This is a genomic window from Paraburkholderia sp. J63 (genome assembly GCF_905220245.1).
Taxonomy (GTDB): Bacteria; Pseudomonadota; Gammaproteobacteria; order Burkholderiales; family Burkholderiaceae; genus Paraburkholderia.
The window spans coordinates 1-56564 of record NZ_CAJMZF010000012.1 but is presented as its reverse complement, the minus strand read 5'-3'; the positions used below and the strand labels follow the sequence as shown (position 1 = coordinate 56564).

49 protein-coding genes, 1 tRNA gene and 1 pseudogene (1 of these 51 running past the window's edge) are annotated in these 56564 nt (G+C 65.5%); 23 read left to right on the top strand and 28 right to left on the bottom strand.

Going from position 1 to position 56564, the window contains the following annotated elements:
• From U5775_RS15220 to rpoH, 3 genes and pseudogenes are all read right to left on the bottom strand, one after another.
• A protein-coding gene (locus tag U5775_RS15220; RefSeq protein WP_322058947.1) for a cytochrome ubiquinol oxidase subunit I crosses the window boundary here: on the bottom strand, nt 1-1350 show its 5' portion. Its footprint begins 237 nt before the window's first position; 1350 of the gene's 1587 nt are visible here — the first part of the coding sequence; it begins with the start codon at nt 1348-1350; the stop codon falls past the left edge of the window.
• 106 nt (nt 1351-1456) lie between these two features.
• Nucleotides 1457-1663, bottom strand: a pseudogene (cydP, locus tag U5775_RS15215) (cytochrome oxidase putative small subunit CydP); the annotation flags it as partial.
• A 330-nt stretch (nt 1664-1993) separates the two neighbouring features.
• Nucleotides 1994-2935 carry an RNA polymerase sigma factor RpoH gene (rpoH, locus tag U5775_RS15210; RefSeq protein ID WP_322058946.1) on the bottom strand — a complete coding sequence of 314 codons (942 nt, stop codon included), beginning with the start codon at nt 2933-2935 and terminating at the stop codon, nt 1994-1996.
• A gap of 563 nt (nt 2936-3498) precedes the next feature.
• Between rpoH and U5775_RS15205 the strand changes: the two genes are divergently transcribed.
• Nucleotides 3499-3882, top strand: a complete 384-nt coding sequence (locus tag U5775_RS15205) for a nuclear transport factor 2 family protein (protein ID WP_322058945.1) — start codon at nt 3499-3501, stop codon at nt 3880-3882.
• Nucleotides 3883-4091: 209 nt separating this feature from the next.
• Here the strand turns inward: U5775_RS15205 and leuA are convergent, their stop codons facing one another.
• From leuA to ybiB, 3 genes are all read right to left on the bottom strand, one after another.
• Nucleotides 4092-5738 carry a 2-isopropylmalate synthase gene (gene leuA / locus U5775_RS15200; RefSeq protein WP_322058944.1) on the bottom strand — a complete coding sequence of 549 codons (1647 nt, stop codon included), beginning with the start codon at nt 5736-5738 and terminating at the stop codon, nt 4092-4094.
• Nucleotides 5728-5907 (bottom strand): hypothetical protein, encoded by a 180-nt coding sequence (locus U5775_RS15195; RefSeq protein ID WP_322058943.1) that lies wholly within the window; start codon nt 5905-5907, stop codon nt 5728-5730. Before U5775_RS15195 ends, leuA begins: the two co-directional genes overlap by 11 nt.
• A 492-nt stretch (nt 5908-6399) precedes the next feature.
• Entirely contained in the window at nt 6400-7365 is a 966-nt protein-coding gene (gene ybiB, locus U5775_RS15190; protein ID WP_322058942.1) for a DNA-binding protein YbiB, read from the bottom strand.
• Nucleotides 7366-7597: 232 nt separating this feature from the next.
• Between ybiB and U5775_RS15185 the strand changes: the two genes are divergently transcribed.
• A complete protein-coding gene (locus U5775_RS15185; protein ID WP_322058941.1) occupies nt 7598-8296 on the top strand; it encodes a fumarylacetoacetate hydrolase family protein in 699 nt (232 codons plus the stop codon).
• Nucleotides 8297-8382: 86 nt separating this feature from the next.
• Nucleotides 8383-9030 (top strand): maleylacetoacetate isomerase, encoded by a 648-nt coding sequence (gene maiA / locus U5775_RS15180; protein ID WP_322058940.1) that lies wholly within the window; start codon nt 8383-8385, stop codon nt 9028-9030.
• A 121-nt stretch (nt 9031-9151) separates the two neighbouring features.
• Here maiA and ftsY read toward each other — a convergent pair whose 3' ends face one another.
• Entirely contained in the window at nt 9152-10327 is a 1176-nt protein-coding gene (ftsY, locus tag U5775_RS15175) for a signal recognition particle-docking protein FtsY (protein ID WP_322058939.1), read from the bottom strand.
• 280 nt (nt 10328-10607) lie between these two features.
• On the opposite strand from ftsY, the gene rsmD reads away from it, so the two are divergent.
• The 3 genes from rsmD to U5775_RS15160 all read left to right on the top strand — a co-directional run bounded on the left by rsmD (nt 10608) and on the right by U5775_RS15160 (nt 12315).
• Entirely contained in the window at nt 10608-11282 is a 675-nt protein-coding gene (gene rsmD / locus U5775_RS15170; RefSeq protein WP_322058938.1) for a 16S rRNA (guanine(966)-N(2))-methyltransferase RsmD, read from the top strand.
• Nucleotides 11283-11393: 111 nt separating this feature from the next.
• Entirely contained in the window at nt 11394-11888 is a 495-nt protein-coding gene (gene coaD / locus U5775_RS15165; protein WP_133196127.1) for a pantetheine-phosphate adenylyltransferase, read from the top strand.
• Between the two features lie 169 nt (nt 11889-12057).
• Nucleotides 12058-12315: a YfhL family 4Fe-4S dicluster ferredoxin gene (locus U5775_RS15160; protein WP_322058937.1), complete on the top strand. Its 258-nt coding sequence runs from the start codon at nt 12058-12060 to the stop codon at nt 12313-12315.
• An 80-nt stretch (nt 12316-12395) separates the two neighbouring features.
• On the opposite strand, the gene hisC is transcribed toward U5775_RS15160, so the two are convergent.
• From hisC to U5775_RS15120, 8 genes are all read right to left on the bottom strand, one after another.
• Nucleotides 12396-13475 carry a histidinol-phosphate transaminase gene (gene hisC / locus U5775_RS15155; protein WP_322058936.1) on the bottom strand — a complete coding sequence of 360 codons (1080 nt, stop codon included), beginning with the start codon at nt 13473-13475 and terminating at the stop codon, nt 12396-12398.
• A gap of 79 nt (nt 13476-13554) precedes the next feature.
• On the bottom strand, nt 13555-14157 hold the full coding sequence (pth, locus tag U5775_RS15150; RefSeq protein WP_322058935.1) for an aminoacyl-tRNA hydrolase: 603 nt from the start codon (nt 14155-14157) through the stop codon (nt 13555-13557).
• Nucleotides 14158-14307: 150 nt separating this feature from the next.
• Nucleotides 14308-14916, bottom strand: a complete 609-nt coding sequence (locus tag U5775_RS15145; RefSeq protein WP_322058934.1) for a 50S ribosomal protein L25/general stress protein Ctc — start codon at nt 14914-14916, stop codon at nt 14308-14310.
• Nucleotides 14917-15085: 169 nt separating this feature from the next.
• A complete protein-coding gene (locus tag U5775_RS15140) occupies nt 15086-16042 on the bottom strand; it encodes a ribose-phosphate pyrophosphokinase (protein WP_322059073.1) in 957 nt (318 codons plus the stop codon).
• Nucleotides 16043-16105: 63 nt separating this feature from the next.
• Nucleotides 16106-16182, bottom strand: a tRNA-Gln gene (locus U5775_RS15135).
• A 50-nt stretch (nt 16183-16232) separates the two neighbouring features.
• Complete coding sequence (gene ispE / locus U5775_RS15130) at nt 16233-17126, bottom strand: 4-(cytidine 5'-diphospho)-2-C-methyl-D-erythritol kinase (protein ID WP_322058933.1); 894 nt, start codon at nt 17124-17126, stop codon at nt 16233-16235.
• Nucleotides 17127-17190: 64 nt separating this feature from the next.
• On the bottom strand, nt 17191-17775 hold the full coding sequence (gene lolB, locus U5775_RS15125) for a lipoprotein insertase outer membrane protein LolB (protein ID WP_322059072.1): 585 nt from the start codon (nt 17773-17775) through the stop codon (nt 17191-17193).
• 98 nt (nt 17776-17873) lie between these two features.
• On the bottom strand, nt 17874-19769 hold the full coding sequence (locus tag U5775_RS15120; protein WP_322058932.1) for a tetratricopeptide repeat protein: 1896 nt from the start codon (nt 19767-19769) through the stop codon (nt 17874-17876).
• A gap of 132 nt (nt 19770-19901) precedes the next feature.
• Between U5775_RS15120 and mutM the strand changes: the two genes are divergently transcribed.
• Together mutM and mutY are read left to right on the top strand one after the other, a co-directional pair.
• Nucleotides 19902-20732: a bifunctional DNA-formamidopyrimidine glycosylase/DNA-(apurinic or apyrimidinic site) lyase gene (mutM, locus tag U5775_RS15115; protein WP_322058931.1), complete on the top strand. Its 831-nt coding sequence runs from the start codon at nt 19902-19904 to the stop codon at nt 20730-20732.
• A gap of 39 nt (nt 20733-20771) precedes the next feature.
• On the top strand, nt 20772-21893 hold the full coding sequence (mutY, locus tag U5775_RS15110) for an A/G-specific adenine glycosylase (protein WP_322058930.1): 1122 nt from the start codon (nt 20772-20774) through the stop codon (nt 21891-21893).
• 62 nt (nt 21894-21955) lie between these two features.
• On the opposite strand, the gene U5775_RS15105 is transcribed toward mutY, so the two are convergent.
• From U5775_RS15105 to kdsD, 11 genes are all read right to left on the bottom strand, one after another.
• Nucleotides 21956-22594 (bottom strand): LON peptidase substrate-binding domain-containing protein, encoded by a 639-nt coding sequence (locus U5775_RS15105; protein ID WP_322058929.1) that lies wholly within the window; start codon nt 22592-22594, stop codon nt 21956-21958.
• Nucleotides 22595-22633: 39 nt separating this feature from the next.
• On the bottom strand, nt 22634-23527 hold the full coding sequence (gene rapZ / locus U5775_RS15100) for an RNase adapter RapZ (RefSeq protein WP_322058928.1): 894 nt from the start codon (nt 23525-23527) through the stop codon (nt 22634-22636).
• 99 nt (nt 23528-23626) lie between these two features.
• Nucleotides 23627-24595 carry an HPr(Ser) kinase/phosphatase gene (gene hprK / locus U5775_RS15095; RefSeq protein ID WP_322058927.1) on the bottom strand — a complete coding sequence of 323 codons (969 nt, stop codon included), beginning with the start codon at nt 24593-24595 and terminating at the stop codon, nt 23627-23629.
• A gap of 58 nt (nt 24596-24653) precedes the next feature.
• The gene (ptsN, locus tag U5775_RS15090) at nt 24654-25181 is read right to left on the bottom strand and encodes a PTS IIA-like nitrogen regulatory protein PtsN (RefSeq protein WP_322059071.1); all 528 of its coding nucleotides are present in this window, start codon (nt 25179-25181) and stop codon (nt 24654-24656) included.
• Nucleotides 25182-25499: 318 nt separating this feature from the next.
• Nucleotides 25500-25856 carry a ribosome hibernation-promoting factor, HPF/YfiA family gene (gene hpf / locus U5775_RS15085; RefSeq protein ID WP_028219970.1) on the bottom strand — a complete coding sequence of 119 codons (357 nt, stop codon included), beginning with the start codon at nt 25854-25856 and terminating at the stop codon, nt 25500-25502.
• A gap of 179 nt (nt 25857-26035) precedes the next feature.
• The gene (locus tag U5775_RS15080; protein WP_322058926.1) at nt 26036-27553 is read right to left on the bottom strand and encodes an RNA polymerase factor sigma-54; all 1518 of its coding nucleotides are present in this window, start codon (nt 27551-27553) and stop codon (nt 26036-26038) included.
• Between the two features lie 339 nt (nt 27554-27892).
• Entirely contained in the window at nt 27893-28660 is a 768-nt protein-coding gene (gene lptB, locus U5775_RS15075; protein ID WP_322059070.1) for an LPS export ABC transporter ATP-binding protein, read from the bottom strand.
• A 20-nt stretch (nt 28661-28680) separates the two neighbouring features.
• Complete coding sequence (gene lptA / locus U5775_RS15070; protein WP_322058925.1) at nt 28681-29373, bottom strand: lipopolysaccharide transport periplasmic protein LptA; 693 nt, start codon at nt 29371-29373, stop codon at nt 28681-28683.
• A 31-nt stretch (nt 29374-29404) separates the two neighbouring features.
• On the bottom strand, nt 29405-30007 hold the full coding sequence (gene lptC / locus U5775_RS15065) for an LPS export ABC transporter periplasmic protein LptC (protein ID WP_322058924.1): 603 nt from the start codon (nt 30005-30007) through the stop codon (nt 29405-29407).
• Nucleotides 30004-30588: an HAD family hydrolase gene (locus U5775_RS15060; RefSeq protein ID WP_322058923.1), complete on the bottom strand. Its 585-nt coding sequence runs from the start codon at nt 30586-30588 to the stop codon at nt 30004-30006. The genes lptC and U5775_RS15060 overlap by 4 nt, the downstream gene beginning before the upstream one ends.
• Entirely contained in the window at nt 30588-31574 is a 987-nt protein-coding gene (gene kdsD / locus U5775_RS15055; protein WP_322058922.1) for an arabinose 5-phosphate isomerase KdsD, read from the bottom strand. The genes U5775_RS15060 and kdsD overlap by 1 nt, the downstream gene beginning before the upstream one ends.
• Before the next feature lie 197 nt (nt 31575-31771).
• Here kdsD and U5775_RS15050 point away from each other — a divergent pair, with 197 nt between their 5' ends.
• The 13 genes from U5775_RS15050 to U5775_RS14990 all read left to right on the top strand — a co-directional run bounded on the left by U5775_RS15050 (nt 31772) and on the right by U5775_RS14990 (nt 50157).
• Nucleotides 31772-33784 carry a cation:proton antiporter gene (locus U5775_RS15050; protein ID WP_322058921.1) on the top strand — a complete coding sequence of 671 codons (2013 nt, stop codon included), beginning with the start codon at nt 31772-31774 and terminating at the stop codon, nt 33782-33784.
• Between the two features lie 105 nt (nt 33785-33889).
• Nucleotides 33890-34456 carry an adenine phosphoribosyltransferase gene (locus U5775_RS15045; protein ID WP_322058920.1) on the top strand — a complete coding sequence of 189 codons (567 nt, stop codon included), beginning with the start codon at nt 33890-33892 and terminating at the stop codon, nt 34454-34456.
• Between the two features lie 37 nt (nt 34457-34493).
• Nucleotides 34494-35108 carry a LysE family translocator gene (locus tag U5775_RS15040; RefSeq protein WP_322059069.1) on the top strand — a complete coding sequence of 205 codons (615 nt, stop codon included), beginning with the start codon at nt 34494-34496 and terminating at the stop codon, nt 35106-35108.
• Nucleotides 35109-35139: 31 nt separating this feature from the next.
• Nucleotides 35140-36018, top strand: coding sequence for an NUDIX hydrolase (locus U5775_RS15035; protein WP_322058919.1), 879 nt, complete (start codon nt 35140-35142; stop codon nt 36016-36018).
• Nucleotides 36019-36092: 74 nt separating this feature from the next.
• Complete coding sequence (gene purU / locus U5775_RS15030) at nt 36093-36962, top strand: formyltetrahydrofolate deformylase (RefSeq protein ID WP_322058918.1); 870 nt, start codon at nt 36093-36095, stop codon at nt 36960-36962.
• Between the two features lie 258 nt (nt 36963-37220).
• On the top strand, nt 37221-38546 hold the full coding sequence (locus tag U5775_RS15025) for a nitrate/nitrite transporter (RefSeq protein ID WP_322058917.1): 1326 nt from the start codon (nt 37221-37223) through the stop codon (nt 38544-38546).
• Between the two features lie 72 nt (nt 38547-38618).
• Nucleotides 38619-40013: a NarK family nitrate/nitrite MFS transporter gene (locus tag U5775_RS15020; RefSeq protein ID WP_322058916.1), complete on the top strand. Its 1395-nt coding sequence runs from the start codon at nt 38619-38621 to the stop codon at nt 40011-40013.
• 241 nt (nt 40014-40254) lie between these two features.
• Nucleotides 40255-43980, top strand: a complete 3726-nt coding sequence (locus U5775_RS15015; RefSeq protein ID WP_322058915.1) for a nitrate reductase subunit alpha — start codon at nt 40255-40257, stop codon at nt 43978-43980.
• On the top strand, nt 43977-45530 hold the full coding sequence (gene narH / locus U5775_RS15010) for a nitrate reductase subunit beta (RefSeq protein WP_322058914.1): 1554 nt from the start codon (nt 43977-43979) through the stop codon (nt 45528-45530). Before U5775_RS15015 ends, narH begins: the two co-directional genes overlap by 4 nt.
• Nucleotides 45531-45544: 14 nt before the next feature.
• On the top strand, nt 45545-46234 hold the full coding sequence (narJ, locus tag U5775_RS15005) for a nitrate reductase molybdenum cofactor assembly chaperone (RefSeq protein WP_322058913.1): 690 nt from the start codon (nt 45545-45547) through the stop codon (nt 46232-46234).
• Complete coding sequence (narI, locus tag U5775_RS15000; RefSeq protein WP_322058912.1) at nt 46231-46914, top strand: respiratory nitrate reductase subunit gamma; 684 nt, start codon at nt 46231-46233, stop codon at nt 46912-46914. The genes narJ and narI overlap by 4 nt, the downstream gene beginning before the upstream one ends.
• 389 nt (nt 46915-47303) lie before the next feature.
• Nucleotides 47304-49394: a type IV pili methyl-accepting chemotaxis transducer N-terminal domain-containing protein gene (locus tag U5775_RS14995; protein WP_322058911.1), complete on the top strand. Its 2091-nt coding sequence runs from the start codon at nt 47304-47306 to the stop codon at nt 49392-49394.
• A gap of 76 nt (nt 49395-49470) precedes the next feature.
• Entirely contained in the window at nt 49471-50157 is a 687-nt protein-coding gene (locus U5775_RS14990; protein WP_322058910.1) for a response regulator transcription factor, read from the top strand.
• Between the two features lie 98 nt (nt 50158-50255).
• On the opposite strand, the gene U5775_RS14985 is transcribed toward U5775_RS14990, so the two are convergent.
• Nucleotides 50256-51341, bottom strand: a complete 1086-nt coding sequence (locus tag U5775_RS14985) for an AI-2E family transporter (RefSeq protein WP_322058909.1) — start codon at nt 51339-51341, stop codon at nt 50256-50258.
• Nucleotides 51342-51420: 79 nt separating this feature from the next.
• On the bottom strand, nt 51421-54312 hold the full coding sequence (gene uvrA, locus U5775_RS14980; RefSeq protein WP_322058908.1) for an excinuclease ABC subunit UvrA: 2892 nt from the start codon (nt 54310-54312) through the stop codon (nt 51421-51423).
• Between the two features lie 252 nt (nt 54313-54564).
• On the opposite strand from uvrA, the gene U5775_RS14975 reads away from it, so the two are divergent.
• Nucleotides 54565-55767, top strand: a complete 1203-nt coding sequence (locus U5775_RS14975) for an MFS transporter (protein WP_415913581.1) — start codon at nt 54565-54567, stop codon at nt 55765-55767.
• 198 nt (nt 55768-55965) lie between these two features.
• Entirely contained in the window at nt 55966-56505 is a 540-nt protein-coding gene (locus U5775_RS14970) for a single-stranded DNA-binding protein (RefSeq protein WP_322058907.1), read from the top strand.
• Nucleotides 56506-56564: the final 59 nt, after the last annotated feature.

The window sequence follows — 56564 nt, the reverse complement described above, 5'->3', positions numbered from 1 at the left end:
TAGCTCGGCGACGACCCAGCCGAATTCGGCGGCGAGCCACGGCAGCGGAATCGCCCAGACCACCCAGCGCAGGAACCAGCGGCGGTTCCCCTTGAGCAGCGTGCGCTGTGCGCAGAACCAGAATGCGAGCACGAAGGTCGCGAGGAACAGCATGCCGAGGCCCACCATCACGCGAAACGACCAGAACACCGGCGCGACGGGCGGAATCGAGTGCTTCGCGGCGGCCTTGATCTGCTCGGGCGTGGCGTCGGTCACGTTCGGCGCGTACTGCTTGAGCAGCAGGCCGTAGCCGAGGTCGGCCTTGTGTGCCTCGAACACGTCGCGCGTGGCGGTGTCGGCCGTGCCTTCCTTCATTTTCTGCAGCGCGGCGTAGGCGAGCATGCCGTTCTGGATGCGCACTTCGGCGCGGCCCATCAGGTCCTTCAGGCCGATCACCGGCTCGTCGATCGAGCGCGTGGCGATGATGCCCATCAGGTAGGGAATGCGGATGGCGTAGTCGGTGCGCTCTTCCTGCTGGTTAGGGATGCCGAACAGCGTGAACGGCGCGGGTGCGGGCGCCGTGTCCCATTCGGCTTCGATGGCGGCGAGCTTGATCTGCTGGACCTCGCCCGTGCGATAGCCCGATTCGTCGCCGAGCACGATCACGCAGAGCGTGGACGCAAGGCCGAAGCCCGCGGCGATGGCGAACGAGCGCAGCGCGAAGTCCACGTCGCGGCGGCGCAGCAGATACCACGACGAAATGCCGAGCACGAACATCGACGCCGTCACATAGCCGGCCGATACCGTGTGCACGAACTTCACCTGGGCGACCGGGTTGAAGATCACCTGGAACAGGCTCGTGAGCTCCATGCGCATGGTTTCGTAGTTGAACGCGGCGCCCACGGGGTTCTGCATCCAGCCGTTGGCGACGAGAATCCACAGCGCGGAGAGGTTCGAGCCGAGCGCGACGAAGAACGTCGTGAGCAGGTGTCCGCCCTTCGTCATGCGGTTCCAGCCGAAGAAGAACAGGCCCACGAAGGTCGATTCGAGGAAGAACGCGGCGAGCCCTTCCACGGCGAGCGGCACGCCGAAGATATCGCCCACGTAGTGCGAGTAGTACGACCAGTTCGTGCCGAACTGGAATTCCATCGTGAGGCCGGTGGTCACGCCCATCACGAAGTTGATCGCGAAGAGCTTGCCCCAGAACTGCGTCATGTCCTTGTAGATTGGCTTGCCGGTCATCACGTAGACGGATTCCATGATGACGAGCAACCAGGACAGGCCGAGCGTGAGCGGCACGAACAGGAAGTGATAGAGCGCCGTGACCGCGAACTGCAGACGCGAAAGATCGACGGTTTCGCTAATTGGCATGATGCTGGTCCCCTTGAGATGGGTTTGCGCGGGGCGGTCTAGCCACGGGCGGTCTAGCCTCGGGCGGTCTAGCCTCGGGCGATCTGGTCACGGGCGATCTGGCCTCGGCCGGCGCGGGCACGGAGAGCAGGGCCTGCGCGACCGCCGCCGGCGGCATGGTCATGTTCTCGGCCTGCGGATGATTGAAGAACGCGTATTTGAGCGTCATCAGCAACACGAGCTTGAAGGCGAGAACGAGAACGATGTCGCGGCCGAAGGTCGGCCCGCGGGCCCAGTGGAGCAAGCGCGCGCGTAGCGACGCTTGCTCGCGCAAGGGTGGCCCGGAAGTGGAGGTCGTGGCGATGGCAATAGCTCCTGAATTCTGGTTCCGCTGCGGCCGTGCGGCGTCGCGAGCGGTTGCATCTGTTCGGCATTGCGATCTTTATAGTTCAGCCCACGTCAGCAAATTTTGATTTAGATCTTCTGCTGTCAGATTGGGACTGCGTCAAACGCTGAACTATCTTATGAAGGAATAGGAAAAGTCGGCGCGAACGCGTACAAATTACGGCGCCCAGAAAAGAAAAAGCCCCACTCTTGGTAAGAGTGGGGCTGGCGGTGAAGCGCTTGCGTGCGGCGGGGCGGCCGCGCCGTGTGACCTGGTGTCTCAGGCGTAGTCGGCGAGCGCCGTGCGCATCTTTTTCATCGCGCTCGCTTCGATCTGGCGAATGCGCTCGGCCGAGACGCCGAACTCGTCCGCCAGCTCGTGCAGCGTCGAGCCTCCCGAGCCGTCGTCCTCGACGTTCAGCCAGCGCGCCTCGATGATGCGGCGGCTGCGCGCGTCGAGTGCCTCCAGCGCGCTCGCGATGCCGTCCGACTGCAGGCGGTCGTGCTGACGCGCGGCCATCACGGCGGTCGGCTCGCTGTGCGAGTCGGCGAGCCAGGCGATCGGGGCGAACGACTCTTCGCCGTCGTCGGTCTGACTTTCGAGCGCGATGTCAGAACCCGACAGACGCGTTTCCATCTCCACGACTTCTTCGCGCTTCACGTTCAGCTCTTGCGCGAGACCCTCGATTTCCTCGGGCGTGAACGACTGCAGGCCCTGCTTGTGGCTGCGCAGGTTGAAGAACAGCTTGCGCTGCGCCTTGGTCGTGGCGACCTTCACCATGCGCCAGTTGCGCAGGATGTACTCATGAATCTCGGCCTTGATCCAGTGCATGGCGTACGACACGAGCCGGACGTTCTGCTCGGGGTCGAAGCGCTTCACAGCCTTCATCAGCCCAATATTGCCTTCCTGGATCAGGTCGGCGTGCGGCAGGCCGTAGCCCAGGTAATTACGCGCGATCGAGACGACGAGGCGCAGGTGCGACAGCACGAGACGGCGCGCACCTTCGAGATTGTTTTGCTCGCGGAACTCGGTCGCGAACTGGCGCTCCTCTTGCGGCGTCAACATCGGGATCCGGTTCACGGCCTGAATGTAGGCGTCGATGTTGCCCAGTTGGCCAGGCAGCATGGAAGCGTTCGCGAGCGCCAGTACACCCGAACCCCCGGCCTTGGCCGACGACGGGCTAAGCGTATTCGGAAGGGTCATGGTCATTGCGTTGCTCACGTAGCGAACTCCTCAGGAATCTTGCAAAAGTCGGACATCGACTCCACGGTGGATGTTAGCACTCTCAAATATCGAGTGCTAATACTTCGAGTCTGTAGGGGCTTCATGGTTCCGCTGGTCCTATCGAAATATTTGTTTCGATAGATTTCAGCGAAATGCACAGAAGCAAGCTGGACGGGGCTTGCCGCCCGTCACGGTCCCGCGCACACCCGCGGGCCGAAGGAATACTCTAGAACAAGGCCGCTATCCGGCGCGGATGCGGTGAGGAAAACGGGGCTGAAGCAGGCCGATTCACGGCGGCTGGCGCCTTGGGCGATGCCTGGGTATCCGGCCTCGATGGTGTCTAAATCTGTCAGACGCCGGATTGAGACGAAAGTGCCTCCGATGCGACATTCGAGCGCGGCCGGCCAGGCACGGCCGCACGACACCTATATAAGGGCGATCCTTTTGATCGCAAGTATCCATGTGTCAAAACCTGGTATAAATTTCAGCGAGACGCGTGCGATAAATCTTCGGCGCGGGTCGGCGCGATGACGTGGACTCGTGCGCAAGGGGCTCGATCAATGGCTGCAAAAGTAATCGAAGCGATACGCGGGCTGGAGCGCGAGCGGTTTCGCGCCATGGTGGACGGCGACGGCTCGTCGCTGGATCAGCTCCTGTCCGACAATGCCACCTTCGTCCACACGAACGGCAAACGCGAGACCAAACAGCAGTTCATCGATGCGATCACCGCGGGGCGCCGCCGCTATCGCCAGATCGAGATCCAGTCGCAGGACGTGCTGCCGGTGGGCCGCGAGACCTGCCTGATCTCGGGCCGCGCGCTCATCGAAATGGAAGCGAACAACGGCGCGCTGCTCTATCCCATTGCCTACACGGCGATTCAGACCCAGGAGGATGGCCACTGGCGTCTGCTTGCGTGGCAGGCGACGCGTTGCGCTACCGAGTGAGAACCGGTAGGTCCACTCGCCGATATCGCTTGCTGAGCGTATCGGGCGCACGCCAACGGCCCGTTTTGCCGTCGGCGCTCAACGCAAAGCCCGGGTACTGCTTCCACTAAACCGGTTGCTTCGTTCACCGTGCTGCCGCGCCCACGCGCAGCGGCGTTACTTCATGCACATTCGCGTGCGTTTTTGCGAGTTCGTGCGCATTCGTACGATCAAGCCGCCGCGCGCCGGTCGATCTGCGGCCAGGCGGCGCGATTGACCGCGCTCACCACGGCGGCGACGGCCGCATGTGCGGCGTCGTCGGCGACTCCGACGCCATGGCGCAGCGCCTGCCCGCCCACGCGGCAGCCGACGAAGACCGCCGTGGCGCCCTGCGCCGTGCGCAGGGTTTCGAACGACGTGACTTCGATGCCCTCATCGGCGGCCGCCGCGATCGTCGCGGCCACGTCGCGCACGTGCGCCTCGTCGATCTGCGCTGCCGTGGGCATGGCGACGTCGCGGCCCTCCCAGCGCACGCGCCCCGCGCCCATGTGCGCGGCCGGTCCGCGCGTTTCGAGGTATTCGCGCGAGAAGAGCGCGCAGATTGCATCGCCGGAGATTTCTTCGCCCGAGCCATCGGTGACCGTCTGCACGGCGTGGCTGAATTCGATCTGCACGCGGCGCGGCGGCGTGAAGCCCATGCCGCGCTCGAGCAGCCAGGTGGCGCCGCCCTTGCCCGACTGGCTGTTCACGCGGATCACGGCGTCGTAGCTGCGGCCGAGATCGGCGGGATCGATCGGCAAATAGGGCACTTCCCAGACCGCATCGGGCTGCTGTTGCGCAAAGCCCTTGCGGATCGCGTCCTGATGCGAGCCCGAAAACGCCGTGAACACGAGGTCGCCCGCATACGGGTGACGCGGATGCACGGGCAACTGGTTGCAGCGCTCGACCACGCGGCGCACGGCGTCGATATCGGAGAAGTCGAGGCCCGGATCGATGCCCTGCGTGTAGAGATTCATCGCGAGCGTGACGAGGTCGACATTGCCGGTGCGCTCGCCGTTGCCGAACAGGCACCCTTCGATGCGGTCCGCGCCCGCGAGGAGTGCCATTTCGGCGGCGGCCACGGCCGTGCCGCGGTCGTTGTGCGGATGCACCGAGAGCACGATGCTGTCGCGGTACGCGAGGTTGCGGTCCATCCACTCGATCTGGTCGGCGTAGATGTTGGGCATCGCGGCTTCGACCGTCGCCGGCAGGTTCACGATCATCTTGTGATCGCGCGTCGGGCGCCAGGTCTGGGCGACGGCGTCGCAGACTTCGCGCGCGAACGTGAGCTCGGTCATGCTGAAGGTTTCCGGCGAGTACTGATAGATCCAGTGCGTGCCAGGGCGCGCGTCGGCGTACTGGCGGATCAGGCGCGTGCCTTCGACCGCGAGCGCCTTCACTTCGTCCTTGGACTGCCCGAACACGATCTTGCGGAACGACGGACAGATCGCGTTGTAGAGATGCACGATCGCGCGCGGCACGCCTTCGAGCGCCTCGAAGGTGCGGGCGATGAGCTCTTCGCGCGATTGCACGAGCACTTCGATCGTCACGTCGTCGGGAATGCGCTTTTCGTCGATCAGCTTGCGCACGAAATCGAAGTCGGTTTGCGACGCCGACGGAAAGCCGACTTCGATCTCCTTGAAGCCGATCGCGACCAGCATCTCGAAGAATTCGGTCTTCTGCTCGATGCTCATCGGCTCGATCAGCGACTGGTTGCCGTCACGCAGGTCGGTGCTCATCCAGACGGGCGCGCGCTCGACGGTGCGCGTGGGCCATCGGCGGCCGTTCAAACGGATGGCGGGGAAGGGACGGTATTTCTCGGCGGGATTACGCAACATGACATGCCTCGTTCTTCGTGGAGTCGTTTGCGATGGCGGTCGGCAGCGGGCGGCTGGCTTGCTGACGACGAGGCACGATGCGCACAACTTCGGGCGAACGGGCGGCAACCACGGACGCGAAGAAGAAGGCCACGGTGGCGGCGGTAACCGGCGCGGCGGAAGCGGACATGAACGAAGCCCATGCAACGTGCATTTTGACCCTCGCGACTCGTCCGAACGGTAAACGGACGAATGCAGACGACTGGTTGTAGAGAAACTGCGGTTTGGGGTACTGCGAGAACTGCTTGGGAGGACTGCCGACCGGGGGACCTCGAAAGAGGTGGTCGCGCAGCGCTACGCCTGGCTTACGCTAGACGTAGCGATAGGGCCGCCAGGCGGCCGGAGGTAATTCGGAGGGTGTTCGGGAAGGAACGCATTCGTCGAATGTAAGCGAGGACTGGCGAATGTGTCAACAGGGAATTCGCGCTTTTGCGCTGCAAAGATGCGTGCAGATGGGCGGCGATGCGTGCCGATGGCGGGTTGGGCTTTCTTTCGCGCGTCTCCTGGCTCGGCGCTGCGGGACTTCGCGCGACTTCATACGCGATGGCCGAAGTCCGCCGCGCACGGCATGCGCGAGATTTTGCGCGTTGCCGTGCGTGCTTCTGCGCGCGGACTACGCGCATTAAGTGCGTTTAGCGATGCGCTTGATCGTCTCGACCTGGCGTGCGATGGCGTCGGGCACCGGTGCGTCGCCGCGCAGCACCGCTTCGATCCAGGCCGCTGTCGTGGCGGCGTCGCGGCCCTCGGGCAAGTCGACATCGGGGCCGTCCGGCGACGAGCGCACCGGCTCGATCAGCGTCTCGCAGATGCCGTCGTGCAGCCAGTCCACCTGGACCTGGCGACGCGTGTCGGCGACGGCTTCGCCTTCGGTGCCGCGCGCGAGCAGCGCGCCGCCCACGGCCGCTTCCGGGTGCGCCGCAAAGAGCGCGCTCAGGCTCTCGCGGTAGGGCGGATGCGTGTAGTTCACGAGCCGCAGGCCAGGCTGCGCGAACGGCTGCAGCAGCTTGACGAGCGTGTGCGTGGAGTTGCGCACGCCCATGCGCCGGCGCAGCGACAACAGGCGCGCGAGCTGGGGCGCAAGCGTTTCGATCGACGCGAACGCCGCGCGGCGCCCGGCAAGCTGCGCCTCGATCGCCGCGTGATCGTGCGCGGCGGGCAGATTCAGCGCGGCGAAGATTTCGGCACTCGTCACGCGGCCTGGATCGTCGACGACGCCGTGCACGAGCGTCGGCACGCCTTCGCGCGCGAGCAGCAGCGCGAGCAGCGGCACGAGGTTCGGCTGCTTGCGCGCGCCGTTGTAGCTCGGAATCGACACCGGGCGATATGCGCCCCCGGCCACCGCGATGGGCGCGAACGACGCGTGCGCGGCCGCGAGCATCGCGGCGAGTTCATCGGCCGTTTCGCCTTTGAGCCGGTAGGCGAGCAGCACCGCGCCTAGTTCGAGCTCGGGCACGCGGCCGTCGAGCATCGCCGCATAGAGCGTATGCGTGTCTTCCGACGACAGCGAACGCGCGCCGTGCGGCCCGCGGCCGATCTCCTTGATGAAGCGGGCGCAAGAAAAGGTAGCGGTGGAATCGGGAGCGTTCATGGCGGCGTGGGTGTGGGGCAGATGGCGCGATGGCGGTTCGTCGGGCCGCGCTTTGGCTGCGAGCTTGCTGCAACGGAGCCGCTTTCGTCTGCGTTTTGATCTGCATCGGTCTGGATACGGGAAGTATCGCACGAGCGCCGCGGCGCACTGCGACCGCAGCGCGTTACACTCGCGTTCTAAGCCGCGCAGGCCTTGCCGCCGCGCGCGGCCCATCACGAGGACGGAGAATTCGATGACATACGTATTTGACCCGGCGCCGCAAGCCGCGGTGCCCGTGGCGGGCAGCGATGCGCGCTTCCCGGTGCGCCGCATCTATTGCGTCGGCCGCAATTACGAGGCGCACGCGCGCGAGATGGGTCACGATCCGAACCGCGAGCCGCCGTTCTTCTTCGCCAAGCCCGCCGACGCGCTGCTCTACGTCGCGCCCGGCACGACCGCCGAATTTCCGTATCCCGCGCAATCGCAGAACGTCCACTTCGAAATGGAGCTGGTCGCCGCGATCGGCAAGGGCGGCAGGAACATTTCCGTCGAGCGCGCGCTCGACCACGTGTTCGGCTACGCGCTCGGTCTGGACATGACGCGCCGCGACCTGCAGGCCGAAGCGAAGAAGCTCGGCCGCCCGTGGGACACCGCCAAGGGCTTCGACCACTCCGCGCCCATCGGCCCGATCCATCCCGTCGCGCAAGCCGGCCAGATGGCCAGCGGCGCGATCTGGCTTTCGGTGAACGGCGAGGAAAAGCAGCGCTCGGACATTTCGCAGATGATCTGGCCGGTCGCCGACACCATCGCGTTCCTCTCCACGCTCTTCGAGCTGAAGGCGGGCGACCTGATCTACACGGGCACGCCGGAAGGCGTCGGCGCGGTGAAGCCGGGCGACGTGATGAAGGGCGGCGTGGACGGCCTCGGCGAGTTCGCCGTGCGCGTGGTGTAAGGACCAGGGACGATCAACGGCTTTGCATGGGAGCGGAGCCAGCGCGAAAGCGCTCGTTCCGATCGACAGAGGAGTACGAGGAGAGCATGAAGCTTTACAGCTATTTCCGCAGTTCGGCGTCGTACCGCGTGCGCGTCGCGCTGAATCTGAAGAACCTGTCGTACGAGTACGTGCCGGTGCATCTGGTGCGCGAGGGCGGCGAGCAACTGAAGCCCGCGTATCGCAAGATCAATCCCGATGCGATCGTGCCGACGCTCATTGACGACGAAAATCACGCGATCCAGCAATCGCTCGCCATCATCGAGTATCTCGAGGAGACGCATCCCGAGCCGCCGCTGCTGCCGAAATCTCCCGCCGACCGCGCGCACGTGCGCTCGCTCGCGCTGCAGATCGCGTGCGAGATCCATCCGATCGACAACCTGCGCGTGCTGAGATACCTGAAGCACACGCTGGGCGTGGACGATGCGGCCAAGGACGCCTGGTATCGGCACTGGATCGAAGCGGGGTTCACCACGCTGGAGGAGCGCCTCGCGAACGATCCGCGCACGGGCAAGCTCTGCTACGGCGATACGCCGACGATCGCCGACCTGTGCCTCGTGCCGCAGATCTACAACGCGCACCGCTTCAAGATCGACACGACGCGCTATCCGACCATCCAGCGCATTCACGACCATGCCGTGCAGCTCGACGCGTTCGTGCGCGCGGCGCCGGGCGTGCAGCCGGACGCCGAGTGAGTTGAGCGTCGCTGTACGGATGACGCTCGCACGGAGACGCGCGAGCGCATGAAAAAAGGGCGCCGTTCCTGCGAACGGCGCCCTTTGTCCCTGGAAGGACGCGCACGGAAAGGATGCGGGATCAGTTCCCCAGCAGCGCGTCCGCGAATTCCTCGGCCACGAACGGCTGCAGGTCCTCGACCTTCTCGCCCACGCCGATGAAGTACACCGGAATCGGACGCTGACGCGCGATGGCGGCGAGGATGCCGCCCTTCGCGGTGCCGTCGAGCTTCGTGACGATGAGGCCGGTCAGGCCGAGCGCGTCGTCGAACACCTTCACCTGGGTGAGCGCGTTCTGGCCCGTGTTCGCGTCGATCACGAGCAGCACTTCGTGCGGCGCGCCGTCGAACGCCTTGCCGATCACGCGCTTGACCTTCTTGAGCTCGTCCATGAGGTGCAATTGCGTGGGCAGCCGGCCCGCCGTATCGGCCATCACCACGTTGATGCCGCGCGCGCGCGCCGCGCTCACCGCATCGAAAATCACGGCGGCCGGGTCGCCGCTTTCCTGCTGCACGACCGTCACGTTGTTGCGCTCGCCCCAGATCGAAAGCTGCTCGCGCGCGGCGGCGCGGAACGTGTCGCCGGCGGCGAGCAGCACGCTCTGGTCGAAGCGCTGCAGATGCTTCGCGAGCTTGCCGATGCTCGTGGTCTTGCCCGCGCCGTTCACGCCCGCGATCATCATCACGAGCGGCTGCGCGCGGCCCAGCATCAGCGACTTTTCGAGCGGCTTGAGCAGGTCGACGAGCAACTGGCGCAGCGCGTCCTTCACTTGCTGGGCGTCGGTCAGGCGCTCGGCGCGCACCTTCTGGCGCAGCGTCTCCAGCAGGTATTCGGTGGCGTCGACGCCGGCGTCGGACATCAGCAGCGCGGTCTCGAGCTCTTCGTAGAGGTCGTCGTCGATCTTCGCGTTGACGAAGATGCTCTGGATGTTCGAGCCCGTTTTCGAAAGCCCCGACTTCAGGCGCGAGAGCCACGACTTCTTCGCGTTGGCGTCGAGCGCGGGCGGCGGGACGATTTCGACGGCTTCGAACTCGTTCTCCAGCGCTTGCGGTGCGGCGGCCTGGGGCGCGGCAGCGCTCGCCGGAGCCTGAACGCGTGCGGACGGCGCGGACGGCTCGGCAGCGGGGGACGGCGCCTCTGCGCTTGCTTCGTCGGGCTCGGCTGCTGCGTCGAGCGAAGCGTCGGGCAAAGCGTCCGTTTCGGCCGCCTCATTCCCGGCGCCCTTCGAGCCCCGGAGTCGTTTAAAGAAACTGAACATGGTCTGGTGTGAGGAAAACGCGCTGCTGGTCTGACCGAGGGACGGTCATCGACGTAGCTCAAGCGGGCAACGCGTGGAAAACACGTCATTTTATCAGGCGCCTCCGGGTGCGTCGTGGCGGCCGGCGTGCGCTACCCATCCCAGCGCGCGCCCGGCCCTGTGGTAACGTTCGCGCATTGGCCGGCGCGGCGTTTGCCCGCATGGCGCACAGCGTCATGTGGGCTGCCCGACTGGCGCCCGCCGACGCACATCGGTACCGATACACTCAGCAAAAAAACGCATGCCCCGTTCATCCTCCCCGCGCCCGCAGGGCGCCCGCGCAGCGCATGGTGCACAAGCCGGCGCGAAATCCAGTGCACAAGCCGGCGCAAAACCCAACCGCGCCGGCGGCACGCACACGATCCGCATCATTGGCGGCGACTGGAAGCGCACGCCGCTGCCGGTGCTCGATCTCGAGGGCCTGCGGCCCACGCCCGACCGCGTGCGCGAAACGCTCTTCAACTGGCTCGGCCAGCGACTCGACGGCCTGCGCTGCCTCGACCTGTTCGCGGGCAGCGGCGCGCTCGGCTTCGAAGCGGCGTCGCGCGGCGCCGAGCGCGTCGTGATGGTCGAGCGCAATGCGCGCGCCGCCGCGCAACTGCGCGCGAACCAGACGCACCTTGCCGCCCGCACGATCGAGGTCGCCGAAGCCGATGCGCTGCGCCTCGCCGCCAATCTCGCGCCGGGCTCGTTCGACGTCGTGTTCATCGATCCGCCGTTCGGCGACGCCGCGTTGCTCGCGCGTTCGCTCGAACTGGCCGCGCCGCTCGTCGCGCCCGATGGCTGGCTCTACGTGGAGTCGGGCGAGAGCGTGGATCCCGCGACGCAGCCCGTGCTGGCGGGCTGGACCGTGGTGCGCGAAGGCAAGGCCGGGGCGGTCCGCTATCATTTGCTGCAGCGCGAAAATGAGGAATAATGCGCGTTCGATAAAGAGGCAGGCGGGCGGCTTTGGGCGCCACGCAGGCACTCGCGCAGGCGGCACATCGGCCGCACATTGCGCCCCATTTCTGTTGAGAGGAGAAGCCTCATGGTAGTCGCCGTGTACCCCGGTACGTTCGATCCGCTCACGCGCGGTCACGAAGATCTCGTGCGGCGCGCGTCGAGCATTTTCGACACGCTGGTGGTCGGTGTTGCCGACAGCCGCAACAAGAAGCCGTTCTTCTCGCTCGAAGAAAGGCTCGAGATTGCGCATGAGGTGCTCGGCCACTATCCGAACGTGCAGGTGATGAGCTTCAAGGGCCTGCTCAAGGATTTCGTGCGCAACAACAACGCGCGCGTGATCGTGCGCGGCCTGCGCGCCGTCTCGGACTTCGAATACGAGTTCCAGATGGCGGGCATGAACCGCTACCTGCTGCCCGACGTCGAAACGATGTTCATGACCCCGTCGGATCAATACCAGTTTATTTCGGGCACGATCGTGCGCGAAATCGCCCAATTGGGCGGCGATGTCAGCAAGTTCGTGTTTCCGTCGGTGGAAAAGCGGCTCCAGGACAAGGTGGCCTCGCTCGGCGGGCCGGCCTGACGCAAGCTTGAGCGGCGTGCGGCGTGCGGCGTGCGGCGTGTTGCGTGTTGCGCCGCGCTTTCCTTCGCTTCGTTTCGTTTGGTGAAGCGGCCGCGCGCCTCGAAGGCCCGGCAAGGCGCGGGCCGCGGCGCTATAATGTCTTGTTTTTGAAGGGAAACGCGAGAGTAGTATGGCCCTGATGATTACCGACGAGTGCATCAATTGCGACGTCTGCGAGCCCGAGTGCCCCAACGACGCAATCTCGATGGGCCCGGAAATCTACGTGATCGACCCGAAGAAGTGCACCGAGTGCGTCGGCCATTTCGACGAGCCGCAGTGCATCCAGGTCTGCCCGGTCGAGTGCATTCCGAAAAACCCGGAACACGTGGAGTCGCACGAGCAGCTGATGGAGAAGTATCAGGCGCTCACGGCGGAGAAGAACGCTTGAAGCGTCGGCTGCCGTAAAAGCCGTGCAGAAATAGAAAACGCGCCTCGCTGAGGCGCGTTTTTTCATTTCTTGCGGGTCTTTTAGCCGACGATCGCTTTCAAGGCCTCGACCAGCGTGTCGCATTCATCGTCGGTGCCGATCGAGATGCGCAGGTGCTGATTCACGCGCGGCGCATTGAAGTGGCGCACGAAGATCTCCTTCTCGCGCAGTTTCGCGGCGAGTTGCGCCGCATCGTGCGCGGGATGCTTCGCGAACACGAAATTGGCCGCCGAAGGCACGACCTCGAAGCCCAGCGCCGCGAGCGAGGCCGTCAGCCGCTCGCGGCTCGTCATGACGCGCTGGCGGGTACGCTCGAGCCATGCGGCGTCCTCGTAGGCAGCCGTCGCCGCCGCTTGCGCGAGGCGGTCGAGCGGATACGAGTTGAAGCTGTCCTTCACACGGTTGAGCGCGTCGATCAGATCGGCGTGGCCGAACGCGAAGCCCACGCGCATGCCCGCGAGCGAGCGCGATTTCGACGTCGTGTGCACGACGAGCAGATTCGGATAGCGGTCGATCAGCGCGATCGCCGACTCCGCGCCGAAATCCACATAGGCCTCATCGACGATCACGACCGAATCGGCATTCGCCGTCACGAGACGCTCGATCTCTGAGAGCGGCAGCGCGTGGCCGGTGGGCGCGTTGGGGTTCGGGAAGATCACGCCGCCGTTCGCGGCACCGTTGGCCGGCAGATAGTCGTCGACGCGGATCGCGAACTGCGCATCGAGCGGCATCGTGCGGTACTCGACGTCGTAAAGACGCGCGTAGGTCGGATAGAAGCTGTAGGTGATGTCGGGAAAGAGGATCGGCTGGTCGTGCTTGAGCAGCGCCTGGAAGGCGTGCGCGAGCACTTCGTCGGAGCCGTTGCCCACGAACACCTGATCGGCGCGGATGCCGTGGTGCCTCGCCACCGCGGCACGCAGCCCCTTCGCCACGGGATCGGGATAGCGCCGCAGCGACTCGGCGGTTTCGCCGAGCTCGGCGCGGATCGCTTCGAGCACGCGCGGGGAGGGCGGGTAGGGGTTCTCGTTGGTGTTGAGCTTCACCGGCTTCGCGAGCGCGGGCTGCTCGCCCGGCACATAGGGCACGAGGCGGTGGACGATGTCACTCCAGTAACGACTCAAAACGCTCTCCTTCCATGCTTCGAAATGTTTCGAGATGGCCTGCTGAAAATGCGCGCGCCACGCATCGCGCGCGCGAAGATCAGCCGTTGCGATGCAACTGCATGACCGCTCGCTCGGCCTCGCCCTTCACGAAGGTGGGCATGACGGCGAGCGCGCGCTCGATCGAGGCGTCGATCACGTCCTGCTCCTCGCGGCGCGGCGGCTTGAGCACGAAGTTCGCGACGTCGGGCTTGGCGCCGGCGCGCGCGCCTTCGGGAATCAGGTCGCGCGGATGGCCGATGCCGATGCGCAGACGCCAGTATTGCTGCGTCGACAGATGCGCCGAAATGTCCTTCAGGCCGTTGTGGCCGCCGCTGCCGCCGCCGAGCTTGAGCTTGACGGTGCCGGGCGCCAGATCGAGCTCGTCGTGCGCGACGAGGATCTCGTCGGGCAGGATCTTGAAGAAGTTCGCGAGCGCGACGACCGACTGCCCCGAGCGGTTCATATAGGTCTGCGGCTCGAGCAGATGCACTTCCTCGCCATAGAGGCGCGCCTTCGCATAGTGGCCGTGGAAACGCCGCTCGTCGCGCAGCGTCGTCCCCGCTTCGCGCGCGAGCTGGTCCACGAGCCAGAAGCCCGCGTTATGGCGCGTTGCCGTGTATTCGGCGCCCGGATTGCCGAGCCCGACGATCAACCTGATCATGTTGGGTGTTCCGCTTGCTGGATGAGTAGAGCAATCGCCAAGTGTACGAAAAAACTGCGAAAAAAAACCCGCCGGGGCGAACCGCGGCGGGTCACGTCGTCCGTTTCTTTGAAACGGATCGAGAGGATCAGCTTATTTGTTGCTCTGCGCTTACTCTGCAGCCGGGGCTTCTTCGCCTTCAGCAGCAGCTTGTGCGCCAGCCGGCACCGGTGCCGAAGCGACCACCGGGTTTTCGGCTTCGACGTGCGGGACCAGCGTCACGCCTGCGGGCAGCGTGATGTCCTTGGCGTGCAGCGATTGGCCGGCTTCGATCTTCGCGAGGTCGACTTCGAGGAATTCCGGCAGTTGGCCCGGCAGGCACTGAACTTCGACTTCAGCCAGAACGTGCGAGATGATCGCGCCACCCAGCTTGACGGCCGGGTTGGTTTCCTGGTTCAGGAAGTGCAGCGGCACCTTCGTGTGGATCTTCTTGTTCGGGTCAACGCGCTGGAAGTCCACGTGCAGCACGAGCTGACGGAACGGGTGGTATTGCACGTCGCGCAGCAGCACCTGCTGCGACTTGCCGGCCACTTCGAGGTCGAGAATCGACGAGTGGAAGGCTTCCTTCTTCAGGGCGTGCCACAGCGCGTTGTGGTCGAGCTCGACCAGTTGCGGCTCGGCGCCGACACCGTAAACGATGCCCGGCGTCTTGCCAGCATTGCGCAGGCGGCGGCTCGCACCCGTACCTTGCAGATTGCGTTCGAAAGCGATGACTTTCATGGATGTTCTCAGTTAATGCACTGCCCGCGACCAGGCAGTAAATAAAACGGGGCCATTTAGGCGATTTGCCGGAAGGCCCCCAACGATACGGCGCAAACCTTCGTCCGCTTGCGCCGATTACACCAAAGCGCGGCACCCTTGCGAATGCCGCGCTTTGGCGCGAATCTTTTTAGCTTTCCGCGAACAGCGACATCACCGAGTCGCCGCGACGGATACGCGAGAACGTCTCTGCCAGCAGACCCGCGCTCGTAAGCGAACGGATCTTTGCGCACGAGCGGGCTTCGGCGCCCAGCGGAATCGTGTCGGTCACGACCAGCTCGTCGAGTTCCGACGCCGCGATGCGCTCGCCCGCGCCGCCCGAGAGCACCGGGTGCGTGGCGTACGCGAACACCTTCTTCGCACCGCGTTGCTTGAGCACCTGCGCTGCCTTGCAGAGCGTGCCGGCGGTGTCGACCATGTCGTCCATGATCACGCAGGTGCGGCCTTCGACTTCACCGATGATGTTCATCACTTCGGCGACGTTCGCCTTCGGACGACGCTTGTCGATGATCGCGAGGTCGCAATTCAGTTGCTTGGCGAGCGCACGGGCGCGCACCACGCCGCCGACGTCCGGCGAAACGACCAGCAGGTTCTCGTAGTTCTGCTTGCGCAGATCGCCGAGCAGCACGGGCGTTGCGTAGATGTTGTCGACGGGAATATCGAAGAAACCCTGGATCTGGTCAGCGTGCAGATCCATCGTGATGATCCGCTCGACGCCCGCGATTTCCAGCATGTTCGCTACGACCTTCGCCGAGATGGCGACGCGCGCCGAACGGGGGCGGCGGTCTTGACGGGCATAGCCGAAGTAGGGGATGGCTGCGGTGATCCGGCCGGCGGATGCGCGCTTGAGCGCATCGACCATGATCATCAGTTCCATCAGGTTGTCGTTCGTCGGCGCGCAGGTCGACTGGAGGACGAAGACGTCCTTGCCGCGCACGTTTTCCTGGATTTCGACCTGGATCTCACCGTCGGAGAAGCGGCTAACCATAGCCTTACCGAGGGGAATACCGAGGATCTTGACGACTTCCTGTGCAAGCGCGGGATTGGCGTTGCCAGTAAAAACCATCAGGCCGTCATGGCTGCTCATCATGCACCTGCTGCGGACTTGGGGGGCGAGAGGAACTACTTGGGTGAACTGCTTTAGAATTTTTGGCAGGGGAGGAAGGACTCGAACCCTCGCATGCCGGAATCAAAATCCGGTGCCTTAACCAACTTGGCGACTCCCCTACACTCAACTTCGAGCCTGACTGACCGGTAGAGCGATCAGCCACGCAAAACTATGCCGCGAAAGCGAAGAGTGGATGCTTGTCCAGGCTCGAGGTCACTGCGCTTCTCCAGTCTGCCGGAAGCTGCGCTTGCGCCGCTTCTGCTTCAGCCCGACTGGCGAACGCTGCAAAAACACTGGCGCCCGACCCGGTCATCCGCGCTGGTGCGATGCTGTTCGAGACGTTCTCAAACCATCTGAGCACCTGCGCTACTTCCGCGTATTTTCCTGCGACAACCGCTTGCATATCGTTTTGGCCGAAGCTGTCTGGCCATCCGTTTTGCGTTGCATGCTGTGCAAGAAAGACTGCTATTGTGCAGGCCCTTGTGTCCCTTGTCAACGACTTTTCTGAAAAAATTTCAGCAGTAGGAACATGAACCCGCGGCGTCACGACCAAAAAATGACGCGTCGGCAATTGTACAGCCTCCAGCGCCTCCCCAACACCCTCGGCGAACGCATTTTTTCCGTACACGAAGAACGGCACATCGGCGCCCAGCTTGAGCGCGAGCGCCTGCAGTTCCTCGCGCGGCAGACTGAGTTTCCAGAGGCGATTGAGCGCGAGCAGCGTGGTGGCCGCATCCGAGCTGCCGCCGCCAAGACCCGCGCCCATCGGCAAACGCTTCTCGATATCGATCTCGACGCCTTCGCTCGTGCCCGTATGTTGCTTGAGCAACGTCGCGGCGCGCACGGTGAGGTCGTGCTCGGCCGGCACGCCTTCGACTTCCGTCGTGCGCGTGATGCGGCCGTTGGCGCGACGCGTGAAATGCAGCGTGTCGCCCCAGTCGAGCAACTGGAAGACGGTCTGCAGGTCGTGATAGCCGTTGGGCCGGCGGCCCGTGATGTGCAGGAAAAGATTGAGTTTCGCGGGCGCGAGGCAGTCGCGCAGCGAGTCCTGGGTTTCGGTCATGGTGCTGGGTGAGCGCCGAGCGGCGACACGCGCATCGCGCACGTCACCGCCGCGCGCGATTCCTTTATTGGTCGAGCACGAGCTTGATCTGAAGCGGCGGATCCTCGCGCGTGAGATTCACGCGCTTGACGCCAGTGGCGGGTGCGTCGGCGTAAGCGAGATAGTCGATGGTCCAGCCGTCCTGCTGGATCTGCGAGAGGCGCTGCGGATCTTGCGGGTCGGGCGTGGTGTGTGCGCGCGACGTGGGCGCGACCGACGGTTGCAGCCAGTAGCGCAAGCCTTCCACGGGCAGCGCGAACCCAAGCGCCTGCTGCATCAGCGTGCTGACGTTGTCGGCGGTGAGCGGCTGCTTGTTCGGCAGTTCGAGCGTGGCCTCGGCCGGCGACGACGTGACGACGGCAAGCGTCTGCCCAAGCGGATTGAGCAGTTGCAGCGTCACGGTCGAGTCGGTTTCGCGCCAGTCGAAATTGCCGTAAGCGTTGCGCTGCTGACCGTTCTGGTCGTTGTACTGAACGGCGAAGCGGCCGTGGTAGGCGCGATTCGTTTGCGTCGTGAGCGAAGTCGTGGCGCGCGCGGTGGACGGCTCGTGCGGCGGTTGCGTCGCGCAGCCCGCGAGCGTGAGCGACCCGGCGAGCAGCGCGACCGCCATCACGCCCAGCGCCGGCCGGCGGATCAGACGCGAGAAGGAGCTGGCAGATGCGCCGGCCGTGGCGGACGAAGGGCGGGAATGCAGAGGAGATTCAGCCATCAGAGATCGTTGACCTGGAAGCGCTTGAGCGTCTTCAGGAGTGTGTCGTTGTCGGGTTCGAGCTTGCGCGCCTCGCGCCAGGCTTCGCGTGCGCCGGCCTGGTCGCCGTTCTTCCACAGCACCTCGCCGAGGTGCGCGCCGATTTCGGCGTTCGGCTGCAGGCTGTAGGCCCGGCGCAATAGCTTGATGGCGTCGCTGTTGTCGCCCATGCGGTACTTCACCCAGCCCACGCTGTCCATGATGAACGCGTCGTCCGGGGCGAGCGCCGAGGCTTTTTCGACGAGCTTGTCCGCTTCCTGCAGGCGCAGATTGCGGTCCGCGAGCGAGTAGCCGAGCGCGTTGTAGGCCTGCGGGTTGTCGGGCTGCGTCTTGATCAGCTTGCGCAGCTGCGCTTCCATGATGTCGTAATGCCCCGTCTTTTCGGCGGCCATTGCGTAGTCATAGGTGAGATCGGGGTCGTCCGGGAAGTCGGCGGTGGCCTGGGCGAGGCGCGCCTCGGCCTCCGGATAGCGCTTCGCGTCGAACAGGATCGCGGCGTCCGTGCGCGCGATCAGCGCCTGGTCGCGCGGATCGTCGGCCTGGATGCTCGCGAGCTGACGGCGTGCGTCGTCGACCTTGCCCTGCTTGTCGAGCATCTGCGCGCGCGTGATCTGCGCGGGCACGTATTGCTGGCTGTTGGGCTGAATCTTGTCGAGCCACTGCTGCGCGCCCGCGTCGTCCTTCTGCTCGGCGGCAATCTGCGCGAGGTAGATATAGCCCTGGCCCGGATCCGCGCCCGGCGTTTTCTCCGCCGCCTGCGAGTACTGAATCAGATATTGCTTCGCTTCGTCGTACTTCTTCTGCTGCACGTCGATGAGCGAGAGCGCCATCAGCGGCATCAGGTCCGACGAGTTGGCCTTGTGCAGGATTTCGAACTGCTTCTTCGCGTCGTCGAGGCGGTCGGAGGCGAGGTAGGTTTGCGCGAGCGCCAGGCGCCCTTCGCGCGACTTGGGGTTCTGCTGAACGTACTTCTCGATCGACGCGGTCCCTTCCTGGCGCTCCTCCGGCCCCATCTGCGCGAGCATCAGCGCGGCGGGCAGATAGTCGGGCTTGATGGCGAGCGCCTGCTCGAACGACTTGCGCGCGGCGGGCACGTCGTCGGCGAGCAGCTCCTGGCGGCCGATGGCGAGCTGCGCCTCGGGGCGGTTCATGTCGTCCTTGAGCAGCGCCTTGAGCGTGTCGAGGCCGCCCGAGCGGTTCGGGCCGCGCGAGAGCAGCAATTGCAGCGAGAGCAGCGCCTGGCCGCGGCTGTCGGCCGGCACGCGCGCCAGCTCGCGCGCGAGCAGCGGCTGCGCGTCGGCGGGCTTGCCGGAGAGCACGAGCAGCGACGCGTCGAGCTGGGCCGCACGCTCCGAATCCGGCGCGTACTGCTGCCAGAGCTGCACGGCGGTGAGCGCGTCGGTCGGGCTTTGCGCGGCCAGCGCGATTTCCGTCGCACGCTGCGCCATGCGCGGGTCGTGCGTGTCGCGCGCGAGCGCGAGATAGGTCTGATAGGCCGGCGCCGGCTGATCGCGCTGCAGCGCGATTTCGGCGGCGAGCACCTGGAATACGATCTGGCTCGTGAGCGGGACGCTCGGCAGGTCCTTCATCTCGTCCGGCGAGGCGGGACCGAAGGCGTCCGGCATGGTGACGGAAGTGTCGTCCGTGTCAGGGGCCTGATCCTGTGCATAGGCGCTCGACGTGGTCAACGCCCAGGCCGCGAGCACCGCCGCGCCGAGCAGGCGCCGGGGCCCGAACGCACGCAGTTGGAGTGCATCGCGCAGACGCGGCGCCGCCGTTCTGGAGCCCGCTTGGGAGCCCGCCTTGGACCCTTGAGCCGAGCGCTTCGCAAACAGCTTTACGAAAGACAGTTCCATGGAATTCCGTCGAATGTTTCGGTCGATTGTAACGCGCTGGATACAATACGCGCACAACGATGACGCAAGTTGCAGACCAGCCCTGCTACGCTCGCCGGAATCGTTCCGGCACAACCTGATCCCCTCTTAGACATGCCAGAACTGCCAGAAGTTGAAGTGACCCGCAGGGGCATCGAGCCATGGGTCGCGGGCCGCCGCGTCGAGCGCGTCGACGTGCGCAATCCGGCCCTGCGCTGGCCCGTGCCGGCCACGCTCGCCCGCACGCTGCGTGGGCGCACGATCCGTTCCGTGGGCCGACGTGGCAAGTATCTGCTGTTCGAGATCGACGAGGGCTGGTTCATCGTGCATCTTGGCATGACCGGCACCCTGCGCGTGTTACGCAATCTTCCAAAGCCGCCGGCGGCCGAAAAGCACGATCACGTCGACTGGCTCTTCGACGACTTCACGCTGCGCTTTCGCGACCCGCGCCGCTTCGGCGCCGTGCTCTGGCATCCGCGCGAGGCGGGCGACGTGCTCGGCCATGCGCTCCTCGCGAATCTCGGCATCGAGCCGTTCGCGAGCGCATTCTCGGGCGCGCTGCTGTTTCGCGAGACGCGTGGCCGCAAGGTTTCTGTCAAGCAGGCGCTGCTCGCCGGCGACATCGTGGTGGGCGTCGGCAATATCTACGCATCGGAAAGCCTTTTTCGCGCGGGCATCCGGCCGACCACGCCCGCGGGCCGCGTCTCGCTCGCGCGCTACGAATTGCTCGCGGACGCCGTGCGCGCCGTGCTGGCCTCGGCGATCGAGAAGGGCGGCAGCACGCTGCGCGACTTCGTCGGCAGCAACGGCGAAAGCGGGTACTTTCAGCTCGAATATTTCGTCTACGACCGCGCGGGCCAGCCCTGCCGCGTATGCGGCACGCCGATCAAGCAGATCGTGCAGGGCCAGCGGTCCACCTATTTCTGTCCGCGCTGTCAGCGCTGATTTCAAGCTATTCTGCAAGCCTTTCCTGCAAGCTCTTTCATGTATCTTTCATCCGCTTCCACCGAAAAACTCGCTCCCGGCACCTATCCCGCCGCGCTGCTCGCGAGCTTCGCGCCGCGCCTGATCGCGTGGCAGCGCGAGCATGGCCGCCACGATCTGCCGTGGCAGAACACGCGCGATCCCTATCGCATCTGGCTCTCGGAAATCATGCTGCAGCAGACGCAGGTTTCCACGGTGATTCCGTACTACGCCCGATTTCTCGAGCGCTTTCCCACTGTCGAGGCGCTGGCCGCCGCGCCCATCGACGACGTGATGGCGCTCTGGGCCGGGCTCGGCTACTACTCGCGCGCGCGCAATCTGTATCGATGCGCGCAGGTGGTGACCGAGGAGCACGGCGGCCGGTTTCCGTCGACGGTCGAAGGGCTCGCCGAGCTGCCCGGCATCGGCCGCTCGACGGCGGCGGCGATCGCGTCGTTCGCGTTCGGTGCGCGCGCGACGATCCTCGACGGCAACGTGAAGCGCGTGCTGGCGCGCGTGTTCGGCGTGGAAGGTTTTCCTGGCGAGAAGCGCGTGGAGAACGCGATGTGGACGCTCGCCGAGTCGCTCGTGCCCGATGCCGATGCCAGCGACGCCGACGTGAGCGCCTATACGCAAGGCCTGATGGATCTCGGCGCGACGCTCTGCACGCGCGGCAAGCCCGATTGCGAGCGCTGCCCGTTCGCCGGCGATTGCGTGGCGAAGACGACGGGCCGTCAACGTCAGTTGCCCGCCTCGCGTCCGAAGAAGGCGGTGCCCACGCGGCGCACGTGGATGCTCGTGCTGCTCGACGGCGATGCGGTGATGCTGGAGAAGCGCCCGCCCACGGGCATCTGGGGCGGACTCTGGAGCCTGCCAGAAGCCGCCGGCGAAGCGGCGCTGGCCGATCGCGCGCTGACCTTCGGCGCAACCGCGAAGGCCTCGCCGCTCGCGCCGCTCACGCACACGTTCACGCACTTCAAGCTCGACATCGAGCCGCGCGTGGTCGAGCTCGAGCACAAGGGCGCGATGCTGGCGGCGAACGAGGGGGAAACGGTGTGGGTTGCGTTGCGCGAGATCGATGCTTACGGCGTGCCCGCGCCGGTGCGCAAGCTGCTCGATGGCTTGCGCGGCTCGTTGATCTGAAGCACGAACGCGGGCGCTAGCTTGGCCAAAAAGCCAGGCGATGAAGTCCGACGAAGTCCGCGTCAGAGCAGTTGATGCTGCTGCATGTAGTGATGGACGACGTCGATGCGCGCACCGGCGTCGTCAAGCTCCATCAGCTTCTGACGCGCGCGCAATGCGATCGGCAGCACTTCCGCGAGGCGGTTCGAAACCCACGAGGGGTCGTCGAAGCGGAATGGCTCCGCGAACGGCAGGCTCGCCGGGTCGCGCTCGCGTATCGTCGCGATGATGCGATCGAGCACCTCCGCACAGGCGCCGAAGCGCGCGAGACGATCGGAGCCTTCGAGTGGAATGTCGTCGGGTAGCGGCTCGGCCATGCCGACCAGCAGGCCGTCGGCTTGCGCGCGATGGGAGAGCAGGCGGAAGCGCCGCGTGCCGTGCGCGCGGATGTACAGCATGCCGAACGTCTCGACTTCGCATTGCTCGATTTCGGCGAGACAGCCCACGGTTTCAGGCACCGCCGCGGTTTCGTCGGGTTGCGCGACTTCGGCGCCGCTCTTGAGCAGACATACGCCGAACGGCGTTTTTTCGCGCAGGCATTCGCTCGCCATGTCCAGATAACGCGCTTCGAAGATCTTCAGCGGCAGCAGGCCGCCAGGGAAGAGCACCGTATGCAGCGGAAACAGCGGCAAATCGGCGAGCACGGCAGGAGAAGAGGACATGGCGCAACGCTTTCGGTTAAGGCCGCGCGATGCGGCCGGTTAGGCGATTAGCCGGGACGATTCTCCGACGTCGAGTGGCGCGTCGCGGTGACGCACGATGACGTTCGACTCGCCCGCGAAGCGCGTGGCGAGCGTCTGGGCAATGTAGACCGAGCGATGCTGGCCGCCGGTGCAGCCGATCGCCACGGTCAGATAGCTGCGGTTGTCGTCGCGAAAATGCGGCAGCCACTTCGCGACGAACCCGTAGATGTCGTCGATCATGGCGTGGACGGCCGGCTGTGCGTTCAGAAACTCGATCACGGGTTCATCGAGCCCGGTGAGCGGCCGCAGACGGGCGTCGTAATGCGGGTTCGGCAGCGTGCGCACGTCGAACACGAGGTCCGCGTCGAGCGGTACGCCGCGCTTGAAGCCGAACGATTCGAAGGTGAGCATGAGCGAGCCGCGGCCGCCTTCGACGAACACCTTGATCCACTGGCGCAGCGCGTTGGCGCTCAGGTTGCTCGTATCGACCTGATGGCCGAATTCGGCGAGATTCGCGACCAGTTCGCGCTCGTGCTCGATCGCTTCTTCCAGCGACTTGAGCATGCCGACGTTGGCGTCGTGCGTGACGGACCCGGAGAGCGGATGGCGGCGGCGCGTCTCGGAAAAGCGCTGGATCAGCGATTGCGTGCTCGCATTGAGGAACAGCACGCGCACGTCGTGCTCGCGCGCGAGGTCGCGGATCATCTCGGGCATGTCCTCGAACGAGGAACTCGAGCGCGCGTCGATCGCAACCGCGAGACGTTCGTAGCCGTCTTCGGAAAGATATTGGGCGAGCTGTGGCAAAAAGCGCGGTGGCAGATTGTCGACGCAAAAATAGCCGACGTCTTCGAGCGCATTGAGCGCCACTGACTTGCCGGAACCCGAGATGCCGGTGATCAGGATGATACGCATGGGAAAGTGGATGAACCCGATTGGGTCATCATAGCATCCGATCTGCGCAGCGGTGATGACGCTCCGGGGCCACGGGCGTGCGCCGTGGCCGGGCGGCGGTCAGATCAGCTTGCCGGGGAACTGGCTGTCGGGGTCCTGCATGGCGAGGCGCTGGCGGTCCATGAAGTCGCGCAGCGTGTCGATGCCGCGCAGTTGCAGGATCGTGTTGCGCACCGCGGCCTCGACGAGCACCGCCAGGTTGCGGCCCGCCGCCACCTGGATCGTGACCTTGCTGATGGGCAGGCCGAGCACGTCCACGGTCTGGCTTTCCAGCGGCAGGCGCTGGAATTCGCCGTCGGGGCGGCGCACCAGTTGCACGATGAGCTTGAGCTTCATCTTCCGGCGCACGGCTGTTTCACCGAAGATCGTCTTGATGTCGAGCAGACCCAGGCCGCGGACTTCGAGCAGGTTCTGCAGCAGCGGCGGACAGCGGCCTTCGACAAAATCGGGGCCGAGGCGCACGAAATCGACGGCGTCGTCGGCGACGAGACCATGGCCGCGGCTGATGAGTTCGAGCCCGAGCTCGCTCTTGCCGAGGCCCGAGTCGCCGGTGAGCAGCACGCCCATGCCGAGAATGTCGAGGAACACGCCATGCAGCGTCGCGCGCGGCGCGAGGATGCGCGACATGTAGAGGCGCAGGCTGTCGATGACCGTGGCCGCCGACATGGGCGTCGTGAACAGCGGCGTCGAGGAGCGCGTGCAGCGCAGCACCAGTTCGGGCGGCGCGCTCATGCCGTCGGCGACCACGAGGAACGGCGGCTCCAGTGCGATCAACTCGGCCATATGGCGCGAGCGGTCTTCGTCGGTTTGACGCTGGTAGTAGTGGACCTCGGCGTCGCCGAGCACCTGGATGCGGTTCGGGTGGATCAGGTTCAGGTGGCCGACGAGGTCGGCACTTGCCGTCGCCGTTGCCACCGTTTCGGCCGAAAAGCCGCGTTCCCAGCCTTCGTGCCCCGTCAGCCAGCTAAGCTTCAGCGTGGTGGCGTTGTCGTCGAAGATGCTTTGGGCGTTGATGCTGGAAGTGTCCATGAGTCCTGGCGCAAAGTGCGCGAAAAGCCACGAGTGACATCCTGGCCCGCGCGTTACATCAAGATTGCCACTGGGTGAGCAGACGATGCAACGTCTCGCGATCCTCCTCCGTGTGCAGCCGCTCGCGTGTTTCGCGATCCGACAGCAGTTGGGCGATCTCGGACAGAATTTCAAGGTGCTGCTGCGTGGCCTGTTCCGGCACGAGCAGGAAGATGAGGAGCGAGACGGGCTGGCCGTCCGGCGCTTCGAAGGGAATCGGCTCGGCAAGACGCACGAATGCGGCGAGCGGCTGCTTCAGGCCCTTGATGCGTCCGTGCGGAATGGCCACGCCTTCACCGAGGCCGGTGGAGCCAAGGCGCTCGCGCGCGAACAGATTGTCGGTAACCGTGCTGCGGGCAATGCCGTTCTGGTTTTCGAAGATCAGGCCCGCTTGCTCGAAGACGCGTTTCTTGCTGGTAACGGACAGGCCGACGACGACGTTCTCGATGGGAAGTATTTTGGCTAAACGATTCATGTTGGCAGGCGAAAACGTGGCCTGAATGCTCCTCACACCGACAACCGGCGCAGCTGATGCGCGAGGCGGCATGCCGTTGCGCGCAAGAGAAACCCTGCGCAGCCGGCGCCTCGCCTGGCTCAACCAGCGCGGTGCCGGGACCATGGGGACGTATTACCCCAAAAGCGACTGGACCATTATAGAACAAGCGTACTGGCCGATGGTGCGATGCGCCATGCATCGGCGCAACCATTGTTGCCTGGTTGCACCTGCGAGCACCGTTCGATGCCGCCCGTTCATGCTCACTTACGCCCATTTATGCCGGGCAACGATCAAAAAAGCCGCCCGGCAGGGGCGGCTTCGCTTGCGCCTTCAAGCGGGGCCGCATCGGCAGCCCCGGCATTCAGCGCATCACTGCGGCGGGACTTCGATCGGCGCGGCCGGCTGATACTTGAGCGACTCGTGCTGATGCCCCTGCAGGCGATCCTTGTGACGCACGACCTGGCGATCGAGCTTGTCGACCACGAGATCGATGGCGGCATACATGTCGCCGTTCGCGCTCTCCACAAAGATATCCTTGCCTTTCAGATGAAGGTTCACTTCAACCTTCTGTCTCTTGTCCTTTTCCTTATGGTTGTCGACCGAGAGGACCACATTGCCATCGATGACCTGATCGAAATGTCTTAGCACCCTATCTAGTTTGGTGATCACATATTCTCGCAACGCTGGCGTTACTTCGAGATGGTGTCCACTGATCTTCAGATTCATAGTGCTTCTCCAGGCTATTGGCCGCGTGACGCGTGAAGCGCGGCTGTGCCGGTCGACTGACTTGCCCCAGGTCGTATGGCTCCCCGAAAGGCCGTTACGAGGGGGCTAGCGCGGCCGGCCATCTCCGCCAACTGGCGCCGCGGCCGGAAAATGCCCATTCCGTAAAGACCGGAACAGGCCTAAAGAGACTTGCGCAGATTGACCGCCGGGATCTTCAGCGCTTCGCGGTATTTCGCGACGGTGCGTCGCGCAACCACGAAACCCTGTTCCGCCAGCAGTTCGGCTATGCGGCTGTCCGAAAGAGGGGATTTGGTGTTCTCGGCTCCTATGAGTTGCTTGATGAGGGCCCGGATGGCGGTGGACGATGCGGCGCCACCCGTGTCCGTTGAAACGTGAGATCCGAAGAAGTACTTAAATTCAAGTGTCCCGAATGGAGTCAGCATGTATTTACCGGTTGTCACACGCGAGACAGTAGATTCGTGTAGACCCAGCGTATCAGCAATCTCCCTCAAAACCAAGGGGCGCATGGCAATCTCGCCGTGCACGAAAAAGTTCTTTTGACGCTCGACGATGGCCTGCGCCACGCGCAGGATCGTTTCGAAGCGCTGCTGAATGTTCTTGATGAGCCAGCGCGCTTCCTGCAACTGCTGCCGCAGCGACCCGCTGCCCGGGTCGCCCCGGTTGTTGCGCAGGATGTTGGCGTACAGATGGTTGATGCGCAGCTTCGGCACCACCTCGGGATTGAGTTCGGCGTTCCAGTTCTGGCCCGTCTTCTTCACGATGATGTCCGGCACCACGTAGTCGGCTTCGGCCTTGCCGTAGGCCGCGCCCGGAAACGGCTCGAGCGAGCGGATCAGCGTATGCGCATCGCGTAATTCGTCGTCGCCGGTCTTCAGTTGCTTGCGCAAGCGCGTGAAATCGCGCGCGGCCAGCAGTTCCAGATGGTTCGACACGATCTCGAGCGCGAGCGTGCGCGTGGGCGACGAATTGACACGCAGCAATTGCAGCTTCAGGCATTCCGATGCCGAGCGCGCACCCACGCCCGCCGGGTCGAAGCTGTGCAGGAGCGCGAGCGCCGCGTTCAGTTCGTCGCCATCGACTTCGAGCTCTTCCGGGATATCGGCAAGAATTTCCTCGCAGGTCGCCGAGAGGTAGCCGTCTTCGTCGAGCGATTCGATCAGGAACGTAATGAGCGCGCGGTCGCGCGGGCTCGCATTGGTCTCGCGCAGCTGCGCCATCAGATGGTCGCGCAGCGTGGTGGTCGATTCGTGGATTTGCAGCGGCGGCAGGTCGTCGTCGTCGGAGGCGCTGCCGGAGCGGCCGTAGTCGTCGAGGTTCCATTGGCTGGCCTCGCCGTTCGCATCGCCGCCGAGGCCGTCGTATTCGTCCACGCCCCGCGGCTCGCCTTCGCCGCTTTCGTTGCCGCTGCCCGACGACGTCGTGCCGTTGCCCGCGCCCTGCATCGGCTCGGCGCCCGCGGAGGTGGGCGGCTGGGCGATGACCGAGCCGTCCGCCGCCACGCGCAGCGGGCTCGCGATCCAGTCGTCCTCGTTCTCGAGCAGCGGGTTCTGCGAGATGGCGGTGGCGACCTCCTGCTGCAGTTCGAGCGTCGACAGCTGCAGCAGCCGGATGGATTGCTGTAGCTGTGGAGTCAGCGCGAGGTGCTGCGAGAGGCGGAGTTGGAGGCTGGCTTTCATGGCAGTGTGCGATTCATTGTAAAGAGTTTGCCACGCCCGCGATACCAAGAAACATTCGCGAAAACGCGCGGGCTCCGCGGCAATGCGCGGCTGGCGCCGGGGCGAATTTGGTGCGCAAACAGGCGCGTTCGCGACGCTCGCGCGCGAGCCTGCGCCTTTCATGGCGCATGCGCTTCGCTGGCCGGCGCCAACGGGCAAACACAACGGAAAACTCAGGGGAATGGGGTACGCGGTAGCCGGCATGTCGCCGGCCATGTGTGGCCCGCCGCGCTCGCCCGGGTACGGCAAGCGCCGTTCCGGGCGCGGGCGGTGTAGCCGGCGCGCCCGGGGCGGGGCCTGTTACATGCGGAAGTGCTCGCCCAGATAGACGCGGCGAACGTTCTCGTTCTCGATGATCTCGCCGGGCGCGCCCGCGGCGAGCACGCTGCCGTCGCTGATGATGTACGCGTGGTCGCAGATGCCGAGCGTCTCGCGCACGTTGTGGTCCGTGATCAGCACGCCGATATTGCGCTGCTTGAGGAATTTCACGATCTTCTGGATTTCCAGCACGGCGATCGGATCGACGCCCGCAAACGGCTCGTCGAGCAGAATGAAGCTCGGATCGGTTGCCAGCGCGCGCGCGATTTCCACGCGGCGGCGCTCGCCGCCCGACAGCGAGAGCGCGGGATTGTCGCGCAGGTGCGCGATCTGGAGCTCGTCGAGAAGCGCGTCGGAGCGCGTGGCGATGGCGTCCTTCGAGAGGCGCTTGCCGTGCTCGTCGGTCTGCAGCTCGAGCACCGCGCGGATGTTCTCCTCCACCGTGAGCTTGCGGAACACGGACGCTTCCTGCGGCAGATACGACAGGCCGAGCGCCGCGCGCTTGTGGATCGGCAACAGGCTGATGGACTCGCCGTCGAGGTCGATCTCGCCCGCGTCGAGTGGCACGAGGCCCACGATCATGTAGAACGAGGTGGTCTTGCCCGCGCCGTTGGGGCCTAGCAGGCCGACCACTTCGCCGCTCTTCACGTCGAGCGAGACGTCCTTGACGACGGTGCGCGAGCCATAGCGCTTCTTGAGGTTGCGCACGACGAGCGAACTCGTCTTGCCCGTGGCCGTGCGCTGATGGATGGGGGAGGCGGTGGCGATGTTCACTGTTGCGGCGCTCCCTTCAGTGTCGTGGCGGGCGCGAGCGTGGCCGACGCGCCGGCGAGCGGCTGCGCGCCGCCGTTGCGCGGCGAGAGCATCGCGCGCACGCGGCCCTTCGGATTGCCGGGGCCGGCGACGTCCGAGCCCGACTTCGCGGTGTAGAAGTCGTTCTGGCCGTCATAGGTGATGACGCTGCCGTGGACCGTGTCCATGACCGTCGAGAGACCTTGCAGGCGGCGCACCGTCGCGCGCGTGGTGAGCGTGGTGAGATCCTGCTTGCCGTCGTAGTCGATGCGCTCGGCCGTGCCGTCGACGTATTCGTCGATGCCTTCGCGCTTCTGGCGGAAGTAGGCGAGATTGGCGTCCGGCGTGCCCGGCGCCACCGTGCCGGTGGCGTACTGGTAGCCCTGCGGGTCCTGCGTGACGACAAGCTTGTCGGCCTTGATCAGGATCGTGCCTTTCGTGGCGACCACGTGGCCGGTGAAAATGGTCTGCTGCTTCAGGTCGTCATACGTCATGTTGTCCGCTTCGATATTGAGCGGCTTGTCCTTGTCGGCGCGTTCGGCGTGCGCGGCCGGCGCGAAGCCCGCGAGCGGGAGCGCGGCGGCGAGTGCGGTCAGCGCCGCCAACGCAGCGCGGCGCCAGCCCTGCGCGAGCGGGCGGCCGGGCAAAGGTCGGGGAAGCGAATCGTTCATGCAGTCGTGCCTTGGTGGACGGCCCGGGGGATCAGGACGAGCCGCCGGAGTCAACCGGGGCGATCGCGCCGCGGACATTGCCGAACAGCTGGATGACCCGGGTGACGTTGTTGTAGTTCATGCCGCTGGTGGCCGTCATGACCGACTGGCCGCGACGAAGTTTAACCGGCTTTTCGGTCAGGATCACATCGTCGTTCACGAGCACGCGGAAATGCTTGGAATCAGCCTGCATATCGGGGTCGCCCGCGCCGGCGGCCCGCAGGATACGCGCGTTGTCGTAGAGATCGACGATCGAGGCGTCGCCGTTGACCGTGCCGCGCAGGCCCGTGGCCGTGACCACCGGCTTGCCCGGCTGGAACGCGCGCACCGCGGGCATCGTGAGGTCGCTGTTCGAGTCATCCTCGTAATGCACCATGTGCTGGGCGGTCAGACGGTATTGCGTGGAGCCCGACTGGTCGAGCTCGGAGACCGAGAAGTTATCGGCGAAATAATCGGGCGTGTGCGTGAGCGGGCGCGGCGGCGGTTCGCTCTCGCGCGGCTTGACGGCCTGCATCAGCCACCAGGTGAAGCCGGCCAGCACGGCCACGCAGACGACCGGCACGAGCGAGGTGAGGCTGAACTTCTGCGGTCTCATCGGGGCTCCGCGCCGCGCTGGGATTGCGGCGATTGCGGCGATTGCGGCGAGCAGGCGGCCGCGAGCATCGCGTCGTAATGGCCCTGGGCGCGCAGGATCAGGTCGGTGACTTCGCGCACGGCGCCGTGGCCGCCGGTTTTGTCGGTGACCCAGTGGGCGCGCGCGAGCACGTCCGGATGGGCGTTCGCGGGCGCCGCGCCGAAGCCGCACTGGAGCATCACGCCGAGGTCGGGCCAGTCGTCGCCCATGTAGCCGCATTGCTCGCGCGTGACGCCGGTCTCGGCGAGCAAGGCTTCGAACGCGACGCGCTTGTCCTCGACGCCCTGATAGAGATGCGTGATGCGCAGCTCTTTCGCGCGCACGGCGACGATGTCGGACTTGCGCCCGGTGATGATGGCCGTGTCGATGCCGGCTTCGCGCAGGAGCTTCGCGCCGTGGCCGTCGAGCGAGTTGAAGCCTTTCATGGTGTCGCCTGCGCCCGTGAACAGCAGGCCGCCGTCGGTGAGTACGCCGTCGACGTCGAAAATCATCAAGCGCACGCGCGCGGCGCGCGCGTTCGCATCAAGCTCCGGAACCGCCATCAGATCACCTTCTTGGAGAACAGGTCATGCATGTTGAGTGCGCCGATGAGCACGCCTTCGGCGTCGACCACCAGCATCTGATTGATGCGGTGGCGCTCCATCAGTTCCACGGCTTCGACAGCAAGTTGGTCGGGACCGATCGTGCGCGGGCCTTTCGTCATGACCTGAGCGATCGCGAGATCGCGGAAATCGCCCGCGCGCTCGAGCACGCGGCGCAGGTCGCCGTCGGTGAAGATGCCGGCCACGTGGCCGTTTTCGTCGACGATGGCCGTCATGCCCATGCGCTTCGCGGTGAGCTGGAATAGTGCGTCGCGCACGGTGGCGTCGCCGCGCACCTTCGGAACGGCGTCGCCCATGCGCATCACGTCGCGCACGTAAGTGAGCAGGCGCCGGCCGAGCGCGCCGCCCGGATGGGAGCGCGCGAAGTCGTCGGCGCCGAAGCCGCGCGCGTCGAGCACCGCGACCGCGAGCGCGTCGGAGAGCGCGAGCGCCGCCGTCGTGCTCGCCGTGGGCGCGAGATTGAGCGGACAGGCCTCTTTCTCGACGCCGGCATTCAGATGCACGTCGGAGAGCTTGCCGAGCGTGGACTGCGGGCGGTTGCCCGTCATGCCGATGAGCTTCGCGCCGATGCGCTTGACGAGCGGCAGGATCGCCACGAGCTCTTCCGATTCGCCCGAATTGGACAGGCCGATGAAGACGTCGTCGGCGGTCACCATGCCGAGGTCGCCGTGGCTCGCTTCGGCGGGGTGCACGAAGAACGCCGGCGTGCCCGTGGAGGCCAGTGTGGCCGCGAGCTTGCGCGCAATATGACCCGATTTGCCGATGCCGGAAACGACGACGCGTCCGCGGCAACTGAGGATGAGATCGACCGCGCCGACGAAGCTGTCGTCGAGCTGGTCGCGAAGCCCGCGCACGGCGTCGGCTTCGATGTCGAGCACGTCGCGAGCTAGCTTCAGCGCCCGGTCGCCATTGATTTTCGCTATCATTCGCGGAGTATAGCAAAGGCGTATGCGCGCCGCGCCGGCGCTCCCAGCGCGAAAGTCCCGGCTTTTGCCGCTTTTGCGCGTCTTCTTCCGCCGTATCGCAGTGCTTCCCTTAGATCCCGATTTGCGCCGATCATGGACCCGACCGGCGCGGGCACAATTTGCTTTGCCGGCAACGCCAACAGAGGACGCTTCACACGATGATCTCCCCGCTGGAAATGACGTTGTTTCTGCTGCTCGCCTCGGTGGTTGGCGTCGTGCTGTTCCGTTATCTGAACCTGCCGCCGATGCTCGGCTATCTCACGGTCGGCATTCTGGTCGGTCCGCGCGCGCTCGGCATCGTGCCGAATACGGCGGGTGCGCAGAATCTGGCCGAGTTCGGCGTCGTGTTCCTGATGTTCTCGATCGGCCTCGAGTTCTCGCTTTCCAAATTGCGTGCGATGCGGCGCGCCGTGTTCGGCCTCGGGCTTTCGCAGGTGATGGGGACCATCGTGGTCGCGCTCGCGGTCGGGCTCGTGCTCGGGCCGTGGGTGCACATCACCTGGCAGGCGTGCATCGCGCTCGGCGGCGCGCTCGCGATGTCGTCGACGGCCATCGTGAGCAAGATGCTGGCGGAGCGTCTGGAGATCGAGTCCGAGCATGGCCGCAATATTCTCGGCGTGCTGCTGTTCCAGGATCTGGCCGTGGTGCCCCTCCTCATCGTGATCGCGGCGTTCGGGGGCTCGTCGGCGTCGCTGTTCGAATCGCTCGGCATGGCCGCCATCAAGATCGTGCTCGCGCTCGGCATCCTGCTCATCGTCGGGCAGAAGTTCATGACGCGCTGGTTCAACGTGGTCGCGCGGCGGCGCTCGCAGGAGCTGTTCGTGCTGAACGTGCTGCTCGTCACGCTGGGCGCGGCCTTCATCACCGACAAATTCGGCCTCTCGCTCGCGCTCGGCGCGTTCATCGCGGGCATGCTGATCGCCGAGACGCCGTACAAGCATCAGGTGGAAGAGGACATCAAGCCGTTTCGCGACGTGCTGCTCGGCCTGTTCTTCGTGACCACGGGCATGCTGCTCAATCCGCACGTGATCTGGCAGCACCCGTTCATGGTGGCCGCGTTCGTGGTCGGGCCGGTCGTGCTCAAGGCCGTGCTCATCACGGCGCTCACGCGTCTCTTTGGCGCCTCGCCGGGCGTGGCGATGCGCACGGGCCTCGGTCTCGCGCAGGCCGGCGAATTCGGCTTCGTGCTGCTGAACCTCATTCTGGACAAGCATCTCGTCGATCCCACGCTGCTCCAGGCGATTCTCGCCGCGATGCTGCTCTCGATGCTCGCGGCGCCGTTCCTGATCCAGAACGCCGACCGCATCGTGCTGCGTCTGTCGTCGACGGAATGGATGCAGCAGTCGCTGATGATGACGCGCATCGCCACGCAGAGCATCAAGCAGAGCGGCCATGTGATCGTGTGCGGCTATGGCCGCGCGGGGCAGAACCTTGCGCGCATGCTCGAATATGAAGGGCTCTCGTACGTGGCGCTCGACCTCGACCCCGACCGCGTGGCTGCTGCTGCGGCGGCGGGCGAGTCGGTGGTGTTCGGCGACGCGGCGCGCCGCGAGTCGCTCGTGGCGGCGGGCATCCACCGTGCGGCGGCGGTGGCGATCACCTACGCGAACACGCAGTCCGCGCTGCGCGTGCTGCACCACGTTCACGAACTGGAGCCCACTTTGCCCGTGATCGTGCGCACCGTGGACGATGCCGATCTCGAGCGCCTGCTCGCGGCCGGCGCAACCGAGGTGATTCCCGAGATCGTCGAGGGCAGCCTGATGCTCGCCTCGCACATGCTCGTGCTGATGGGCGTGCCGATGCGCCGCGTGGTGCGGCGCGTGGAAGAAATGCGCGACGAGCGCTATAGCCTGTTGCGCGGCTACTTCCATGGCACCGACGATGTGGGCGAGGACGGTCACGAGCAGGTGCGGCTACAATCCGTACCGGTCGACGAGCGCGCCGACGCTGTGGGCCGCACGCTCGCCGATCTGGGCCTCTTCGACCTCGGCGTGGAGGTGACGGCGATCCGCCGGCACGGCATTCGCGGCGTGGAACCCGACCCGTCGACGAAGCTGCGCGCAGCGGACATCGTGGTGCTGCGCGGTTTGCCCGAGCAACTGGCGCAAGCCGAGGAGCGCCTCTCGCGTCCCCGCAAGGCGGGCGCCGCCGGCGCGGGCGCGACGGTCTGAGCGCGCGGCGCCCCTGGACTTCCCAGTACGCGACGTAACGCTTTCGGGGTCCTGCCCCGATTACTCGAACCCGGTTCCTTATTTTTGCCACTACCCGGAGCAATCATGTCCAACGCACCTGCGAACGCGAGCGCCAATGCCTCTGAGTTCGTCAACAGCCTGATCCGCACGGTGCCCGACTGGCCGCAGCCGGGAGTGCAATTCCGCGATATCACGCCGCTCATTGGCGACCCGAAGGGCCTGCGCGTGCTGATCGACCTGTTCGTCGAGCGCTATGTCGATGCGAAGCTCGATTACGTCGCGGGCCTCGACGCGCGCGGCTTCATCATCGGGCCGATCGTTGCGTACGAGCTGAACGTGGGCTTCATTCCGATCCGCAAGATCGGCAAGCTGCCGTACAAAACGGTTTCGGAGACCTACAAGCTCGAATATGGCGAATCCACGGTCGAGATTCACGAAGACGCTTGCGGCAAGGGCGATCGCGTCGTGATCGTCGACGACCTGATCGCCACGGGCGGCACTATGCTCGCGGGCAAGCTGCTACTCGAGCGCCTTGGCGCGAGCGTGGTGGAGGGCGCGGCGATCATCGACTTGCCGGAGCTGGGCGGCTCGAAGCTGCTTACCGAAGCGGGCCTGCCGCTCTTCACGGTGACCGCGTTTGGCGGTCATTGAAGCGGCCACCGATTTCACGAATACCCCACGTCACGCCATGCCCAATTTCGCGCTCTTTCTCGCCACCTCTTTGGCCATTACCTTCGCGCCCGGCCCCGACAACCTGCAAGTGCTCGCGCGCGGCATCTCGCAGGGCCGCGCCGCGGGCCTCGTGGCCGCGCTCGGCTTTGCCGCGGGCGTGACGTTCCACACCACGCTCGCCGCGCTCGGCATTGCCGCCGTGCTGCGCTCGTCGCCGGTCGCGTTCCAGATCCTGAAGCTCGCGGGCGCCGCGTACCTCGTCTGGATCGGCGTGAAGGCGCTGCGCAGCCAGGGCCTGGCCGCCGCCGGCGACCGGCCGCGCCAGCCGCTTGCCACGATCTTTCGCCAGAGCGTGCTCGGCAACGTGATGAACCCGAAGGTCACGCTGTTCTTCGTCGTGTTCCTGCCGCAGTTCGTCGATACCCACGGCGCGCAGAGCGTCACGCTGCAGATGCTCGAACTCGGTCTCGTGTTCATGGCGCAGACGGTCGTGGTGTTCTCGGTGTTCGGCCTGTGCGCGGGCACCATCGGCGGCTGGCTCAAGCGCCGGCCGCGCGCGGGCGTGTGGCTCGACCGGCTCGCCGGGCTCACCTTCATCGCCATCGGCATTCGCGTCGCGCTGCGCGACTGACGCATCCGCACGACGCCTGGAGCTTCACGAGATGACCTTGCCTTGCATCACCGACGCGCGCCGCTTCGACGCGAGCGCGCATCTGCCGTTTTTCTTCGGCGACGAGCGCGTGGGCTGGATCCGCCGCGCCGACGTCGCGCTGCTCGCGCGCTGGCCCGACGTCTTCGAGATCGTCGACGCGGGCCGACGTGGAGCCGGTGCGCGCGTCTCGCTCGCCGCCGAGTTCGACAACGTGACGGCGCGTAGCGCGGCGCTGGGCGCCGTGATCGGCGCGCTCGCGGCCGAGGGCCGCATTCCCGGCTGGCGCGACGAAACCTACGCGATCCGCAACGCGTTCGACGCGCCGCCGCTCGCGTTCATCGAGCGTGCGGCCTCGCGCTTCTTCGGCACGATGACGTATGCGGTGCATCTGAACGGCGTCGTAGAATACGCGGCTTCTGCGTCGCCGCGCGCGCCGCAGTTGTGGATCGCGCGCCGCAGCGACACCAAGGCCACCGACCCCGGCATGCTCGACAACGTCGTGGCGGGCGGCATCGGCTGGGGCTTCGGCGTCGAGGCCACGCTCGTGAAGGAATGCTGGGAAGAGGCGGGCATCGCCGCGGAGCTCGCTTCGCGGGCGTTGCCGGGCCGCACCGTGCACGTGCTGCAGTCGCTGCCCGAGGGCACCCAGGCCGAGCAGATCTTCGTCTACGACCTCGCGCTGCCCGAGGACTTCGTGCCGCACAACCAGGACGGCGAAGTCGGCGAGCACCGCCTCGCGCGCGTCGACGAAGCCGCGCGCTGGATCGAGGAGGGCAAGATGACGGTGGACGCGAGCCTCGCGACGCTCGATCTGCTCCTGCGCCGCCAATGGATCGACGAAGACGCGTGCGTGGGCATCGCCGCGATCTTCGAGCCGCCGACGCTGTGAAAGGGCGCCGGTTTTTTCGCCAGCACCGAAAGCCCTTCTGAATCACCAAAGAACTGACGGGAGTTACCAGGGTCATGTCGACCGATCACAGCTTCATTCTCAAACTGTCGTGCGCTGACCGGCCGGGCATCGTGCATGCCGTCTCGGGTTTCCTGTTCGAGCGCGGCAGCAATATTCTCGATTCGGCCCAGTTCGGCGACAGCCACACGGGCGAGTTCTTCATGCGCGTGCACTTCCAGCAAGTGGGCGGCGACCCTGGCCTCGAGGGCCTGCGTGCCGCGTTCGAGCCGCTCGCCGATGAGTTCGCCATGCGCTGGGAACTGCACGACGCGAACGTGAAGCCGCGCGTGGTCATCATGGTCTCGAAGATCGGCCACTGCCTGAACGATCTGCTTTTCCGCTACCGCACCGGGCAGCTCTCCATCGAGATTCCCGCGATCATCTCGAATCACAAGGAGTTCTATCAACTCGCGGCGAGCTACAACATTCCGTTCCATCACTTCCCGCTGCTCGGCGGCAGCGAGGCGGACAAGGCCGCGCAGGAAGCGCGCGTGCTCGACGTGGTGAACGGCGAGCGCGCCGATCTCGTGGTGCTCGCGCGCTACATGCAGATTCTCTCGCCGCAACTGTGCAATGCGCTCAAGGGCCGCGCGATCAACATTCACCATTCGTTCCTGCCGAGCTTCAAGGGCGCGAAGCCGTACTACCAGGCGTTCGACCGCGGCGTGAAGCTGATCGGCGCGACGGCGCATTATGTGACGTCCGATCTCGACGAAGGCCCGATCATCGAGCAGGAAGTCGAGCGCGTCGATCACAACATGACGCCGGACCAGCTCACGGCAATCGGCCGCGACGTGGAGTGCGTGACGCTCGCGCGCGCGGTGAAGTGGCACGTCGAGCATCGCATCGTGCTCAACGGGCACAAGACGGTGGTGTTCCGCTAATCCGCAGTCGTCCTGAGCATTCTTTGCTGCGACAACTTGCCGTAGCGCGCCACGCGGTGCGCTACGGATTTTCGAATTATTCTTATTGCCTGACGGTCTAGCCGCATCCGCGCGGCTTTCTTCTCAGTACCGTCCCAATCCCACGGACTACTCCTTAAGACTTAGCGGCGGATCGTCGCGTCCTACCTGCGGGTAATAGTCCGCACGCGCCGTGCTTCCTACTCTTGTTACGTTGATCCGACAAGAAGAGGAAACACCATGAAAGCCGCCCCATCCCCACAGGCGGACGCCGTACCGGACAGCCGCGCCTGGCGCGTGCTCGGCTCGAGCACATTCGCGTTCACGATCTGCTTTGCCGTCTGGATGATGTTCGCGATCCTCGGCATTCCGCTCAAGAAGCAGCTCCATCTCACCGATACGGAGTTCGGCCTCATCGCCGCGATGCCGGTGCTCACCGGATCGCTCGCCCGCGTGCCGCTCGGCATCTGGACGGACCGCTTCGGCGGCCGCATGGTGTTCTTCCTCACGATGATCGTGACGGTCATCCCGATCTGGCTCGTGTCCTACGCCACGCAACTGTGGCAATTCCTCGCGCTCGGCCTGCTGGTGGGGTTCGCGGGCGCTTCGTTCTCGGTCGGCACGCCCTATGTCGCGCGCTGGTTCCCGAAGTCGCGCCAGGGCCTTGCAATGGGCATCTTCGGCGCGGGCAACTCGGGCGCCGCGCTCAATAAATTCGTCGCGCCGGTGCTGATCGTCGCGGCCGGTTCGTGGACCATCGTCCCGAAGGTCTACTCGGTCGCGATGCTCGTCACCGCGCTGCTGTTCTGGGTGTTCTCGGCAAGCAATCCCGCGCATCTCGTGAAGAGCTCGACCAGCGTGGCGAGCCAGATGCGCGTGCTCGCCGACCCGCGCGTGCTGCGCTACTCGCAGTACTACTCGGTGGTGTTCGGCGGCTATGTGGGCCTTTCGCTGTGGATGCCGCAGTACTACGTGAACCAGTACGGCTTCGGCATCGAGCAGGCGGCCTTTCTCGCGGCGTGTTTCTCGCTGCCCGGCGGCGTGCTGCGCGCGATGGGCGGCTGGCTCTCCGACCGCTACGGCGCCTATCGCACGACGTGGGCCGTGATGTGGGTTGCGCTCGGCTGCTTCTTCCTGCTGAGCTACCCGCCGACCGACTTCGTGATTCACAGCGCCCACGGCCCGCTTGGCCTGCACATCAGCACGGGGCCGGTGTTCTATACGGTGCTCATGTTCATCGTGGGTATCGCGATGGCGGTGGGCAAGGCCTCGGTCTTCAAGTTCATCGGCGACGAATACACCGAGAACATTGGCGCCGTTTCCGGCGTGGTGGGCCTCGCTGGCGGTCTCGCGGGCTTCGTCCTGCCGATCCTGTTCGGCCTGCTCGTGGACCTCACCGGTGTGCGCACCACCTGTTTCATGCTGATGTTCGGCGCCACCGCCGTGAGCCTGCTGTTCATGCACTTCTCGTTCCGCCCCGAGGCGGTCGCGCACGGCCGCGCGATGCTGGAGCGCAAGGAGGAAGCCGAGGTGGCCTCGCTGAAAGAAACTTCGCAGACCGAATAATGGGTCTCGGAACGAAGCAATCACGATGATTTCATGCGCCGCATGGGCGGCGCCAACTGTACGAGCACTATCATGTCCAAATATCTTCTGACCAAGTGGGAGCCCGAGAACGCCACGTTCTGGGAGGCTTCCGGCGAGCAGATCGCCACCCGCAATCTCTGGATCTCGATTCCCGCGCTGATGCTGGCGTTCGTCGTATGGTCGCTGTGGAGCGTCACGGTCGTCAACCTCGACAAGGGCGGCTTCCACTTCACCAAGAACGAGCTGTTCTGGCTCACGGCGCTGCCCGCGCTCTCGGGCGCCACGCTGCGCATCTTCTACTCGTTTCTCGTGCCGATCTTCGGCGGCCGTCGCTTCACCGCGATCTCCACGGCGAGCCTCTTGATCCCGGCCATCGGCATGGGCTTCGCGCTGCGCGATCCGTCCACCTCGTACACGACGCTGCTCGTGCTCGCGCTCCTGTGCGGCCTTGGCGGCGCGAACTTCAGCTCGTCGATGGCGAACATCAGCTTTTTCTTCCCGAAGGCGCGCAAGGGTTTCGCCACGGGCCTGAATGCGGGCATCGGCAACCTCGGGGTCTCGGTCGTGCAGTTCGTCACGCCCATCGTGATCTCGACGGCCGTGTTCGCGGGCCTGCTCGGCGACGGCCAGACGTATGTGAAGGACGGCGTCGAGCACAGCATCTGGCTGCAGAACGCGGGCTTCGTCTGGGTGCCGCTCATCATCGTGTCGTCGTTCGCCGCATGGTTCGGCATGAACGACATCGCCGACGCGAAGGCCTCGTTCAGCGAACAGGCCGTGATTTTCCGCCGCGCGCACAACTGGATCATGTGCTTTCTCTATGTCGGCACGTTCGGTTCCTTCATTGGCTTCTCGGCGGGTCTTGCACTGTTGACCAAGGCTGAATTCCCCGCGATCAACCCGACCGCCTGGGCGTTCCTCGGGCCGCTCGCCGGCGCGCTCACGCGTCCGGTCGGCGGCTGGATCTCGGACAAGCTAGGCGGCGCGCGCGTGACGCTCTGGACCTTCGTTGCGATGATCGTCGCGGTGATGGGCGTGATCGCGTTCCTGCCGGGCGGCGCGTTCGGCGGCGCCGCGGGCAGCTTCGCCGGCTTCCTCGCGATGTTCGTGGTGCTGTTCGCGCTGACCGGCATCGGCAACGGTTCCACCTTCCGCATGATCCCCGTGATCTTCCTCACGCAGCACCAGCGCGCGGCCGAGGGCAAGGGCGCACCGGCGCGGCACAGCGCGCTGGCCGAAGCGGGCAAGGAATCGGCCGCGGTGCTGGGCTTCGCAGGCGCAATGGGCGCGTACGGCGGCTTCTTCATCCCGAAGAGCTTCGGCACCTCGCTCGACGTGACCGGCTCACCCGTCTCGGCGCTCGTGTGCTTCATCGGCTTCTACGTGGTGTGCGCGCTCGTGACGTGGTTCTTCTACGCACGCCGCAACGCCTCGATGCCGTGCTGAGGCCGCCGGACGAACTAGTCCTTTGGGAGTAGCGCGGCGCGAGGGGCCTCCTCCCGATGCGCTGCGCGCACTCTCCCCTCGATGAATGGGCAGGCAAGTGCCTGCCCGCCATACTCGAAAGCGAATTTCGAAAACGATTCGATTGCCCGCCACCGGTACGCAAACGACATGCGCATGAGGCGCATGAGGTGCGAGACGGCAGGGCAGTCGATGAAAAACATCAGCAGTCCCGGAGCATCGTATGAGTTACTTTCTGGACCGGTTGAAGTTCATGTCGCGCGTGAAGTCGACCTTCTCGAACGGTCATGGCGCAGTGGTGAACGAAGACCGCAAGTGGGAAGACGGCTATCGCAGTCGCTGGCAGCACGACAAGATCGTGCGCTCCACCCACGGCGTGAACTGCACGGGCTCGTGCTCGTGGAAGGTCTACGTGAAGAACGGCCTGATCACGTGGGAAACGCAGCAGACCGACTACCCGCGCACGCGCGCCGACTTGCCCAATCACGAGCCGCGCGGCTGTCCGCGTGGCGCCTCGTATAGCTGGTACGTCTACTCGGCGCAGCGCGTGAAATACCCGATGATCCGCGGCCGCCTGATGGACATGTGGCGCGATGCGCGCCGCACGCTCGGCCCGGTCGAGGCATGGGCCTCGATCGTCGAGGATCCCGAGAAGGCGGCGCGCTACAAGCGTGCGCGCGGCCAGGGCGGCTTCGTGCGCGCCGACTGGGATACGGCCACCGAGATGATCGCCGCGGCCAACGCCTATACCGTCGGCAAGTACGGCCCGGATCGCGTGATCGGCTTCTCGCCGATTCCCGCGATGTCGATGGTCTCGTATGCAGCCGGTGCGCGTTATCTGAGCCTGATTGGCGGCGCGTGTCTTTCGTTCTACGACTGGTATTGCGATCTGCCGCCTTCGTCGCCGCAGGTCTGGGGCGAGCAGACCGACGTGCCCGAATCGGCCGACTGGTACAACTCCACCTATCTGATGGTGTGGGGCTCGAACGTGCCGCAGACGCGCACGCCCGACGCCCACTTCTATACCGAGGTCCGCTACAAGGGCACCAAGACGGTGGCGGTCTCGTCGGACTTCGGCGAGATGGTGAAGTTCGGTGACATCTGGCTCGCGCCGAAGCAGGGCACCGACGCGGCGCTCGCGCTCGCGATGGGCCACGTGGTGCTCAAGGAGTTCCACGCGAGCGGCAAATCCGCGTATTTCCGCGACTACGTGAAGCAGTACACCGACATGCCGTTGCTCGTCACGCTCGCCGCGCGCGACGGCGCCGTGGTGCCGGACCAGTTCCTGCGTGCTTCGCAACTGGCCGGCAATCTGGACGAAGCGAACAACCCGCAGTGGAAGACGCTGGCGATCGACGCGGCCACGGGCGATATCGTCGCGCCGAACGGCTCGATCGGTTTCCGCTGGGGCGAAGGCGAGCACGACGGCGGCAAGAAGGTGGGCCGCTGGAACCTCGAAATGAAGGATGGCGGCAGCGGCCGCGAGATCGATCCGCGGCTCTCGCTCATCGATCACCACGACGAAGTGGTGGAAGTGAGCTTCCCGTATTTCGGCGGCGAGAAGGGCGCGCTGCTCGCGCGCCGCGTGCCCGCGAAGCGCGTGGCGCTCGCGGACGGCACGAGCGTGCTGGTCGCGACCGTCTACGACCTGCAGATGGCCAACTATGGCGTCGATCAGGGTCTGGGCGGCCCGAACGTCGCGTCCTCATACGATGACGACGTGCCCTGCACGCCCGCGTGGCAGGAAAAGCACACCACGGTGCCGCGCAAGCTCGTGATCCAGGTGGCGCGCGAGTTCGCCGACAACGCCGACCGCACGCACGGCAAGAGCATGGTGATCGTGGGCGCGGCCCTCAATCACTGGTATCACAACGACATGATCTACCGCGGCATCATCAATTTGCTGATGATGTGCGGCTGTATCGGCCAGAGCGGCGGCGGCTGGGCGCACTACGTGGGCCAGGAAAAGCTGCGTCCGCAATTCGGCTGGGCGCCGCTCGCGTTCGCGCTCGACTGGTCGCGCCCGCCGCGCCAGATGAACGGCACCTCGTTCTTCTACAACCACACGAGCCAGTGGCGCCACGAGAAGGTCCAGCTCGACGAGATCCTCGGACCCGGCGCCGACCGCGCCCGCTACGAGAACCTCTCGATGCTCGACCTCAACGCGAAGTCCGAGCGCATGGGCTGGCTGCCTTCTGCGCCGCAACTGGGCGCGAATCCGCTCGACGTCGTGGACGCCGCGAAGCGCGCGGGCGTGCCGCCGGTGCAGTACACGGTCGACAAGCTCAAATCGGGAGAACTGAGCTTCGCCTGCGACGACCCCGACAATCCCGCGAACTTCCCGCGCAACATGTTCGTGTGGCGCTCGAATATTCTCGGCAGCTCGGGCAAGGGCCACGAGTATTTCCTCAAGTACCTGCTCGGCACGCAGAACGCGCTGTTCGGCGACGAAGCCGATGCGATCAAGCCATCGGAAGTGAAGGTGCGCGAGGCGGCCGAGGGCAAGCTCGACTTGCTCACGGTGCTCGATTTCCGCATGAGCACCACCTGCCTGTACGGCGACATCGTGCTGCCCACGGCCACGTTCTACGAGAAGGACGACCTCAACACGTCCGACATGCACCCGTTCATCCACCCGCTTTCCGAGGCCGTGCAGCCGCTGTGGGAAAGCAAGACCGACTGGGAGATCTACAAGGCGATCGCGAAGAAGTTTTCGGAGATCGGCGGCGAGCATCTGGGCACGCGCACCGACCTCGTCTGCACGCCGCTCATGCACGACACGCCGGGCGAACTCGGCCAGGCGTTCGAGCCCAGGGACTGGCGCCTCGGCGAGTGCGATCTGATTCCGGGCAAGACCGCGCCCGCGATGACGGTGGTGGAGCGCGACTATCGCGAGATCTACAACAAGTTCACTTCGGTCGGACCGCTGCTCGAAAAGCTCGGCAACGGCGGCAAGGGCATCAACTGGAACACCGCGCATGAAGTGGGCGAGCTCGCGCATCTCACGGGCCGCCACGAAGGCGCCGGTGCGGGCGAGGGCCGTCCGCGCCTCGACACGGCCATCGACGCCGCCGAGATGATCCTCACCTTCGCGCCCGAAACCAATGGCCACGTGGCGGTGAAGGCGTGGGACGCGCTCTCGAAGATCACGGGCCGCGACCACACGCATCTGGCCGAAGGCCGCGAGCACGACAAGATCCGTTTCCGCGACGTGCAGGCGCAGCCGCGCAAGATCATCTCCGCGCCCACGTGGTCGGGGCTCGAGTCGGAAGAGGTGAGTTACAACGCGGGCTACACGAACGTGCACGAGTTGATTCCATGGCGCACGCTCACGGGCCGTCAGCAGTTCTACCAGGATCACCGCTGGATGCTCGACTTCGGCGAGGGCTTCTGCAACTACAAGCCCGCCATCGACACGAAGACGATCTCACCGATGCTCGGCGCGAAACCCAACGGCGAGCACGAGCTGGTACTGAACTGGATCACGCCGCACCAGAAGTGGGGCATCCACTCCACCTACACGGACAACCTGCGCATGCTCACGCTTTCGCGCGGCGGTCCGCACGTCTGGGTCTCGGAGGCCGAGGCGAAAGAAGCGGGTCTCGTCGACAACGACTGGGTCGAAGTGTTCAACGTGAACGGCACGCTCACCGCGCGCGTCGTGGTGAGCCAGCGCGTGCCGCGCGGCATGTGTCTCATGTATCACGCGCAGGAAAAGATCATCAACGTGCCAGGCGCTGAAACGAGCGGCATGCGTGGCGGCATTCACAACTCGGTCACGCGCACGGTGCTCAAGCCCACGCACATGATCGGCGGCTATGCCCAACTGGCCTATGGCTTCAATTACTACGGCACGGTCGGCAGCAATCGCGACGAGTTCGTGATCGTTCGCAAGATGAAGAAGGTCGAGTGGCTGGAAGGCCCGATGAAGGAAGGAGCAGCATCATGAAAATCCGCGCCCAGGTGGCGATGGTCCTGAACCTCGACAAGTGCATCGGCTGCCATACGTGCTCCGTCACGTGCAAGAACGTGTGGACCTCGCGCGATGGCGTCGAGTACGCGTGGTTCAACAACGTCGAGACGAAGCCCGGCATCGGCTATCCGAAGGAATGGGAGAACCAGGAGAAGTGGAAGGGCGGCTGGATGCGTAACCCGAACGGCAAGATAGAGCCGCGCCAGGGGCCGAAGCTCAAGGTGCTGGCCAACCTGTTCGCCAACCCGAACCTGCCCGCCATCGACGATTACTACGAGCCGTTCACCTACGACTACGAGCATTTGCAGAAGGCGAAGCTCTCGCAGACGCCGCCTACCGCGCGCCCGGTCTCGGTGATCACCGGCAAGAAGATGGACAAGATCCATTGGGGTCCTAACTGGGAAGACGACCTTGGCGGCGAGTTCGCCTCGCGCAGCCGCGACCAGCTCTTCGAGAACGTGCAGAAGGAGATGTACTCAAGCTTCGAGAACACCTTCATGATGTATCTGCCGCGTCTGTGCGAGCACTGCCTCAATCCCGCGTGCGTGGCGTCGTGCCCCTCGGGCTCCGTCTACAAGCGCGAAGACGACGGCATCGTGCTCGTCGATCAGGACAAGTGCCGCGGCTGGCGCATGTGCATCTCGGGCTGCCCGTACAAGAAGATGTACTTCAACTGGAAGAGCGGCAAGGCCGAGAAGTGCATCTTCTGCTATCCGCGTATCGAGGCCGGTCAGCCCACGGTGTGCTCGGAAACCTGCGTGGGCCGCATCCGCTATCTGGGCGTGATGCTCTACGACGCCGATCGTATCGGCGAGGCGGCTTCGGTCGAGTCGACGCAAGACCTCTATCAGTCGCAGCTCGACGTGTTCCTCGATCCGCACGATCCCGAGGTGCGGCGCGAGGCGCTGAAGCAGGGCGTGCCGCAGAGCTGGCTCGACGCGGCTGTGCGCTCGCCTGTCTACCGCATGGCGGTCGAGTGGAAGATCGCGTTCCCGCTGCATCCCGAGTACCGCACGCTGCCGATGGTCTGGTACGTGCCGCCGCTTTCGCCGATCCAGTCGGCTGCGGACGCGGGTCACATCGGCATGGACGGCGTGATTCCCGACGTCGCGAGCCTGCGCATTCCCATGCGCTATCTCGCGAACCTGCTCACCGCCGGCGACGAAAAGCCCGTGGTCAGCGCACTCAACCGCATGCTCACGATGCGTGCGTACAAGCGCACGCAGACGGTGGACGGCGTGAACGACAACGCGCTGCTCAAGCGCGCAGGTCTTACGGCCGAACAGGTCGAGGACATGTACCGCATCATGGCGCTCGCGAATTACGAGGACCGCTTCGTGGTGCCGTCGTCGCACAAGGAAATGGCCGAGGACTCGTTCAACGAGAAGGGCAGTTGCGGCTTCTCGTTCGGCAACGGCTGCTCGGGCGGCGTCTCGGAAGGCTCGCTGTTCGGGACGAAGCACGAGGGCAGCGTGGTGTTCGCCGATATGCCGAAGTCGCGCCGCAAGGCGGCGTCGCAAAGCTGAGGAGGACGAACATCATGTCGATCTATCCGGTTCTCTCCGCGCTGCTCGACTATCCCGAGCAGCCCTTGCTCGACGCGCTCGACGAAATCGAGGGTGTGCTCGAGACGTCCCCGCACGGCGTGTTCGCCGTGCGCGAGCTCGCGCCGCTCATCGCGTCGCTGCGCGAGCAGTCGCTCGTGGAGTCGCAGGAAAACTATGTGGCGACCTTCGACCGCAATCCGCGCCACTCGCTGCATCTGTTCGAGCACGTGCACGGCGAAAGCCGCGCGCGCGGCCAGGCGATGGTCGATTTGCTCGACGAATATCGCGGCTTCGGCCTCGACGTGGCCAGCAACGAATTGCCCGATTACGTGCCGCTCTTTCTCGAAGTGCTCGGCCTGATCGGCGAGGACGAGGCCAGTGCGCTGCTCGGCGAGGCGATTCACGTGCTTGCCGCGCTCGGCAACCAGCTCGAACGCGACGAGAGCCCCTACGCCGGCATCTTTACCGTGCTGTGCGAAATGAGCACCGTCGAGCCGCTGCCCGTCACCGGCGCGCCGATTCGCGACATGGACGAGGCGCTCGAGCGCTTCGGTCCCGGCGTCGACGGCGTCGAGCCGCTGCTGCGTCCGTTCGGCGCCGGCGCCGTCCAGCAGGTCGTCCAGTTCCATCCGCGCGGGGACGCTTCGTTAGCCTCGCCCGGCCGCACCAGGGAAATGCAATGAACACGTTCAACCAGTTTTTGTTCGGCATCTATCCGTACATCGCCGCCTCGGTCTTCCTGTTCGGCTCGCTCGCGCGCTTCGAGCGCGAGCAGTACACGTGGAAGGCCGATAGCTCGCAATTGCTCTATCGCGGGCAATTGCGCCTCGGCAATATCCTTTTCCACATCGGCATCCTCGGGCTCTTCTTCGGGCACCTCGTGGGGCTGCTCACGCCCGTCGCGGTCTGGGACTGGCTTGGCGTGCCGCATGCCGTGAAGCAGATCGTGGCGATGGTCGCCGGCGGCGTGATGGGCACGATGTGCCTCGCGGGTCTCGCGATCCTGCTGCACCGGCGCCTGACGAATGCGCGCATCTCGGCGGTCACGCGCGTCGGCGACAAGGTGCTGCTCCTGTGGATCCTCGTCACGCTGCTGCTCGGGCTCTCGACGATCGGCGCATCGGCGAGCCATATGGACGGCGCCATGATGGTGCGCTTCATGCACTGGGCGCAGCACATCGTCACGTTCCGCGGCGACGCTGCGAGCTACGTGACCGATGCGCCGCTCGTGTTCCGCATGCATCTGTTCATGGGCATGACACTGTTCGTGATCTTCCCGTTCACGCGTCTCGTGCACGTGTGGAGCGGCATGGCTTCGGTAACCTATCTGTCGCGCGCATGGCAGCTCGTGCGTAGCCGCTAGGTGGGCCTGGTGACGGAAACGTAGGGCGGGCCGCGGGCCGGCCTCGCGTTTCTTCATCGTGCAGTTGCCTCTGGGCGGCCGAGGGGATCGGCCGTTCTTTTAGGGGAGCGAGCCGCGCGCGAGCTCCCTTTTTTTGTGCTTCTGCGCCGCGCAAACGCCGTGCGGACCGGCGCGCGGTTTGTCGCATTGCAAGGCAGGACGCCGCCGCCACCCCTGATTGCGTGGGGCATCCGGCTGGCATGCCCCGATGAACTGGCGCATAGTGTCGCAGTCCGTGACCGATCCGGCCGCCGATCGTGCTGTTTGCGCGCTGTTTGTGGTGCGTCACCCGATAATGAGACATGTTGGCGCTTGCGCGCCGCCGTTCGTTTTCCGTGTCCTCGATGGCCATGACCCGTTCTCCCGATTCCGCCGCCCGCAGCGCGCCGTCTTCGGCGGCTATGGCACCTGCTCAAGCCGCCCAGGCCACCCAAGCCAGCCAGGCTGCTCAGGCCGCCGGCTCGCTCCCTTTTCGCCGGCGTCTGTCCACGCGCATCGTCGTGCTTTCCACGGTCGTGCTCGCGATCGTGCTCACGATGATCGGCGGCACGCTCTGGCTCTCGTGGCAGCTCGAAGGCGCCGGCGCCGCGATCAACGATGCGGGCAGCCTGCGCATGCGCGCGAACGCGGTGGCCATCGAGCTGTGGGAGACCCGTCTGTCCAAACCCTCGCGGCTCGACGCGCAGGTCGGCCAGCTCAACGAGACCCTGCAGCAACTGCGCGAAGGCAACGCGGCCCGGCCGCTGTTCCTGCCCGACGACCCGAAGATCCGTCAGCAATTCGACCGCGTCGCCGCGGCGTGGCACGAGCGGCTCGAGCCGGCCGTGCAGCGCGACCGCGCCTCGGGCGTGGGCGAGCCGTCGGCGTATCTCGCGCTGCTGCCCGGCTTCGTCGACGACGCCAATCGCCTCGTCGTGCTGATCGAGCGCGAGAACGCGCGCAAGACCGCGTGGCTGCGCACCTCGCAGATCGCGCTCGCGGCGCTCTCGTGCGTGGGCACCGTGGCGATCGTCTACCTGCTCTACCTGTGGTTCGTGGTGCCCGTGCAGCGGCTCCAGGATGGCCTCGCGCGCATCGAGGCGCGCGAGTTCGATACGCGTCTGCCCGTCGATACGCGCGACGAATTCGGCCATCTCGCGCAGGGTTTCAACCGCATGGTCGCCGAGCTGCAAGCGCTGTATCAGGACCTCGCCGCGCGCGTCGACGCCAAGACCGCGCAACTGGCCGCGCAGAATCGCGAGTTGCGCATCCTCTATGAAATGGCGGCCTTCCTCAATACGCCGGAGCCCGTGGAGCCGCTGTGCCACGATTTCCTCACGCGCCTGATGCGCGAGTTCGAGGCCGATGGCGGGACGGTGCGCATTGCCTCCGCCGAGGACGACAATCTGCATCTGCTCGTCGCCGAAGGCCTGCCCGAGGAACTCGTGAGCGCCGAGCGATGCATGCCCGCGCAAGACTGCGCGTGCGGCGCCGCGTCGGCGGACGAGCCCGTGGTGGTCGATCTGCGCGAGCTCGTCGCCAGCCTGGGGAACAAGGGTGGGGAGTCCGGTAAAGGGGGCAGCGGCGGCGGTGCGGCCGCCCTGAGCGACGCCGAGCGCGCGCACGCGCAGCATTGCCTGCGCGCCGGTTTCGCGAGCGTCGCGGTGTTCGGCATCGTTTCGCAGAGCGAGCCGCTCGGCACGTTCTCGCTGCACTTCCGGCACGAACGGCACATGCCGCCCTCGGAGGTCCAGTTGCTCCAGGCGCTCGGCCGCCATCTGGGCGTGGCGCTGAAGAACCGGCGCCTCGCGGCGCTCGCGCGCCAGCTCGCGGTCTCGGAGGAGCGCAACCTCGTCGCGCAGGGGCTGCACGACAGCATCGCGCAAGGGCTCAGTTTTCTGAAGATGCAGGTGCACCTGCTTGACGGCGCGGCCGCCGACGGCAATCTCGACGAAGTGCGCGAGATCGTGCCGCTGCTCGCGGGCGGCGTGAAGGAGAGCTACGACGACGTGCGCGAGCTGCTCCTGAACTTCCGCTCGAAGCTCGGGCCGGGGGCGCTGCGGCCCGCCGTGGACGACACGGTGGCGCGCTTTCGGCGCCAGGCGGACGCCGAGCTCGCGCTCGATTATCGCGACGAGGGCGGCCCGCCGCTGCCCGCCGATCAGCAGCTCCAGGTGCTGTTCGTGCTCCAGGAGGCGCTCTCGAACATCCGCAAGCATGCCGAGGCGCAACACGTGCGCGTGAGCGTCGTCAATGGCGGCGACTTCCGCCTCGTCATCGAGGACGACGGCATAGGCTACGATCCCGCCGACATTGCCGCGCGTGGCGAAGCGCATGTCGGCTTTCACATCATGCGCGAGCGCGCCAAGCGTCTTGCGGGTGTGCTCACGCTCGACAGCGCGCCGGGGCGCGGCTCCCGCGTGGAGCTCGTGCTGCCGGCCGGGAGCCGCAAGGCCGCTTGATGTCTCCTTGATGCTTCCTTGATGCCCCTTTGATGCGCCACGACCAGCCGCATAGCCACAACCCGAATTCCAGCCCATGACCATACGCATCCTGCTCATCGACGATCACACGCTCTTTCGCTCGGGCGTGAGCGCGCTGTTGCAACGCCAGCCCGACCTCGAAGTGGTGGGCGAGGCGTCGGACGGCGTCGAAGGCATCAAGCGCGCGAAGCAGCATACGCCCGACGTGATCCTGCTCGATCTGAACATGCCCGGCCTCTCGGGCCTCGAAACGCTGCAACTGCTGGTGCAGGACCTGCCCGATACGGCCGTCGTCATGCTGACCGTCTCCGAGGACGCCGACGAGCTCACCGCCGCGATGCGCGCGGGTGCGAGCGGCTTCCTGCTCAAGAGCATCGATGCCGAGGCGCTCGTTGCGGCCATCCGCAAGGCCGCCGCGGGCCAGCCCGTGATCACCGAGCACATGACCGCGAAGCTCGTCGAGCAGATGCGCAAGCCGGCCTCGCCACCGAGCACGCCGAGCGCGCCGCGCACGAGCGGCGAGACGCTCACCGCGCGCGAGCGCGACATCGTGCGCGAACTCGCGCGCGGGGCGAGCAACAAGGAGATCGCGCGCACGCTCGACCTGGCCGAAAGCACGGTGAAGATTCACGTGCGCAACATCCTGCGCAAGCTGAACCTCACGAGCCGCGTGCAGGTGGCCGTCTACGCGGTGGGGCAGGAGGGGATGGCGGACGGCATGGGCGAGCCGCGCGAGGGATGAGACGGGCCGCCGCGCGAAGGGCGGCGGTGGTTCGAAATCACAACGGAAGGCGCGACAGAGGCTGAAGCAGAGACGGCCCAGGCCGCCTCGCCACAGCGTCAAACGAGCCGCAGATAAATCAGCTCGCGCTTGATATACGCGTAGAAGATGGGCGCGGCGATCACCCCCTGAACGCCGAACGCGGCTTCCATCACGAGCATCGCGACCAGCAGCTCCCACGTGCGCGCCTCGATCTGGCCGCCCACGATGCGCGCGTTCAGGAAATACTCGAGCTTGTGGATCAGGATCAGGAACACGAGCGCCGTGACTGCCGCGGGCAGGCTCACGGTGAGCGCGATCGCGACGATCAGCGTATTCGATATCAGGTTGCCGATCACGGGCAGCAAGCCGACCACGAAAGTCACCACGACGAGCATCTTCGCGAGCGGCAGCGGCGCGTGAAACACCGGCAGCGCGAGCAGCAGGAAAAGCCCGGTGAACACGGTGTTGATGGCCGAGATCTTCACCTGCGCGAACACGATGCGGCGAAACGCGTCGGCAAAGCGCGCCACGCGCGTGACGAAAGCCGTTGAGAGCGGCAGCCGCGTGGCGTTCTTCTGCGCGCCAATGGCGATGATCGCGCCGATGATCATGCCGATCACGATGCGCCCGAAGATGCGCGCGGCGTTCTTGCCGCCCTGGCCGAGCTGGGTGGCGTGCTCGTGCATGAGCGCGATCGCCTTGAGCTTCATTTGCGCGACGTCCACGGGCAGATAGGCCGCAATGGCGTCGGGAATCCGCGCGCGCGCCTGGTCGACGAACGTCATCATCTGCGCCATCACCTTTTGCACGCTCGGCACGTCGCTTTCGAACTGCTCGATGACGCCCACCGTGATGCCCGTGAGCACGCCCACGATCACGATGGACACCAGCACCACCGAGATCCAGCGTGCGCGCTGGCTCGGCATGCGCCGCTCGATCAGCGGCGCGATGGTGTGCACGAGCTGAAAGACCAGCATCCCCGCGAGCAGTGCACCGAGCAGATCCAGGTGCAGCACCGCCCACAAGCCGGCGAGCGCCGCCACATAGCTGCCCACTTCCACCGCCGAGAGCTTCGGCAGGCTCATGTCGCTCGTGAGCCTGACCGGCCTCGGCCGCAGGTCGCGCACCTGTTTATCGTCTGTCGCTTCGTTGCGCTTGACCATGTTGGGTGTATTCCGTCTCCAGACCGCGGGGGCGCAGGCGCCCCCGCACTGTTGTTGCTAGTGCAGCATTTTCTACTGCTTATTTTCCTGAGGCCGCGTCGAGCGCGGCCGCCTGGCGCTTGAGCAGCGGCGCGAGATAACGCCCCGTGAAGCTCGCCTTCGCCTTCGCCACCTGCTCGGGCGTGCCCTGCGCCACGATCTGGCCGCCGCCCGCGCCGCCTTCGGGGCCCATGTCCACGATCCAGTCGGCGGTTTTGATCACATCGAGATTATGCTCGATGATCACCACCGTATTGCCCTGGTCGCGCAGCCGGTGGATCACTTCCAGCAACAGCGCGATGTCGTGGAAATGCAGACCCGTGGTCGGCTCGTCGAGTATATACAGCGTGCGGCCCGTGTCCCGCTTGGAAAGTTCGAGCGAGAGCTTCACGCGCTGCGCCTCGCCGCCCGAGAGCGTGGTGGCCGACTGGCCGAGGCGGATGTAGCCCAGACCCACGTCGAGCAGCGTCTTGAGCTTGCGCGCGACGACCGGCACGGCCTTGAAGAACTCGTAGGCGGTCTCGACCGTCATGTCGAGCACTTCGCTGATGTTCCGTCCCTTGTACTGGATCTCCAGCGTCTCGCGGTTGTAGCGCTTGCCGTGGCAGACGTCGCAGGGCACGTAGACATCGGGCAGGAAGTGCATTTCCACCTTGAGCACGCCGTCGCCCTGGCAGCTTTCGCAGCGGCCGCCCTTCACGTTGAACGAGAAGCGGCCCGACTCGTAGCCGCGCTCCTTGGCCGCCGGCACGCCCGCGAACAGCTCGCGGATGGGCGTGAAAAGGCCCGTGTAGGTGGCCGGATTCGAGCGCGGCGTGCGGCCGATCGGCGACTGGTCGACGTTGATGACCTTGTCGAAATGCTCGAGCCCTTCGATGGCCTCGAACGGCGCCGGCTGCGCCGACGAGCCGTACAGATGCTGCGACACCGCGTGATAGAGCGTGTCGTTGATCAGCGTGGACTTGCCCGAGCCCGAGACGCCCGTCACGCAGGTGAGCAGGCCCACCGGCAGGTCGAGCGTCACGTGCTTGAGGTTGTTGCCGTAGGCCTCGATGATGCGCAGGCGCCGCTCGCCGGGCTCCATGCGCTCGTCCGGGTAGTCGATGCGGCGCGCGCCGCTGAGGTACTGGCCGGTCATCGAGGCCGGGTCGTTCTCCACCTGCTGGGGCGTGCCCTCGGCGATCACCATGCCGCCGTGCTCGCCGGCGCCGGGGCCCATGTCGACCACGTAGTCGGCCATGCGGATCATGTCCTCGTCGTGCTCGACCACGATCACCGAATTGCCGAGATCGCGCAGATGCTTGAGTGTCGAAATCAGCCGGTCGTTGTCGCGCTGATGCAGGCCGATCGACGGCTCGTCGAGCACGTACATCACGCCCGTGAGGCCCGAGCCGATCTGCGAGGCGAGGCGGATGCGCTGCGCCTCGCCGCCCGAGAGCGTTTCGGCGCTGCGTTCGAGCGAGAGATAGTCGAGCCCGACGTTATTGAGGAACATCAGCCGCGCGACGATCTCCTTGACCACCTTGTCGGCGATCTCGCGCTTGGCGCCTTCGAGGTGCAGCGTCTGGAAGTAGCCGAGCGTGTCGCGCAGCGGCCAGCCACTCACCTCGTAGATCGCGCGCGCTTCCTCATTGGAACCGATCCGCACGAAGCGCGCCTCGCGGCGCAGACGCGTGCCTTCGCAGTGCGGGCAGGCCTGGTTGTTCTGGTACTTCGCCAGTTCTTCGCGCACCGCCGCGGAATCGGTCTCGCGGTAGCGCCGCTCCAGATTGGGGATGATCCCTTCGAACACGTGCTCGCGCACCGAGGTGCGGCCGCGCTCGTTGACGTACGAGAACGGGATTTCCTGCTTGCCCGAGCCATAGAGCAGGATCTTGCGCACCTTCTCGGGCAGGTCCTCGAACGCGGTGTCGATGTCGAAATCGTAGAACGCCGCGAGGCTTTGCAGCATCTGGAAGTAGAACTGGTTGCGCCGGTCCCAGCCCTTCACCGCGCCGGCCGCGAGCGACAGCGACGGATGCGCGACCACGCGCTTCGGGTCGAAGAACGTAATCTGGCCGAGGCCGTCGCATTCCGGACACGCGCCCATCGGGTTGTTGAACGAGAACAGGCGCGGCTCGAGCTCGGGCAGCGAGTACGAGCAGATCGGGCAGGCGAACTTCGAGCTGAACAGGTGCTCGCGGCCCGTGTCCATTTCGAGCGCGATGGCGCGGCCGTCGGCGAGGCGCAGCGCCGTTTCGAACGACTCCGCGAGACGCTGCTTCATGTCGGGACGCACCTTCAGCCGGTCCACCACCACGTCGATGGTGTGCCGCTCGCTCTTCTTGAGCTTGGGCAGCGACTCGACTTCGTAGATCTTCGCCTCGCCTTCGTTGGCCGTGCCGCCGCCCGAGCGCACGCGAAAGCGCACGAAGCCCTGCGCCTGCATGTCGTCGAAGAGCTCGGCGTGCTCGCCCTTGCGGTCGACGACCACGGGCGCGAGGATCATCAGCTTCGTTTCCTCGGGCAGCGCGAGCGCGGCGTCCACCATCTGCGAGACGCTTTGCGCCTCGAGCGGAATCTCGTGGTCGGGGCAGTAGGGCGTGCCCACGCGTGCGTAGAGCAGGCGCAGGTAGTCGTGGATCTCGGTGACCGTGCCCACCGTCGAGCGCGGATTGTGCGAGGTCGCCTTCTGCTCGATGGAGATGGCGGGCGAGAGACCCTCGATCAGGTCGACGTCGGGCTTCTCCATCAGTTGCAGGAACTGGCGCGCGTAGGCCGAGAGGCTCTCCACGTAGCGGCGCTGGCCTTCCGCGTAGAGCGTGTCGAACGCAAGCGAGGACTTGCCCGAGCCCGAGAGCCCGGTGATTACCACGAGCTGGTGGCGCGGCAGGTCCAGATTGACGTTCTTCAGGTTGTGGGTTCGGGCCCCACGGATACGGATTTGTTCCATGAACCTGCGGGAGAAAGGGAGGCTAAACCTGCTACTATAACGACTTTTCCAGACCGCCGTTACGGCTTGCTGACAGTCTTTGAAAGGGTCCCGAATGGCTGCGGCGAGGCCGCGCGAGGGGCGCTGGAAGAGATCCGGCGGCAAGGGGTCCGACAACAATCGGCCGGAAATGGTTTCAGGCGTGGCGTCCGCCCTCGCCCGCCCCAAGGCCCAGTGACGCGCGCAGCGGCGGCCCAATCAAAAAACGCTCCGATGTCCTCCAATTCACCCGCTACTTCTTCACGCATGAGCGCGCCCGAAATGCGCGCGACCGTGTCGCTCGCCGCCATCTTCGCGCTGCGCATGCTGGGCCTTTTCATGATCATGCCGGTGTTTTCGGTCTACGCGAAAACCATCCCCGGCGGCGACAACGTGCTGCTCGTCGGCATCGCGCTCGGTGCCTATGGCGTCACGCAGTCGCTTCTCTATATCTTCTACGGCTGGCTTTCCGACAAGATGGGCCGCAAGCCCGTGATCGTGATCGGCCTCGTGATCTTCGCCATCGGCAGCTTCGTCGCGGCGGGCGCGCACGACATCACGTGGATCATCGTCGGCCGCGTGATTCAGGGCATGGGCGCGATTTCCTCTGCGGTGCTAGCGTTCATCGCCGATCTCACCTCCGAGGAGCACCGCACCAAGGCCATGGCGATGGTGGGCGGCTCGATCGGCATGTCGTTCGCGGTGGCCATCGTGGGCGCGCCTATCGTGTTCCACTGGGTCGGCATGAGCGGCCTGTTCGCGCTCGTAGGCGTGTTCTCGATTCTTGCCGTGGGCGTGGTGCTCTGGATCGTCCCCGATGCGCCCCGGCCCGTGCACGTGCGCGCGCCGTTCGCCGAAGTCCTGCACAACGTCGAGCTGCTGCGCCTGAACTTCGGCGTGCTCGTGCTGCACGCCACGCAGACGGCGCTTTTCCTCGTCGTGCCGCGCCTGCTCGTGGACGCGGGCCTGCCCGTGGCCTCGCACTGGAAGATCTATCTGCCGGTGATGGGCGTCTCGTTCGTGCTGATGGTGCCCGCCATCATCGCCGCGGAAAAGCGGGGCAAGATGAAGCCCGTGCTGTGCTCGGCCATTGGGCTTATCCTGATCGGCCAGCTTCTGCTTGGCTCGCTTGCGCATACCATAGCAATCGTGGCGTCCGTGCTGTTCGTGTATTTTCTCGGCTTCAATATTCTGGAGGCCTCGCAGCCCTCGCTGGTGTCCAAGCTCGCACCGGGCAACCGCAAGGGCGCGGCCACGGGCGTCTACAACACCACCCAGTCGATCGGGCTCGCGCTCGGCGGCGTGGTGGGCGGCTGGCTGCTCAAGCACGGCAGCGCGAGCGCGGTTTTCTATGCGTGCTCAGGGCTGGTGTTTTGCTGGCTTATAATCGCAGCCTATATGAAAGTGCCGCTGAAGGTGCAGCCCAAGCGGGCTTGATGGGGCCGGGCCTCGGCAAGCGGCGCGGGCAGGGCGGCCAGGGCGGCCCAATTCGCCCGCCATCTGCTTTGAAGCGAACCTCGCGTTCGCGGCAACAATTTTCGCGAAAGGCTGTTCGTGCGCGGTGCATCGCAATGTGAAGTCGATGCACACGAATCGCGCGGCTGCCGATCGCAACGGAATCAACAGGAGAAACACATGGCATCCGTGAACAAGGTGATCCTCGTCGGCAATCTCGGCGCCGAACCGGAAGTGCGCTATCTGCCCAGCGGCGACGCCGTGGCGAACATCCGCCTCGCGACCACCGACCGCTACAAGGACAAAGCGTCCGGCGAGTTCAAGGAAATGACCGAATGGCACCGCGTGGCGTTCTTCGGCCGTCTGGCCGAGATCGTCTCCGAGTACCTGAAGAAGGGTTCGTCGGTGTATATCGAAGGCCGCATCCGCACGCGCAAGTGGCAGGCGCAGGACGGCACCGACCGTTATTCGACGGAAATCGTCGCCGACCAGATGCAGATGCTGGGCGGCCGCAGCGGCGGCGCCTCGTCGGGCGGCGACATGGGCGACGACGGCGGCTATAGCCGCGAGCAGTCCGCACCGCGCGGCGGCGGCCGTGCGTCGGGTGGTGGCGCGCCACGCGCGAGCGGTGGTGGTGCTGGCGGTGGCGGTGGCGCGGGCCGTTCGAACGCGCCGGCCGGCGGCGGCTTCGATGAGATGGACGACGATATTCCGTTCTGACCACCCGTAATTGGAAAGTGTAAAGATCAACCCCGCCTTTGTGCGGGGTTTTTTATTCT

What these genes read in the sequence shown, in the direction of transcription:
- U5775_RS15205 (WP_322058945.1), top strand. Translation starts at nt 3,499, where the DNA reads ATGGCTGCAAAAGTAATCGAAGCGATACGCGGGCTGGAGCGCGAGCGG.
- leuA (WP_322058944.1), bottom strand. Translation starts at nt 5,738, where the DNA reads ATGTTGCGTAATCCCGCCGAGAAATACCGTCCCTTCCCCGCCATCCGT.
- U5775_RS15195 (WP_322058943.1), bottom strand. Translation starts at nt 5,907, where the DNA reads ATGTCCGCTTCCGCCGCGCCGGTTACCGCCGCCACCGTGGCCTTCTTC.
- ybiB (WP_322058942.1), bottom strand. Translation starts at nt 7,365, where the DNA reads ATGAACGCTCCCGATTCCACCGCTACCTTTTCTTGCGCCCGCTTCATC.
- U5775_RS15185 (WP_322058941.1), top strand. Translation starts at nt 7,598, where the DNA reads ATGACATACGTATTTGACCCGGCGCCGCAAGCCGCGGTGCCCGTGGCG.
- maiA (WP_322058940.1), top strand. Translation starts at nt 8,383, where the DNA reads ATGAAGCTTTACAGCTATTTCCGCAGTTCGGCGTCGTACCGCGTGCGC.
- ftsY (WP_322058939.1), bottom strand. Translation starts at nt 10,327, where the DNA reads ATGTTCAGTTTCTTTAAACGACTCCGGGGCTCGAAGGGCGCCGGGAAT.
- rsmD (WP_322058938.1), top strand. Translation starts at nt 10,608, where the DNA reads ATGCCCCGTTCATCCTCCCCGCGCCCGCAGGGCGCCCGCGCAGCGCAT.
- coaD (WP_133196127.1), top strand. Translation starts at nt 11,394, where the DNA reads ATGGTAGTCGCCGTGTACCCCGGTACGTTCGATCCGCTCACGCGCGGT.
- U5775_RS15160 (WP_322058937.1), top strand. Translation starts at nt 12,058, where the DNA reads ATGGCCCTGATGATTACCGACGAGTGCATCAATTGCGACGTCTGCGAG.
- pth (WP_322058935.1), bottom strand. Translation starts at nt 14,157, where the DNA reads ATGATCAGGTTGATCGTCGGGCTCGGCAATCCGGGCGCCGAATACACG.
- U5775_RS15145 (WP_322058934.1), bottom strand. Translation starts at nt 14,916, where the DNA reads ATGAAAGTCATCGCTTTCGAACGCAATCTGCAAGGTACGGGTGCGAGC.
- U5775_RS15140 (WP_322059073.1), bottom strand. Translation starts at nt 16,042, where the DNA reads ATGAGCAGCCATGACGGCCTGATGGTTTTTACTGGCAACGCCAATCCC.
- ispE (WP_322058933.1), bottom strand. Translation starts at nt 17,126, where the DNA reads ATGACCGAAACCCAGGACTCGCTGCGCGACTGCCTCGCGCCCGCGAAA.
- lolB (WP_322059072.1), bottom strand. Translation starts at nt 17,775, where the DNA reads ATGGCGGTCGCGCTGCTCGCCGGGTCGCTCACGCTCGCGGGCTGCGCG.
- U5775_RS15120 (WP_322058932.1), bottom strand. Translation starts at nt 19,769, where the DNA reads ATGGAACTGTCTTTCGTAAAGCTGTTTGCGAAGCGCTCGGCTCAAGGG.
- mutM (WP_322058931.1), top strand. Translation starts at nt 19,902, where the DNA reads ATGCCAGAACTGCCAGAAGTTGAAGTGACCCGCAGGGGCATCGAGCCA.
- mutY (WP_322058930.1), top strand. Translation starts at nt 20,772, where the DNA reads ATGTATCTTTCATCCGCTTCCACCGAAAAACTCGCTCCCGGCACCTAT.
- U5775_RS15105 (WP_322058929.1), bottom strand. Translation starts at nt 22,594, where the DNA reads ATGTCCTCTTCTCCTGCCGTGCTCGCCGATTTGCCGCTGTTTCCGCTG.
- rapZ (WP_322058928.1), bottom strand. Translation starts at nt 23,527, where the DNA reads ATGCGTATCATCCTGATCACCGGCATCTCGGGTTCCGGCAAGTCAGTG.
- hprK (WP_322058927.1), bottom strand. Translation starts at nt 24,595, where the DNA reads ATGGACACTTCCAGCATCAACGCCCAAAGCATCTTCGACGACAACGCC.
- ptsN (WP_322059071.1), bottom strand. Translation starts at nt 25,181, where the DNA reads ATGCCGCCTCGCGCATCAGCTGCGCCGGTTGTCGGTGTGAGGAGCATT.
- hpf (WP_028219970.1), bottom strand. Translation starts at nt 25,856, where the DNA reads ATGAATCTGAAGATCAGTGGACACCATCTCGAAGTAACGCCAGCGTTG.
- U5775_RS15080 (WP_322058926.1), bottom strand. Translation starts at nt 27,553, where the DNA reads ATGAAAGCCAGCCTCCAACTCCGCCTCTCGCAGCACCTCGCGCTGACT.
- lptA (WP_322058925.1), bottom strand. Translation starts at nt 29,373, where the DNA reads ATGAACGATTCGCTTCCCCGACCTTTGCCCGGCCGCCCGCTCGCGCAG.
- lptC (WP_322058924.1), bottom strand. Translation starts at nt 30,007, where the DNA reads ATGAGACCGCAGAAGTTCAGCCTCACCTCGCTCGTGCCGGTCGTCTGC.
- U5775_RS15060 (WP_322058923.1), bottom strand. Translation starts at nt 30,588, where the DNA reads ATGGCGGTTCCGGAGCTTGATGCGAACGCGCGCGCCGCGCGCGTGCGC.
- kdsD (WP_322058922.1), bottom strand. Translation starts at nt 31,574, where the DNA reads ATGATAGCGAAAATCAATGGCGACCGGGCGCTGAAGCTAGCTCGCGAC.
- U5775_RS15050 (WP_322058921.1), top strand. Translation starts at nt 31,772, where the DNA reads ATGATCTCCCCGCTGGAAATGACGTTGTTTCTGCTGCTCGCCTCGGTG.
- U5775_RS15045 (WP_322058920.1), top strand. Translation starts at nt 33,890, where the DNA reads ATGTCCAACGCACCTGCGAACGCGAGCGCCAATGCCTCTGAGTTCGTC.
- U5775_RS15040 (WP_322059069.1), top strand. Translation starts at nt 34,494, where the DNA reads ATGCCCAATTTCGCGCTCTTTCTCGCCACCTCTTTGGCCATTACCTTC.
- U5775_RS15035 (WP_322058919.1), top strand. Translation starts at nt 35,140, where the DNA reads ATGACCTTGCCTTGCATCACCGACGCGCGCCGCTTCGACGCGAGCGCG.
- purU (WP_322058918.1), top strand. Translation starts at nt 36,093, where the DNA reads ATGTCGACCGATCACAGCTTCATTCTCAAACTGTCGTGCGCTGACCGG.
- U5775_RS15025 (WP_322058917.1), top strand. Translation starts at nt 37,221, where the DNA reads ATGAAAGCCGCCCCATCCCCACAGGCGGACGCCGTACCGGACAGCCGC.
- U5775_RS15020 (WP_322058916.1), top strand. Translation starts at nt 38,619, where the DNA reads ATGTCCAAATATCTTCTGACCAAGTGGGAGCCCGAGAACGCCACGTTC.
- U5775_RS15015 (WP_322058915.1), top strand. Translation starts at nt 40,255, where the DNA reads ATGAGTTACTTTCTGGACCGGTTGAAGTTCATGTCGCGCGTGAAGTCG.
- narH (WP_322058914.1), top strand. Translation starts at nt 43,977, where the DNA reads ATGAAAATCCGCGCCCAGGTGGCGATGGTCCTGAACCTCGACAAGTGC.
- narJ (WP_322058913.1), top strand. Translation starts at nt 45,545, where the DNA reads ATGTCGATCTATCCGGTTCTCTCCGCGCTGCTCGACTATCCCGAGCAG.
- narI (WP_322058912.1), top strand. Translation starts at nt 46,231, where the DNA reads ATGAACACGTTCAACCAGTTTTTGTTCGGCATCTATCCGTACATCGCC.
- U5775_RS14995 (WP_322058911.1), top strand. Translation starts at nt 47,304, where the DNA reads ATGACCCGTTCTCCCGATTCCGCCGCCCGCAGCGCGCCGTCTTCGGCG.
- U5775_RS14990 (WP_322058910.1), top strand. Translation starts at nt 49,471, where the DNA reads ATGACCATACGCATCCTGCTCATCGACGATCACACGCTCTTTCGCTCG.
- U5775_RS14985 (WP_322058909.1), bottom strand. Translation starts at nt 51,341, where the DNA reads ATGGTCAAGCGCAACGAAGCGACAGACGATAAACAGGTGCGCGACCTG.
- uvrA (WP_322058908.1), bottom strand. Translation starts at nt 54,312, where the DNA reads ATGGAACAAATCCGTATCCGTGGGGCCCGAACCCACAACCTGAAGAAC.
- U5775_RS14975 (WP_415913581.1), top strand. Translation starts at nt 54,565, where the DNA reads ATGTCCTCCAATTCACCCGCTACTTCTTCACGCATGAGCGCGCCCGAA.
- U5775_RS14970 (WP_322058907.1), top strand. Translation starts at nt 55,966, where the DNA reads ATGGCATCCGTGAACAAGGTGATCCTCGTCGGCAATCTCGGCGCCGAA.